Genomic DNA, 45,665 nt, shown 5'->3' on the forward strand with positions numbered 1-45,665 from the left:
ACGCGGGCACAGCCCCTGAACTGCCCAGCACTCAGAACAAGCACCGTTGCAGTACTAGCTCAGACACCAGCCGCAAAAGTGGCTACGAGTGACGCTCAGGCCATGGGGCGATGAGGGTGCTGACGCGGTTCGCGTACTCGCGGCGGGCCTTGTGCTGGGCCGGGATCGCTGCGGGGGCGTCGAGCGGCTGGCAGCGGCCGAGGAGTTGGCGGTGGACCGAGGGCGCCGCGGGGACGTGGAGGGTATAGCCCTGGCCGCGCCGTACGGTCACGCCCTGGTCGAGCGCGGCCCGCTCGGCGGGCTCCAGTTCGGCCGCGCGGAGGAAGTCGGCGACCTTGCCCGGCATGTCGAGGGTGACCGCGGTCTCCGGTGCCGGGGGGTCCTGGCGATTGTCGGTGTGCTCGGGCATGAGGTCGGCGACGGCTGTACGGATGGCGCCGCGGCTGACGTGGTGGTCGCGGGCCAGACCGGCGGTGGACCGGCCGCCCACATACGTGGCGCGCACGGCAGTCGCCTTCGCGGCCGTGACGGCCAGGCGGGGTCCGTCCCGCTGGGACCAGCTCTGTCACCGCCCCTTGCACATCCGGTCCCAGCAGGGTCTGCAGGCTGCGCACCGACCACGCCGTCATAGTGCTGTTCGGTGTTCAGGCCGTCCTTGCGCACTCCTCCTTCGGTGCTCATTTCTCCGGGTTCGCGAGCCGAGTGACGTGGCGGACGATGCGCGTTGCGCGAACGGTGTCGTTGCTGGCGGTGGTCACGTCGAGAAGGATCGGGTATCGGGCGGAGCTCCCCAGGGCGAGGAACGCTGTTTCAGCGCCGGGAGTTGCACGAAGCGCGGTAAGAAGGTCACCTGGAACGTCGATTGTGGCGGAGCCGGCGTAGGCCCGTTCCCAGCGTCCGTCCGTGCGGGCACGCTCGATCTCCGCGCGGCCGCGTTCGCGCATGCGGCCCGACTCGATGAGACCGGCCACGAGTGCGACGTTGCGTTTCGACCACAGAGATCGGGGACGACGCGGGGTGAAGTGCTGACGGTAGGTGGCAGAGTCGATGGCGTTCTTACGTCCGTCGATCCATCCGCTGCACAGGGCTTCCTCGAGGGCCTGTGCGTATATGAGCGATGTCGGGGTGTGGGTTCCCTTCTTGGCGAGGATCACCCACACGCCGTTGCTGGTTCCCTCGTTCTCGTCTAGCCATGCGCGCCAGGCAGCGGCATCGGTGACAGTGAGTTGAACGGTTGACGAGGAAGCGTTCATCGTGGCCCTTTTCAGGTGGCAGTGCGGTCGCCGATGGGGCGTCGTCGTAGTGTTGTGTGCGCGAGAGCCGGCGGGGTGTAGCTGACATCGGTCACGCCGGTGTCGGTTCCCGGCGGTGCGATCTCATCGATCCGGTCGAGGACGTCGTCGCTCAGGCTGATGTTCGTTCCTGCGAGGAGGTCGTCGAGCTGCTCAAGGGTGCGCGGTCCGATGATCGCCGATGTCACGGTTGGGTGTGCCATGACGAACGCCATTGCGAGGTGGGTGATCGAGATTCCCGCTTCGTCAGCGATCGGTGCGAGTTTTTCCACGGCGGCGAACTTGGCTTGATCGCTCATGTGGCGTGGCCCCCACATCGCGCGGCTCGCAGAGACGGGCGTGTTCTGCCCGGCACGGTACTTGCCGGTCAGAAGTCCCCACGACAGAGGGCTCCAGGTGAGCACGCCCATGCCGTAGCGTTCAGCGACGGGTAGGACGTCACGTTCGATGCCGCGGGCAAGGATCGAATAGCTTGGCTGTTCTGTGCGGAGCCGCGCGAGCCCGCGGCGCTCGCTGATCCACTGCGCTTCGACGATGTCCGAGGCAAGGAAGCTGGATGAGCCGATCACTCGTACCTTCCCGCTGCTGATCAGATCGCTCAGTGCCGAGAGGGTCTCTTCGAGGTCCGTCGCCGGGTCGAAGTGGTGAATCTGGTACAGGTCGATGTGGTCGACGTTGAGCCGGCGCAGCGACTCCTCGACAGCCGTGAGGATCCAGCGTCGTGAGGCGCCGCGTCGGTTCGGGTCGTCGCCCATCGGCCCGCTGAATTTCGTGGCGAGCACGACGTCGTCGCGTCGCCCCTTCAGCGCGGCGCCGAGGATCGACTCCGTCTCGCCGCCGCCGTACACGTCGGCGGTGTCGATGAAGTTGATGCCCGTGTCGAGGGCGCGGTGCAGTATGCGTCGACAGTCGTCGGGGTCGGGGGTGCCAGCTGGACCGAACAGCATGGTGCCGAGGCAGTAGGGACTGACTTTGAGACCGGTGCGGCCAAGGGTGCGCAGTTTCATTGTGGGACTCCTTCGTGCGGGCCGGTCACTGCCAGAGGGTGAGGATGGTGCTTGCCGTCACGGTGCAGACGGCGAAGTAAGGTGCGTTGATCAGCGTGTACAGCAGCGGGCGGGGGAAGTTCGGGTTGATCGCGATGGTCAGCGTCTGCGCGATGAGATAGCCGATCGAGATGACGAGTCCGAAGCCGATGCCGGCGCCGGCGGATTCAATTTCGAGGGCCCGCAGGAGGACCGCGCTGGTGATGACGACGAGCAGGCTTGAGACCAGCGGTCCGACGACGAAGATCGGGCCGGGCTTCGGCAGCTCGCGGTTCTCGTTGCCGAGCGCGACCTTGTAGGGCTTGGCGACGATGACGCTGAAGTAGAGACCGCCGAGGACGGCAAAGACGAGTGTGGCGACGATCACGGCGAACCAGTTGATCTCGGACAGGGCAGCGAGCATGAGTTTTCCTCAGCGGTGACGAAAGCGAGAAAGAAGGAACAGGAAGCCACGGCGCGGATCGGATCGGCTCCGCGCCGCGGCTTGGCGGGGTCAGGAAGCGGAGGTGACGCTGACGCTCCACGTGACGCCGAAGCGGTCGGTGAGCATGCCAAAGCCTGCGCTCCACGCCGAGGCGGCCAGCGGTTCGACGATGACGGCGTCGACGGCGAGGGCGTCCCAGTACTTCTGAAGCTCGTCCAGGCTGTCGGAACCGATGGAGACGAACAGTGCCTGGTCGGTGATGGTGGTGTTGTTCTCGCGGCGGGTCGTACCGCCGCCGACGATGGTTCCCTCGGTCGCGCCGGGGATGTCGTACCCCATGACCCGGAAGCCGTTTTCCGCGGCGACGTGGCCGAACACGACCTTGTCGGAACCGGGCACCCCGGCCGGCATCCCGAAGTCCGCGTAGGTGTTGATCGCGACCTGCCCGCCGAAGACAGAGTGGTAGAACTCCAGCGCTGCACGCGCGTCGCCACGGAAGTTGAGGTGGGTGGTCGTCTGGATGGTCATCGCTGCTCCTTGTTGGGAAGCCGGCCCGCTCGGGTCGGTACGGAAACTCTCACAGGTGTATAGGTCAGTTTTTGTCCTAGAACTCGGTTACGGTCGAAACCATGACAACGACATCGCGGCTGCTCAAACTGCTGTCGCTGCTGCAGACCCGGCAGGACTGGCCCGGATCGCTCCTTGCGTCGCGGCTGGAGACCAGCGACCGCACTGTGCGACGGGACATCGAAAGACTTCGAGAGATGGGGTACAGCATCCAGGCCACGATGGGTCCGGACGGCGGGTACCGGCTCGACGCCGGCAGCGAGTTGCCACCACTGCTCTTCGACGACGACCAGACCGTCGCGGTCGCCATCGCCCTGCAAGCGGCGCCCGCTGTCGGGGTCGGGATTGAGGAAGCAGCCATTCGCGCCCTCGCGACGATCCGGCAGGTCATGCCTCCACGGCTCCGACACCGCCTCGACGGGCTCGAGATCACCACCATCGGTCGCGCCGGCGACGCTGCCCCCATGGAAATCCCGACAGACGTTCTCATCACGCTCGCGAACACGATCCGTGTTCGTGAAGTGCTCCGCTTCGACTACGCCCCTCGCGGTGCCGCGGACGATGACCAACAACTGCGTCCGGCTCGCCGCGTGGAGCCACACCACCTCGTCACCTCGCACGGTCGGTGGCATCTCGTCGCCTGGGACCTCGACCGCAACGACTGGCGCCTCTTCAGCGCCGACCGCATCACACCGCGCGTGCCCACCGGGCCGCGCTTCACTTCGCGAGTGGTACCGGGCGGCGACGTGCAGGAATTCACTGCAGCACGCTTCAAAGGATCCGACGTCAACGAATGGCCATGCCGCGGAACTGTGATCCTGCATCTGCCTGCGCACGACGTCCTTCCGTTCGCCGGCGACGGCACAGTCGTGGCACTCGCCGAAAATCGATGCAGCCTCAAGGCCGGTTCATGGTCGTGGGGAGCACTCGCAGCCTCGTTCGGGCGGTTCGAAGTCCCGATGGAAGTCGTCGAGCCTCCCGAACTGACCGCAGCCTTCGCCACACTCGCCGAGCGCTACGCGACCACCAGCAACGGCGCCGTGACATAGACATTGCGGAATCGACCGAGTCAGGCAGTGCCCGCGCCTTGCTGCCCGTGGTCGCCGCCGGTCGCCTGCTGTAGCCCTTGTCTTCCAGGACATGACCGGGCCGTACGCGGGGGCGGCCAGGACCGACGCGGGGCACCCGTATCGCCTCCATCACGGCGGTGAACTGGGTGCAGTCGTTGGTGTTCCTGCCGGTGAGAACGAAGGCGAGCGGTCGGCCGACAGCATCGCAGACCAGGTGAATCTTGCTGGTCAGTCCACCTCTGGAGCGGTCGAGCGCCGGGTTTCGGAGCCTTCTTTTCGGGCCCCGGCCGTATGCTGGTGGGCTCGGACGATGGTGGAGTCGAGCGATACCAGCCAGTCGACCTCACCGGCCGCATCCGCCCGCGCCTGGGCTTCCCGGAGCATCCGCTCGAAGGTGCCGTCCCTGGCCCATCGGCGGAAGCGAGTGTGCAGCGTGGCCCAGGATCCCTACCGCTCGGGTACGTCCCGCCAGGCCGTGCCCGTCCGGAACTTCCAGGCGATTCCATTGAGGACCATCCGGTCATCCAGCCGCTTCCGCCCTCGCTCCGACCGAGGCAACAGAGGACGGACGAACTCCCACTCGGCATCGGCCAGTTCATGGCGACGTATCACCCGACCATGATCCACCACACGAGATCATTTGGAGACATCTCCGCGAGGGGTCAGCTGATCGGCAGCGTGCTGTTTTCCTGTCGGGAGGCTGTGCCGAGCAATGTACGTGCGACGTCTTCCAGGGATCCGAGCAGCGGGTTTAGGTCGCCAGCGCGCGTGACGAGCACGAGCTCACAGGGATCGATGTCGATGACGGGCACCAGGGCGATGTCCTCGCGCACAGCAGCGCGTCGATCGGCGGCAGGGAAGATCGCGACACAGTGGCCGGTGGCGATGAGTTCCAGCTTGTCCTCGTAGCTATCGTCGATCGCGGGCGGGGGTGGTGCCGGGCGGTCGTCGACCGGCTTGGGCGTGCTCCAGACAACCGGGGTGCTGACGCAGGCCACCAGTTCCTCGTCCGACAGAGCCCGCAGGCTGACGGCTTTCTCGTTCGCCAGATGATGACTCGCCGAGGTGACGAGTACCCGCGATTCCTGATGGAGCTTGGTCACCCGGAAGCCGTCCGTGGGGAAGGGCAGGGGCCTGTACACAACGAGGGCGTCGACCCGCCCCTCGGCGAGGGCGCGCGTGTCCCGCCAGTCGAGGTGCCGGGTACGGACCTGGCCGTCGGGGTGCCGGCGGCGCAGTTCCTGCACACAGGCGGTGATGACCAGTCCTTCGGCGCAGCCGACGGTGACGGTACGGGGCTGGACGGCGGCTCTGGCCGCGCGAGCGGCTTGCTCGGCCTCTTGGAGCAGTATCCGGGCCCTGGGAAGGAATGCCTGACCGGCCTCGGTGAGGCTGCTGCCCTGCGGCGAGCGGTCGAAAAGCCGGACACCGAGCTGAGCCTCAAGTCGCTGGATCTGGCGGCTCAGCGACGGCTGTGCCAGGTGCAGCTTGGTGGCGGCCCGGCCGAAGTTGCCGTACTCCGCCACAACGGTGAAATAGCGCACGAGCCGGAGATCGACGTCCATTCGCTCAGGGTACGTCGCGCGTCGTCATACGCCTGGGGCATGACGGCATACGGAACAGGTCTTGGACAGGGTGTGCGGGTAGATATTGGCTTGAGGGCATGACCACTTATGACGGCAAGAAGATCGTGATCACGGGCGGAAGCAGCGGTATCGGCCTGGCTACGGCCCAGTTGTTCGCGGACGGTGGGGCGCACGTACTGATCACCGGCCGCACCCGATCCACTCTGGACGCCGCGCTTGAGCAGCTGGGGGACAAGGCGGTCGGCGTCCGCAGCGACGCCGCGTCCCTGAAGGACATCAAGGCGCTGGCCGGCACGGTCCAGGGGCGGTTCGGTGCGGTGGACGCGCTGTTCGTCAACGCTGGCGTCACCGAGTCCGCACCGTTCGACTCGACGACGGAGGAGATGTACGACACGCTGTTCGACATCAACACCAAGGGCCCGTACTTCACGGTGCAGGCGTTGGCGCCGCTGTTGCGCGAGGGAAGCGGCGTGGTCCTCACCACGTCGGTGGTGAACGTTCTGGGCCTCGACACGCTCAGTGTCTACTCGGCGAGCAAGGCAGCCCTGCGGTCGATGACGCGTACCCTGGCCCGCGAGCTGCTGCCGCACAAGGTGCGGGTCAATGCCGTGAGCCCCGGCCCGATCGACACGGGCATCCTGGACCGCTCCGTCCCCGCCGACGTCGCCGAGACGATAAAGGACACCTACCGGAGCACCAACCCGATGCAACGGCTGGGGATGTCCGAGGAAGTGGCCGCCGCGGTGGCGTACTTGGCGTTCGGTGCGACCTTCTCGACGGGAACGGAGTTCCCTGTCGACGGAGGGGCGTCGCAGCTCTAGGCCCAATGCCGTTGCGTTACGGGTCTGCGGGTTGGGGTCGTGTGATGCGGATGACTCGGGTGCCGGTGCGGGTGGGCTGTGGCCAGGCGTGGTGCTCGGCCCGTTTGAGCCAGTAGTTGGACATCTTGCGCTTCACGACACGAGGCTGGCTGCGGAGCCGTCTGGCGGGCAGAAGCCTTTCCAGAAGGTCCTCTTGCAGGACGTGCAGTGCTCTCACCAGGAGCTCAGGGGGGAAAACCGCCCGGGGTGGCAGTCACGCTGCGCCGGACGGAGCGCAGGGTTTCGGTGAACGAGAGGCGGTCGGAGTCGAGTTCACGGGTGGCAGCGGTTCTCACCATGAGCTCGCGCAGTGCGTGGTGGACCAGGAGATGGGCCCAGATCTGCTGGAGGACCCCGTCGGGTGTCTTGCTGCTGAGAACGACCTTCGCGCCGCGCTGGTAGGTCTTGAGCTCGGCGAATACCGCTTCGACCTCCCAGCGCTCGCGGTAGGGCGCGGCCAGCTGCCGGGCCGGATAACGGCGGGGATCCAGCAGGGTGGTGACCAGCCGGTAGTCGCCCGCCGCGGTGGCAGGACCGGTATCTTTGAGCTGGTGGGCCAGGACGCGCACCCGCACCGGATCGCGTTGGGCCCGGTCGGTGCCGGCGTGGATGTCGGACAGCCAGGATCCGTCCCGAAACAGTTTGCGCACCGGCAGGACGCGGTTGGCCGACACGCGCCACAGCAGGTCGGCGCCGGTGGCGGTGAAGGCCCGCCACAGCGGGACGCCCAGGAACTCACGGTCAGCCAGGATCAGCTGGCCTGCGCTGCAGGAGCGGGGCAGGCGGCCCACGAGGGTCACTTCACCGGTGCGGCAGCCGGCGAGTTCCGGGTCAAGCACCGCGTGAGTGCCTACTTCCACCAGGGCTGCCATCCGCACCTGCACGAAGGCACTGCGACCCGTTCCACGACCGTTGCCGGGACGGCCGAAAGCCACCTGGTTGGCTTCGGTGTCGGCGACGTCCCAGCAGGTCCCGTCGACGGCCAGCAGCCGCAGGCCCCGCCAGAACGTTCCTGGCGTCGACTCGGTCGCCATCGGCTTCGCAGTCGCCGCGACCAGCACCTGCAGCGGCTCGGACCCCAGCCGCTGCCGGGCTCTGAACAGCGAGGACTTCGCCGGAACGTGCCACTCACCCAGCAGCCCCAGCCCTCGCAGACCCGCCACCAAGTGCCGCATGACCTCCAGATACGGAGCAGGCGAGAACAGCGCCAGCCCCAACACGAAGTACACCACCAACCGCGCAGGCAGCAGACGCTTGCGTTGCTCGACACGTCCGCACGCGGCCACCACCCGGTCCACCAACCCTGGCGGATACACCCAGGTCAACAAGCCCAGACCCGATAAGTCAGAAGCACTCGCAGTCATCCGCACCCCCCGGCACCGACTCCCAACCAGCCTACGCCCACGACAAAAGCAACGGCATTGCCTCTACACCCTGACCTTCATGGAGGAGGTGTCCGCGCGACTGGGGTGGGCGTGGGAGCCGCGCGAGGTGACCCCGGGCCGCCGGCCCGTCATGGACATCGCCGGGATCGACCGGCGGCTGATCGGCTGGTAATCGACCCGTCGCCAGCAGATCGTGGACGCCCTGTCCGTCCTCACGGACAGGTACGAGGAACGGCAGGGGCACGCGCCGGGGGAGCGGGCCGGCTACGTGCTGGCCTGCCAGGCCGCCGACCAGACCCGCCCGCCCAAGCGCACCGAGATGCTCTCGCTGGCCGAGCTGCGGACGCGGTGGCGCGCCGAGAAGACACAAATGTCGATCGGGAAGATCATGGCCGTGTCGGCCGCTGCCTTCGCGGCCTGTACCGCACTGGTGCTGGCTCCGACGTCAGCTACGGCCGAGACCTCCGACGCTACCGGCATCCTCAGCTGCACCCACCAGTGGTCGAATCCCGACGACACCGGCGAGAAAACCATCACCCGCAATGCGGTGAACATCCGTTCCGGCCCGCATGCGGCAGCCGGCTCGGCGTGCAGCGTCGTGGGAACGCTCAACACCAACGACAAGGTCTTCTACCACTGCTACACCACCACGCAGAACGAAGGCACCTGGACCCATCTGCGCAAGAGCGGCACCACGCTCAACGGCTGGGTGAAGGACACCCTGCTTCCCGGCAACGGCAGCAACTATCCATGCTGACCAAGCACTGATCGCCTGGACGGCCGGGCAGGCCGGCTCCACGTAGTCGCAGGCCCGCCGGATCTGCTCCGGGGCGAGCTGGGGCACCTTGGGCGACGTCGTCTCCATGACGCTTTTTTGACTGTTCGCACGCTGGGTGCCTGCTGCACCCGGTCGAACCCCTACGGTGCAGCCCTTGGCCCGTGGATGGATTTCGGAGCCGGGGTGGGGCACTGCTCGTGATGTCCGTCACGGACGAACCGTTCGGTCAAGGGGCGGTCAAGGGGTAAAGCGGACACCGCGAGCCGGAATGACCAGGCCGCGGACAAGGTGTGATCCCGCAGGCTGTTGTCCGTCCCGCAATGTGCTGGAGTGCGCGCGGGACGGGCAACAGCCGCCTGCTCCGGCCCTGATGCCGGAGAAATGCGAGGGCATCGTGCCCACGCCGGCCGTGCCCGGTCCCGCCGCCCCTTCCTGCTGCGCCCGTTCGGGATCCCAGAGCCCTGCCCGTCGCTCAGACCTCGCCGACCGGCCCGGTCGCGCGCCACCCCGGGTGCTGGGCAAGTCCCGGTGAGCTCCTGCCGCTGGCACTTGTGGTCCCACTGCCGATGCCACTTCCGTGCCCGACGCCCGACCACCCGGTATTTCCCCTTGTCAGAGCAGTTTTTCGCACCCTTCCCGGATTGTCACAACCCTCTTTTCTACTCCTGAACCTGAAAGGAAAGACAGGGGAGGAGATCATCGGGTCCGGGGGCCCGCCGCCCGTGACGGCGCGGAACACGCTCCCGGCTGCTGTGTGGTCGCGGCTGCGGGGAGGGCAAGCCTGATGGCGGGGAAGAGGAAGACGAACGAGGCGGGATCGACCAACGACCTGCGCGCAGACGTGCTCAGAGGATCGCCGTGTCTGCGGCCTCGGCTGCGATCGTCGGCCCTTCGTCTGTTCCCCTCGTTGTTCGAGGATGATTAGCCCACCGCTGGAGACACGAAAATCTATGTTGGCCAGAGTAGACATTGGATGGGGGTGTGGGTACTGTTTCTTCCGTAGCCGAGATCGAACAGGCCCGGCAGAGATGAACTGCCGGGGGCAGTGCGTAGTTCGCAGTGCGGTGCGGCTGTGGAGTTCCGGAGCCAGGGTTTTTGCTGGACGGTGACGGGACTGACGGTCGGACCGGGTGGCCCGCAGTGGTCAGGGGCCGCCATGAGCAGGACCGCAGTGCACGCAGTAGCGGTATCCGAAAGTGAAGTACGCAGGATCCAGCAGCGCAGTACGAGAGCAGCACCTCGGTAAAGGCGTCGGCTGCGGGCGCGCGTGCCGGGAGGTTCGGCAGTGGGGTTCCAAGCCAGAGCAGACGCAGGACAGGCGACGGGGCTGGCTGCCGAAGAGTGGCGCTGTGACAGGCCACGGAGCAGGTCACATCACCAGCAGTACGCAGTGGAGCAGTACCAGCATTGAGGGAAGGAACGGAGGAATTGGGCGCCGTCAGGATCGCCCGGACGGTTTGTTGAGTCCGGGTACCGCAGGACATCGATAGTGAGGTGGTCTCCGGTCGAGCAACCGCGATCCCCGCATCCCCGGCAGCAGTTCAGTCGGGTGTGCGCACACAGAAGGTCGGCGCAGTAACAGGGCCGGCAGATGGTGTAGCAGTTCCTTCGGGCCCTGGCGCCGTACGGCGCCAGGGCCCTCCGCGTATTCCACGGAGAGGTCAGATGACAGCAGACGACTCCTTCGGCCGCCTCGACGACGATGACTACCCCGCCTACACCATGGGCCGGGCCGCTGAGATGCTCGGCACCACCCAGGGCTTCCTGCGCGCCATCGGCGAACACCGCCTGATCACTCCGCTGCGCTCTGCGGGCGGACACCGCCGCTACTCCCGCTACCAGCTGCGCATCGCCGCGCAGGCCCGGGAACTCGTCAACCAGGGGACCCCCATCGAGGCCGCCTGCCGCATCATCATCCTCGAGGACCAGATCGAGGAAGCCCGGCGCATCAACGCCGAACACCGCCGCACCGCAACCCCGCACCCGGCCGGCGTCTGACCTGCTCTCTTCCGCCGATATCAAGAATATGAGCGCATGATCGCCTGGATCAGGGCTCCCCGGTGGCTGTATACGCCGTGCTACATCGCGCTGGGCTGGGTGGCCGTCTTCAACCTGCCCGAATTCGCGCACGCCGACGGCACCGCGGTCGTCGTACTCGTCGTCACCGGCGGTCTGCTCCACACCGCGGGAGCCGTCGGCTACGGTCTCAAGCGCCCGTACCCCTCACCGGCCTGGTTCGGCTTCCCCCGAGGTCTTCCGCGCCCTGACCGTCGCCGCCTCCACCGTGCACTGCACCGCCATCCTCCTCGCAGCGACCTGACGGTGTTAAGTATCAGGCAGCAGTCAGGTCCGGTGGTGAAATGTGATCTGCCCGGGTACCGGGGTCGGAACAGGTCTTCCAGTCTTTCCGGGCGAAGTCCCTGAGCGTCATCGAGCAATGGAGGAGTCGCTGTGACCGTAGGAAGGCCGGACGCCGGGCGGGCGGCGCGTCCCCTTCAGAGGGAAAGCGGCCGGGGCACAGCGGTAACTTTGGCGGAGACGTTGGAGGCGGCGGAGGCCGCGGCGCCCGTGGAGTCGCTCGATGTGGTCGCGCGCATGCTCAGGGAGCGATGCCGGCGCTGGACAAGGAGGGGCAGTTGGACTCGGTGACGGAGCTTGCGCTGCCGTCGATGCGCTGTGCTTGGGGGGCGCCGATCTTCTCGTAGTCGCCACCGTAGAAGGCCCAACGGGCAGGGGAGCCGTTGACCTCCAGGGTCGCGTCGACTCGGTTGACGTTCAGGGAGCTGTCTTCGTCTTTGCTCGCGGTGAAAAGATCTCCCGTGGCGGGGACGGTGAGGACCCGGAACTTGCTGCCGGAGAAGACGGCGAACGTGGAGGGCCTGGTCTTACCCTGGGCGGTGCACTGCTCGGTGCAACCGGTGATGTTCATGACGGCATCGATGTGGCCGAGACCGGCGAGTGCAGGAACGGCGCTGAGCTGCCGAGGACTGCCCATATCGTCAACGGCCAGGCCTTTGTCGTCCAGGCTCGCCTCCACGGTGGCGAACCGGTCACCGCTGAAGACGTAGTAGCGGTAACTGGTCCGGCCCGCGGCGGACAAGCCGAAGGGGCCTCCCCGGGTGCCCCCTTCGGAGGGCCCTGGGGAACCCCCTTTGGCGCCCGGCACCCGAGGCCGGAGGAAAACCCCTTGTCAGGGCCGCAATCGGTGCGAAATCTGCGCTGTCACAACCCTCTTCTCTCCTCCGGATGTCCGTATTGGAGGAGAGCATCGGATCCCGGGGGCTCTCACGGCCTCCCAGGCCGGGCGCGGCCAGCGGCAGCAGCCGCGTCAGTTGGCCGGCGGCCAGCCGCGAGCGATGAGGGAGCAGAGCTGATGGCGGGGAAGCGGAAGGACAACCTGGCGGGGTCGACGAACAGCTACCGCGGCGACGTGCTGCGCGTTCTCGGAGTCCTGAAGGTGGCCACGGCTGATCAGATCCAGCGGATCGGTGCTCCGCACCTGACGTTCCGGCACGCCGGCAAGCCGACCCCGTCGAAGTGGAAGCAGGCCCGCACCGCCTCGCACACCGCCGCGCTCTGCGACATGCGGGGGCACGGCCTGCCCGAGAACGGCGGCTCCACCGAGACCGGCGACGCCCTGCGCAACCTCACCCCCAAGGGCCTGCAGGCCGCCTCCTACGAGCTGCAGCGCCCGGCGGGGGAGATGGGCTCCACCGCGCGCGGCGCGGGCTCCAGCGGCGCCTGTCACCCCATGGCCGTCAACGAAACCGTCATCGCACTGCTTGCGCCCGAGGCCGGACATGGCCAGGCTCACCGACGACCCGCCCCACGTCCAGGCCGCCGTCCGGGCCGCCGTCGTCGGCGCACCCCGCGGCATCGGCACCCTCGCCTCGTACGGGACCGAGGTCCCCCTGCCCGCCACCGGCACCTGGAACGCCCCCGGCAGGGGCGGCGCCCGGGCCGACATCGTCGTGACCGCCCCGCAGGACCGGGTGCCGCTGCTGTTCATCGGAGTCGACAACTGCCACGAGAGTGCCGAGGAACTCGCCGGCAAGCTGGAGAAGTACATCCGGTTCTTCCTGCGGAAGGTGAAGGACACCGACGGCCGGAGCGCCCGATGTGGCGCACCCGCTGGCCCGCTCCGGACACCTGGTCCGGCGACGCGACGTTCCCGCCCGTCCTGCTGGTGTTCCACCGCATCGGTGAGCGCAACCCCGACCGCACCGTCCCGCACCTCATGGAGCTGACCCGTCGCCCATGGCAGGGCGAGCGGCAAAAGGGCGGGCACCACCACTACGACGGGAGGCTCCCGATCATGGTCACGAGTCCGCCGACACCAGCCGCGTACGAACGAGCGCTCGCAGCATCGCGGCGCCCGCCCCCACCGCTGCGAGGTGCAGGACTGCCGCGAGCGCAAGGTTTTCCGGCAGGGCTGCGTTGGCCGGCTGTGCGACTGCCAGGTACAGGGTGAACGGAAGCTTCCAGCCGCTCCAGGCGAACAACGAGCCCGAGCCGAGCCACCCGAGCACCATCGGGCCCCACCGGGGGACCCGTGCGGGCCGGCCCCGGACGACAGCCCATGTGGCGGTGGACGCTACGAACGCCCACGTTCCGAAGACTCCGGACAGTACATGCCAAGCGAGGTCCCGCTCACCTCGGTGGGCGACACCTGCGGTGCCGCCCACCGCCCAGTACAGCCAGACGAGACCGACTACGGCGCCGACCACAGCCATCCACGGCAGCATCCTCGTCGAGCCCTCCCCGCCGTCCCCGAGCCGGCCCGCGAACGCGTCCGGCCAGCGCCGCCGCAGGTAGGTGGGTAGCGCGATGGCCAGACCCAGCCCCATACCGACGAATCCGATCTGGACCAGAGCGGCCTCCCAGGCCGGCATCGATGGGCCGGCGTCATTCCCGCTCTCCACATCGCCGTCCGCCGATCCCAGCAGCGAACTGAGAACTGCGTACGGCAGCACCGGGACGAGGAATCCCGTCCCGACCCAGGCGCAGAAAGCCAACGGCGTTCCCGGTATGCGCATCCCCCACGGCCGCACCAGCGCGAGCGCCACCGCGATCCCGGTCCCTGCCATACCGATCGTTGCGCTGTTGAGCACCACCCACTCCGCCTTGCCGAACCCGGTCCCGACCGGCAGCAGCCCCAAGAGCGAACCGACCACCCACGACACCTTGATCAGCAAGTAGGGCGTCAATGCCAGCGCGGCCCCGTACGCCGCAGCCCGTCCGACTCGATCCCACCGATCCACGTGAACCCCCGTTCGAGCAATGGAGTTCAAGTCTCATCCACCCCTGTCCCCGTGGGCGTCACCCCCGGGACGCATCCATGTCATTACTCAGGACGAGTGAGAATCAGCCGTGAGCGTTTGACCCACGGTCGCCGGACATGGCCCCCCTCAGGAACTGGCGAGTGCGGTTGGCGACCCAGTCCGGATCGCGTACGGGCGTCGGCACCGGCTCCTGCGTCTTGGCGGCTGGGTGCGCATGATGCGCCAGCTGGTGCGCGGTACGGTGACGGCGGGCGCACCGGCTGCTGGAGCCACACGGAGCGTGCCCTGCTGACCTACGACCAGGTCCGCGCCTACGGGCTGCCCGCGACCGAGGGCAAGCACGACGACCCGCGCTGGCCGGCCTTCGCCCGCCGCTACGGCTTCGACCCGGCCCGCCCGGTGCAGCGGGAGGTGGAGGCGCTGGAGCCGGCCGAACTCCAGCGTCTGGTCCTGGCCGCCGTCGACCTTTGCGTCGACCAAGCCGTGCTCACCGCGCGCATCGTTCAGAAGGACCGCCAGCGCCGTCGGCTCGAGGCGTTCGTTGACACATGGGAGCCGGACCGCTCGCCGCCCGCCGGCTCCGCGTAGTCACACGTGCTGATCTGGGCAGCTGCGCCGTCAGCGGGCCGTCCTGAGGACCGGTGTCACATTCGCATCGATTGGAGCGGCTACCACCTCGTTTAGCACGTAGCCGGACCCAGGAACAGTCTGCGACCCCCGAGCTCAAGCAGGCCCTCACCGACAAGACCGTCCCCTTGGACGTTGCCCGCGCGGTCGGGTAGCTGCCAGCGCAGCAGCAAAGCGCTACTGAACGTGTTCTGGAAGAGCGTGCCGCGAAGAAGCAGCAGCGGACGAAGAAGAAGCAGGTCCCGCGCGGTCCTGTACACAGGAGACGATCACTCAGGTCTTCCAGCCCGCCGAAGAAGCGAAAGCTCCTCCAGGCCCGAAGCCGGAGGACCTACCGGCACTGGTGCAGGAACTGTGTAGCCGCTTGACCAGTGAGCAAGTCAAGAAATTGATCGAACTGCTCATGGACTGACTCTGCGGGGGATGCTTACGCCGTAAGAGCTCGTAACAGGATCTTGCGTGTCGGGGCTGGTCGGGTGTGGCGGGTGGGACGATCCGGCTGTTGTGGTGCGTGAGCAGGCGGCCATGGATTGCGGACGACAGCCTTTGGGTGCGGTCAAGCCGCTACTGCGGCTGAGCGCCGCGTGGTGTGCACCGGGCAGGATGTGCGGGTGAACAGGACTAGGACCGGCGACAACAAGATCATGAAGGAGCTGATCGGACGGTATCCGGTGCCGTGACCGGCTCTGAGACCTCCTCTCCCCGCGCAGCGATCAGTGGTCCCAGCAGTTGCGTGCCCGGCCCCACCCGCCCGCCGGGGCCGGGCAGTTGCGTCGTGTCGGCCACCGTGAGCGGCTCCCGGCAGGCGTCGCAGGCCACGACCGGCGTGGCCAGGTGCCCGCAGGCATTGTGGCGGATCCGGGCGGGCGGCCCCGCGGGCCCCGCGTGCCACTTGTCGCCCCAGGCCATCAGCGCCAGCAGGACGGGGTAGAACTCCCGCCCCTTCTCGGTGGCCACGTACTCCTCGCGCGGCGGGCTGTCCTGGTACCGCTCCCGCGTCAGCACGCCTTCCTCGACCAGACGGGCCAGCCGCGCGGCGAGGACCTTGCGGGACAGGCCGAGGTCCTGCGCCAGCTCGTCGAAGCGGCGGAGGCCGACGAGGACGTCGCGCATGATCAGGGCCGTCCAGGCGTCGCCGAACAGGTCACTCGCGCGGGCGATCGAGCACGCGACGCCGGAGAGGGGGGTACGGGTCACGCTCCCATTGTATGGCCGATGGGTTCCCTGAGGGAACTCACCGATGTTAGGTTCCCTCAGGGAACCTGACCTGGAGCGTCGAGGGAGCCTGCCATGCCCATCGCCCCGCACATTGAACTCGACTCGGCCGGGCCCGCGGCCGTCGACGGCCGCCACATCCGGGCCCTGACCTTTCAATCCGCACGGCTGGAGTACCTGCGGCACGTGCTGTCGGAGCTGAGCCTCGCGGCGGTCGGCAGCCGGGCGCTTGTCGTCGGCAGCGGGCGCGGCCTTCTGGCCCGCGGCCTCGCCCGGTTCGGGTTCGAGGTCGTCGCTGCCGACCCGTCCCCCGCCGCGACGGCCCTCGCCCTGGACGCGGACGACGGGCTGGGCATCACCTACCTGACGGCCCCCGCAGAGGAACTCGGCCTGCCGGACGGCTCCTTCGACCTCGTGTACTGCGCCGACACCCTCGAGATCACCGAACAGCCGGACGTGGTCCTCGCGCAGGCGGCGCGTGTGCTGCGCCCTGGCGGGGTCTTCGTCTACGACACGGTGAACCGCACCCCGGTGTCCCGCCTCGTCTACCTCGGTGCCTTCCAAGCCTTCCCGGGCACACGGATCATGCCCCGCGGCCGTTATGCCGCACACCGGCTGCGCCGCCCGGCGGAGCTCGAAACGGCCCTCGACCGGGCGGGGCTGTCCGCGAAGGACGTCTCGGCGTTCAGGCCGCGCGACGTACGCAGCCTGGTGCGCGCGACGCGCGGGCGCAGGCGTGGCACGCTCACCGACGACCAGCTGCCGGAGCTGGTCGACATGGTGCTCGAACCGGAAGGCACCCCGGTGGTGACATATCTGGGGTATGCGATCCACCAGGCATGAGCCACCCCCCGGCCCCGGGTCGGCCATCCCAGGCGCACAATCAAGATCAGGTTCGGGGCGAGGACGAGCCGCAGATACTCTCCGGCCGGGCCGCACTGCTCCAGATGGCCGGTACGCGCGGGTGAGAAGCGTGCCGTGCTGCCTGCGCGCCCTGCATCATGTCGGACCGGATCCAGGTTCGTGCAGGTCCAGGAAGAGGCGCAGTCGCACGTGGGCCTTGACCCCGGGTTTTGGACACCGGAGACACTTGGATCTTGATGGTCCAGGAGAGACGGAGTCCCTGTGGGGGTGAAGCATTACCCCGCCGAGTTCAAGGCGGACGCGGTCACGTTGTACCGCTCGAGGCCGGGAGCGACGATCAAGTCGGTCGCCACCGATTGAGGCTGATCCTTTGGAGTGGACACCCTGACAATGGATCTTGATGGTCCAGGGAGGAATGTCCAGGTAGGACGGAAGACTCCGTATTCGGAGGGGTTCCCGGAGGATGCCGTCGCGCTGTATTGCGCGTCGGGCGATAAACGGACGCATGCGGCGGTGGGGTGCTGGGTGCGTGTGGCGGGTACCCGGCCCGAGGGTCCCCGGGGGTCGGGGAGGTGCATGGAGGGGGAGGTGGACGGGGTTGTCGTCTCGGTACGGGTTGGCCGGTCGTGTTCTGGCCGCCGCCGGCGGTGATGCACGGGAGCTGCCGGGGCGTTTGTGTGAGGTGCTGTGTGAGGGGGTGCCGGTGGACGGGGCGACGTTGTCGCTGATGACACACACTCCTGCCCGGTATCTGTTGGGTGCCTCGGATCCGGTGGCCCGGAAGTTGGAGGAGGTGCAGTTCCTGACGGGGGAGGGGCCGTGTGTCACCGCGGCGGCCACCGGGAAGCCGGTCGTCGTCCCTGATTTCCGCCGGCCGCTTGAGCGGTGGCCGTTGTTCGAGGCCGGCCTGCAGGCTCCGCTGGCCCGGATGGGGGCCGTGTACGCCTTCCCCCTGGCCATCGGTGACCAGGTCCTGGGTGCTGCGGATCTCATCCGCCGTGAGCCGATGACGCCGGACGAGGAGACCGTCGCAGAGATGGCCACGGCCGTGCGGATGACGGCCGCGGTCCTGCTGCCCGCGCTGCCGGCCCTCCTGCCCGGATACGGCCTGTCGCCCGAGGAGACCGCCAGGGCCGACAGGGCCGGCGCTCACTGGGACACCACCCATCAGGCCGCAGGGAAACTCGCCGGCCAGCTGGGCATCTCCACGCAGGAGGCACTCGCCCGACTCCGCGGCCACGCCTTCTCGACCGGGCGTTCCCTGCCCCACGTCGCGCAGGACGTCCTTGGTCCACCACGCGACCAGCCCGACACCTGAGCGCAGCTCGGGCCCCGCACACCTGTCGAGTGCCGACGCCTGCCCGATACGGATCCGAGAGGGTTTGCACACAGGCACTTATGTACGAATCAGTCGCATCGAAGAGGCACTGCATGGCCGCCCTCACCGCCTGTTCCGAGGGAGGGCCCGCATCAGGGAAGCGGGCCGCTCACCGTTGGCCGCGGAGAGCGGCCCGCCATGGAGATTGGTGCCATCTACAGCCAGGCTGGCGGATCCCAGTAGCTAGCGGGCTTGTTCCTGATGATGCGTCGGATTGCAGCGATCATGTCGTTCACCTCCCTTCGTCGGCGCGGGCCTGACGGGGGTCTTGAGGGTGCGTCGCAGGACGAAGGGGCGGGGGAGGGCGGAGCCGGAGACCAGGGGCCGGGCATCGCCGCCGCTGACGGTCAGGTGGGCGCCCTGTGCCAGGACGTCGACCGCCCCGGTGATCATGCTGTGTGCGACGGCCGCGCCGGCGCAGGTGAACGGGCCGGTGCTGAAGGGCAGGTAGGGGCCTTGCTCGCCCGGTTCGTTCCAGCGTTCGGGCCTAAACAGTTCGGGCCTGTCCCAGTGGCGCGCGTCGTGGTGCAGCAGGTAGGGGCTGACCGACAGGATCGTGCCCGGCGCGAACGACAGGCCGCCGAATTCGAGGGCGTGGGGGACGGGCCGGCCGACCATCCACACGAACGGACGGTGGCGCCCGGCCTCGCGTACCAGACCCTCCGCAGTCCACGGCCAGGGCGGGCCGGGAGGGTGGTGCAGGCATGCCAGCAGGAGCGACCACGCGAGCGCATAGCCGATGTTGCCCACGATCGACTGGAACAGCAGCACGTACAGGTCCGTCACGGTCCGGTCGGTGCTCCCTTCGGCGCAGGCTCCGATCACCGCGTCCAGCACGTCCCGCGGCTCGTCCGCTGCAGAGCCCTCCGCCCGGCGGTCCCTCACGTGCTCGGTGATCGCAGCCAGCAGCCCGGGACGCAGCATTTCTGCCCGCACCCGCTGGCGCATGTACGGCTGGCGGGCGGTGAAGCCGCCCGCTACGGCCTTCGCCAGCAGCCGCTGCAATGCCGGCGGGGCGTCGGGGTGCAGCAAGGCACCCGCCGCGCACCGATACACCAGCGCCGGACCTGCTTCGGGCCACTGGCTGGCCGGCCCCAGCCCGGCCGCCCCCTCGGGCAGGCGTTCACGGTAGGCGGGCAGGTGCGCCCGCATCACGTTCCGAACGGCGCGACCGAGGAGAATCTGAGCGGACCGCGAGGGCAGCATGGTCCCGAAGAAGGTGGACATGCCGGTGTGGAAGAGCGGGTCACGCAGCACCGCGAGCGCCAGCTCGGAATCCCTCACGCACCAGGCGCCCCACGGAAGGCGGAATACCTCCGCCGGACTACAGCGGGCGCGGTCCTCGATGTACCCCAGCGGATCACGCCGGAACCGACGCATCTCCCTCACGCTCACCTCGCCCCCCAAGAGTCAAAGGGTCGTTTTCCGAGTCCTCCGCAATCACCGCTGATATCCCCGCTCTGCCCATCAGCGACCTTGCTCAATGCCGCGGCAGCAGGTCTCCACTCGTAAGGGCGAATACCCCTTGGCCTGCTGTCTCGCTGTCAGCGGCGCGCTTATGTACAACCTCTGAGGTGCCAGTGCAAGGTCAACAGCGTCTGCGACACCGCAGGCGGTGCGGTCCTGCTCGACGAACGCAGCGGACGCTACCGGCAGATGAACACCACCGGCGCCCGCGTCCTGCACCCACTGCTGGCAGGTCACACACCCCACACCGTCGCCGACCAGCTCACGGCCGCCCACCAGGCCGCGCCCGCACAGGTGGCCGCCGACATCGAGGTACTGCTGGCCCAACTGGCCGCCGCAGGCCTGACCGAACAGGACACCGTCCGGTGAGCCAGATCCTGGACACCGGACGGCGCCCGCCCCTACAGCGCCGCATCCTGGCCCGCACCGCCGTCACCGCGGCCTGCCTGCCGGCCCGCCGCGGCGCCGAACCTGCCTCCTACGACCAGGCCCTGGCCGCCCGCCACGACGTCACCGCCACCAGCACCCTGTGCTCAGGCCGCTACTGCCTCCAGCGCGCCCTGGCCACCGCACCGCTGTGCTGGCTGCGCGGAGTGTGGCCGACCTGGTGCACCGGGGTACGCACCCCGCCGTTCGCCGCTCACGCCTGGGTCGAAGCCGAAGGCCGTCCCGTCGGTGAACCACAGGACACCACCACCTACCACCCCATGATCACCGTCACACCCAGGAACAAGTCCTCTGCCACGGACTGAGTGCCTGTTTTCGCACACAGACTGCAGTGGCATCACGTTCAGGTGAACGCAACCGTTCAGGGATTCCGGGGAATTGAGGAGGGTAATTTCCGGGCGCAACATCCGTTCTTTCGAAGGAGCTCGAAAATGCTGCTTAGCGCTCTTGTTCCCCTTGGCCTCGGTATCGCAGCCGCATCTGGCATGGTCGTCTCCGCGCTCGGCCTCCTCTAGCGGGTGGTCCGTAGTGGCCGTGAGCGTTCCCGCTTCCTTCTTGGAGAAGGGCGTGTTTTTCGCGGTCGTGCGGAGCGCTTTGCTGATTCCGCGCCTCGGTACGGGCCGGGGAATCACTGTTATGTGGTGGGCCGTCAGCGGTGGAGCACGCTGCTGACGGCCGGACATCTGGTGCGGGGAGCTGGTCGGAGGGATCCGGGTCCAGTTGCCGCATGTGTCTTTTCCAGGTACCCGGGTTCTGCGCTGAGCGTCTCAAGGGCAAGGAGTGGGTGTGGCGGAAGTGTTGCGCTGGTCGGTCGCGGTGGGGTGCTGGGGTCTGCTGGTGATGGCCTGGACGGTGGGTGCGGTGCATGCCGCCCGGCGGGCGCCGCGCAAGCAGGCCCGGTCGCGGCCGGGTGGGATGCTGCCCCTTGCCGTGGTGCCGCTCACCTGGGCCGTGGGCATGCTGTTCCCGTTCGAGCGCTGGCCCGTGCTGCCAGGCGCGCTCGCCACGGCAGCGGCCGGCATGCTGCCACTGTGCATGGCGTTCACCCTGTGGTCCCGGGCCACTCTGGGCGCGATGTGGACTCCCCGGCCCGCGATCCGCACCGGCCACCTTCTGCGCACCAGCGGGCCGTACGCCGTGACACGGCATCCGATCTACACCGGAGTGCTGGCCATGATCCTTTGCACCGCGCTGCTCTCCCGGCAGAGCTGGGCACTGGCTCTGTTCGCCGTGGCGGTGCTCACGCTGACGGTCAAGATCCGTGCCGAGGAACAGCTGCTGCGTGAGGTGTTCGGCCCGGAGTACGACACCTACCGGGCGCGTGTTCCTAGGCTCCTGCCCCTGGGTATGTGGCGGGCGGTCCGGGACACAGATACAGGTGCGGGGGAGACCGGTCCGGCCGTGACCGCCCGAGGACGCTGACCTGCTGAGTCCTGCCCGGCCAACAGTGGGTCCGCCGTGAGCGATACACCCGCCACGCACAAAGGCCGGCACCCCTCAGTCCGCCCCCCGGGGGGCACGGGGTACCGGCCAGCCGAAAACTTCCGAAGAGGAATCCGGGGCCAGGATAGCTGCAGCCCTCACCGCGCTGGGTGCCTGTTTCGAGCCCCGATTTTGAGTAGCTTTCAGTGGCGGGGCTGCGCCGGGGGTTGCCGACGGACTCCGTTAAGGCCGGGGCTGGCTCCCTAGGCGCCGCCGAGGAGCCCGAAGGGCTCAGTTGTCTGCTCTCCTTGAGGAAAAGGCGGGTTCGCCCGTTGGTCGAGACGGCGCGCGATGCAGTCGACGATGGCGGGAACGACCGCCGCCATTTCCGGGCGCCACCCGGGAACCGCGTTGACCTCGCAGATCGTGAACGTGTCCGGCGACACCGAGGTGAACAGGAGGTCCACGCCGGCGATGACCAGGCCCATGGTCCGGGTGGCCTCGACGGCCAGGGCCTCCGCGTCCCGGAAGCGCCCTGTACACACCTCACCGCTGCCGCCGCGCATGATGTTGGAGGCGAAGGCACCGTCGGGGGAAGTGCGTATCCCTGCGGCCACGGGTTCGCCGTCGATGACGACCACCCGCAGGTGCCGGCCCCGCGAAGCCTGCACGTACTCCTGGAACAGGACCGGCACCTCCTGCGCGAGGGCGCCGACCACGTCACACAGCAGTTGCCGGTCCGGCACCAGGAAGACCTGTCTCCCCTGCATGCCCGTCACGGACTTGACCACGCACGGCGTCTCAAGACCGGGCACACGCACCACGCCCTCCGGCGGGGCGGTGGCGTAGGAGACGGTGTCGGGAACCGGCAGCCCGGCCACGGCCAACTCCTGCAACTGCCACAGCTTGTTGCGGCATCCCACGTGCGCGTCGAGCGGATTGACGAGCACCGTACCCATATGCTCCAGATGGCGCAGCAGGGAAATCTCACGGTCGTGGCGCATCGACCCCGGTACCTGACGCACACACACCACCTTCGGGACGGCGACGTCGATGCCTCCCAGGGTGCAGAGCGTCAATCTGCCGCCCCGAACCCCGAGGACGAGTTCGTCCGAGCGCCACACGGCGAACCGCTCACCGTAGGCGGCTCCGAGCGCATCCGCGAGTTCCGTGGTCGAGCGCATGAGAGGGGCCGGATGTTCACGTGCCAGCAACCACACGTCGGCGACCAACGACATCGGACCGGGTGTCACAGCCCCTCGTCTCCTTTCCCCGTCCTGGGGATGACTTGACCACCGAACTGTGGGCCGCGCGGGCACCGGCCGGGCAGTGCCGCGTCCTCCATGTCCGGGAGCTCTTCCCTGTGGACCCGTGGTGCCACCCGGGGTGACCGTGCGGTGCGGCCAGGACGATACCCGTCAGCGCCCTTAGGTTCTAACAAAAATCATTTCGTGGCGGGTTTCTGCGGACGCCTCCGCCCGGGACGGCCTGTACTGCCTACCAGGAGCCGATCAAGTGGGCGGTGCGGTAGTCCGCCCCGGCGGAGCGGTGCCCCCGGTACGGCCCCTTGATGGGGTCGCTCCGGGGGCACCGGGTGCCCGTCCTAGCTGAAGACCGCCGAGCGCATCTTCAGGCGCTCGGACGCCTGGCCGCCGGGACGGAGGGTGTAGTGGTCGCCCTCGCAGTCGGCCTCTGTGAAGACGGTGACAGATGCGTCGGTGCGGTTGCGGGGAGAGTGCGCCGGGGACGATGCGTCTTCGTCGGCGACTTCCGGCAGGGTGTGGCAGACGCGGCTCTCCGGGTCGGCCAGCGCGGCGAGCTGGGGCCCGCCGTCGAGCCCGCTGTAGGTGTATTGGAACGTCCCCTCGGCGGCGCTCGCGGAGGTGGGCAGGGTCAGGACGAGAGCGAGCGCGCCGAGGGCGGCGCCGACGGAGGAACGAAAGCGCACGAAGGCACTCCTTTTCGGGGATGCGGTGGTCTCGGCGCCGCGGCGGCACCGGTCGGTCCGGTAGGCGGACACTGTCACAACCTGCCTCAGAGAGAACCGCGTCATCCCCTGTGCAGGGCGGCTTCGCCCGAACGAGGGCCGTCGAAACGATCCTGCCTACGGCGTCCGAGGGGTGCCCGGTCACCCGGCGTTTGCGACGCGGTCGCGCGGTGCGCGGGCGGGGGGAGCGAGGTTCGGGCGGATTCAAATGGCGAAGTGTGTAAGCGTGCAGGCGCGCGCTGACGCTGCTTCCGCGCACCTGAGATCACCACCACGCGCGGACAGGATTGCTCATGTGGGCCCACAGCCGGTGGGCATGCTTTGTGCTGGATGGCTTGACCACCGGTCTATGTCTGCCAAGCGAAAGGAATCCCTCACATGCGTCTTCGCCACATCATCGGCGCTGCCCTCGGCGCCGTCGCCCTCGTCGTGACCGTGCCGACCCCGTCCCATGCTGCCGACGGCGCCTTCCACTAGTCTTCTGAGTCAGGAATCCTGTGTAAATAAGTGGCGAGGTGTTCGAGGATCTCGTCCGCGGTCTTGGTCCAGACGTAGGGCTTGGGATCGGTGTTCCATGCGGCGATCCAGGTGCGGATGTCCTTCTCGAGGGACTGGACACTCTTGTGCACGCCACGTCGTATCTGTTTGTTCGTCAGCTCCGCGAACCACCTCTCCACAAGGTTGAGCCAGGATGAACCGGTAGGTGTGAAGTGCAGTTGGAAACGGGGGTGGGCGATCAGCCAGGTCTTGATGGCCGGAGTCTTGTGGGTGGCGTAGTTATCGAGGATCAGGTGCACCTGCAGATCTGCCGGGATCTCCTGGTTGAGCTTGACCAGGAACTTTTTGAACTCCTCGGCCCGGTGCCGACGGTGCAGGGATCCGATGACTTTCCCGGTGGCGACCTCGAGTGCCGCGAACAGGGTGGTGGTGCCGGCGCGGATGCAGTCGTGGGTGACCCGCTGGGGAACCCCGGGCATCATCGGCAACACTGGCTGGGAGCGGTCCAGAGCCTGGATCTGCGTCTTCTCGTCCACGCAGAACACCAACGCCCGCTCGGGCGGGTCCAGATACAGACCCACGACATCGTGCACCTTGTCGACGAAGTACGGGTCCGTCGACAGCTTGAACGTCTGCGAGCGGTGGGGCTGCAGACCGAAGGCACGCCAGATTCGCGACACGGTCGACTGGGAGAGACCGAGTTCTTTGGCCATCGCTCTCGTCGACCAATGCGTGGCATTTCCCGGTGTCGACTCCAACGTCCGCTTCACCAATGCGGCGACCTGCTCGTCGCTTACCGAACGGGGGCCGCCGGATCTGGGCAGGTCGCCCAGGCCGGCGATCCGATGCTCGACGAAGCGCGAACGCCAGCGGCCCACCGACTGCCCCGTCATGCCCACCAGGGCACCGACATCCTCGTTCGACATGCCGTCCGCACAGGCCAGGATGATCCGGCACCGCATCGCCTACGACTGAGGGGTCGAACGACGCCGCACCCACCCCTCAAGCGCCGCCCGTTCCTCCACCGACAACACCAACTCGGCCTTCGGCCGCCCCGTACGAGCCATGCCCCAAGCCTACAATTTTAGAAAGAACTCCTGACTCAGAAGACTAGCAGCTCAGTTGTGCCGGATCGGCTCAGGATGCGCGGTGGCGCCCGCGGCGCCGTCGGCCGTCCGCCCACCCGCGCGGGCACGCTCGTTGTAGTGCGCTTGGCTGCGTCCGACACCTTGCGTGCAAGGGACGGACGTCCGGCCTACGGTGTCCAAACCCCGGTCGTCCGGCGCGGAGCTTCTCCGACGCCCCACGGCGTGTCCTGCCCGGTTTGGACGCTCCGATGGGGAAGCGTGTCCAGGGTCCCCGCCCGCCGGGGCCGGAGCGGCACGCCTAGCTCCCCCACGCAGCACATCTCCCTCCACGTTCAGGCCAGGTTTTGACGACGGCATGTATAGGTCCCAAGGCAGGCGCATAGGTCCCGCCCCGGACCCGATCCTGTGCCGACTTCAAAGTCGGCCAGAACTTTGTATGCGTGCCCGCCCGCCGACCGAAGGCGCGGCGGCCGAGTACCGCCGTTCGAAGGGACACTACGGCCCATGCCCGACCCGTCCTCCCCGTCCGACGTGCCAGCGCCGCTCGCCGCGTCCGCCGTGCCCAAGCCAGGGGCTGCTGCAGCTGCTCCCCCTGGGAAGGGCCGCTGTCCGGGGGAGCACCAGCCCACCGATTCCTGCGGGCGCCCTCGCTCTCCGGGGCCCGCGGAGAGCGACAAGGACTGCGGGATGCCTCTGCTCGGCCAGCTGGCGCGCTGGTCGTTCCGGCACCGTGGAACGGTGCTCGGTGCTGTGGTCGGCCTGGTCGTGCTGCTGGCAGCTCTAGGGCTCGGCGCCGGGGGCGAGTGGTCCAACGGCGGCTACACCGCGGAGGGCACGGCCGCGCAACGGGCCGAGAGCGCGGCGCGTCAGTTCGGTGCTGGGACACCTGATCTGGTCCTGTACATCCGTACTGTCCGGCCGGTCGACTCACCCGAGGTGGCCGCGCAGGGACGACGGCTGACCCAACTGGCCGCCGCGACGCCTGCGGTCGGCGCAGCAGTGTCCTACTGGAACACCGGGAGAGACCTGCTCCGGTCCGACGACCGCCGGGGCGCGCTGCTGCTCGTCGATCTGGAGGGTGACGAGTCGCGGGCCGCCCACACCGCGCGGGCCCTGGTTCCGGACCTGCGGGCCGCCGCCCCCGAGCTCGACCTGGCGGTGAGCGGGCCCGCCTGGGTCAACGTGACCGCGACCGAGCAGGCAGAGCGCGACCTGGTCCGCTCGGAGCTGTTCGTTCTCCCAGTGACGTTCCTGGTCCTGGCACTGTCCTTCCGCTCGTTCAGCGCCACCCTCGTGCCTGCCGCGATCGGCGCGACCGCGGCCTTGGGAGCCCTGGCCGTGCTCGCGGTCGCGACCCGGCTGTTGCCGATCTCGGTTTTCGCCGTGAACCTGAGCTGCGCCCTCGGCTTCGGCCTCGCCGTCGACTACGCCTTGTTCGCCCTCGCCCGCTACCAGGAGGAGCGAGCCCGCGGCCTGGACGCCGAACAGGCAGTGGGGCGGGCGATGTCCACCACCGGCCGAACCGTCGTCTTCTGTGCCCTGACCATGGCCTGGTGCATGGCGGGCCTGCTCGTCTTCCCGCTGGGGCTGATCCGCTCCTTCGCGATCGCCTCACTGATCGTCGTCGGGTTCTGCGCCGTCGGTACCTTGCTCCTCCTTCCCGCCTTGGTCGCGGCTTTGGGCGGCCGGCTCGACGGCACGCACCCGCAGCGACGCGGACTTTGGCGCCGCGGTTCCGGCGACCTCTCGGTCAGTCCGGCCTGGCGACGGGTCGCCGTCGCGGTCACCGCACGGCCCTGGGTGTGGGGAACGGCCGGGGCCATGCTGCTGATCGGCCTGACTCTGTCCGTCGCGGGTCTGCGGCCCGCGCTGACCGACGAGTCCATCCTCCCCTCCACCGCCGAGGCGAGGACGGCGGCCGCAGCCGTCCGCGCGGACTTCTCCTTCGCACCGGAACGGGAGCTGACCGTCGTGCTGGCCCAGGCGGACGCGGCGTCCCAGACAGCGGAACTCGACGCGTACGCCCGCACGCTGGCCACGCTGCCCGGCGCGGCCCGCGTGAGTACGGCGGCGGGCGAGTACGCCAGGGGGCGGCGGGTCGCGGAAGGACGCACCGGAGCCGACCCTCGCACCGGAACCCTGGTCACGGTCTTCAGCGCGGACCCGGTCCAGTCCTCGGGCACCGCCTCCCTGGTCACCGCCGTACGAGCCACCCCGACCCCGGGCCTGGGCCCGGCCCTGGTGACCGGGAAAGCCGCCCACCTCGCCGACACCCGGCAAGCCGTCACGGACGCCCTCCCCTGGTGGACGGGACTCACCTTGTGCGGTGTGTTCATCATGCTCCTGCTGTTCACCAGGAGCCCGCTGGTAGCGCTCAAGGCCGCCGTCCTGGGCGCACTCAGCATCGGCGCCGCCCTCGGCCTGATGGTCCTGCTCTTCCAACGCCTCCAGGTCCTGGGACCGCCCTCCACAGGAGGGGCGAGCGTGTTGGAGATCACCATGCCGCTGCTCGCCGCCGCGCTCGCCTTCGGGCTGTGCGTGGACTACGAGGTCTTCCTTGTCTCCCGCATGGCGGAACAGTGGCGGCGCACCGGGCAGAACACGACCGCCATCGTCTTCGGAATCGAGCACACGGGCCGCCTGTTCACCGCCGCGGCACTGGTGGTCGCCGTAAGCATGGGCGCGCTGATGCTCTCCCAGATCAGCCTCCTGCTCGTGCTGGGCGCGACCATGGCCGCCATCGTCCTCATCGACGCCACCGTCGTACGAGGCGTCTTGGTCCCCGCGTTCATGCAACTGGCCGGTCGGGCGAACTGGTGGTCACCGACGATGCCCGGCCGGGCAGCGGCCACCGCGCCCGCCGCACCTGCCGAAGCACCCAACCGGTGACCGGGCCACGCCACGACCGATCCGTGTGGACGCTCGGCGGGCGGACGGATTCGGGGAGCTCCGAAGGCGGAACGACACTCGCCGGCCGCAATCGTCAGGTCACCTGGACGTTATGCAGGGACCCGTGAGCGACCGGGGAACGGTCCCCGAGCCCGAAGAGAACATGCCCCTGCGACGCCCCATGGCCGCTACCGCACGGGGGAGGAACGGAGACGCTTGGATGGCGCGGCCAGCGGTCGGTGAGCGCCCGGCACACCGCGGACACGACCGGCTCCGCGCTCGGCAGCCGCGTGGCGGACTGCCGCAACGCCGACTCCGCCACCCGGTACAGGTCGCCGAACAGCCTCTGCCCGCCGTCGGCGAGCCTCGCCAGGCCGTCGACGGCCCGGCTCTGGAACGCGCTCGCGTACGCGCCCGCTTCGACGACGGCCACCCGTACCCCGCCGGGCCCGGCCTCCATCCGCAGCGCGTCGTTGAGGGCGCCGAGCGCCGGCTTCCCGGCGCAGTACCCCCCCCATGCCCGGAGCCGCGACCCGGCCCGCCAGCGACGAGACGTTGACGATGCGGCCCTGTCCCCGCTCGCGCATGGCCGGCAGGACGAGTCGGGCCATGCGCGCCGCTCCGACCACGTTGACCTCCAGCAGATGTCGCACTGCGGCGTCGTCGAGGCCCTCCACCGCCCCCACCAACGGAATCCCGGCGTTGTTCACCAAGGCCCACGGTCCGCCCTCGGTGATCTCCCGCACCTCGGCACACGCCCGTCGGCAGGAATCGACGTCGGCGACGTCCAGCAGCACGGTGCGCAGCCGCACGTCCCGCTCGGCCGCCGCCGTGCGCAGCTTCTCGGCTTTCTCGGCGTCACGTGCCGTGGCGGACACCTCGCAACCCGACGCGGCCAGGCGCAGGGCCACTCCGAGCCCACGCCACTCGTCACACCCGTGACCAGAAAACTTCCACGCACCTCGTAAGGAGGCCCGGTGTGTCGCGGACCCGGCGACCAGGTTCAACCGTTCACCCCAGCCGTGTCACTCCCAGCCGTGTCCCCCCAGTCGAGCTCCCGCGCGGGCGACCAGCCGTTCGGCGGCCGGGCCGCGGTGGTCACGCCATGAGTCCGCAATGGCGCCACAGAGGGTGCTGGGGGCCCTTGATCAGGTCCACTTCGGTGAGGAAGGCGATCAGTTTCTCCCCGGCCCACAGCAAGGTGTCGCGGTGGTGGGGGTTGTGGCGTGCCTGGTGACGGGCCTGCCGCGGGTCGAGTCCGAGGTCACCGAAGCGATCGGGGTGGACCAGGGCCGGAACGGTGTAGGAGGCGAGCAGCGCGGTGAAGGAGCGGTTGAAGGCCAAGTGCCCGCGGGAGGCGCGCCGTACGGCGTCGCAAAGTTCGGCACGGGCGAAACTGACGTGACGTGCCTCTTCGCTGACGTGCAGTCGGCACACGGACCGCACCAGGGGCTGGAGGCGCTCGTCCCGCATGGCTTCGCGCTGGTACCGGTCGAGGACTTCCTCGAAGATGAGCGCGCTGGCGAACAGGGTGATGTCCTGGAAGCACGCGGCGGCCAGCGGGAAGGGCAGCCGGATGTGGGCGGGCATCGGGTGGATACGGCAGTCGAGTCTGTCCAGCAGCCGCCCGAACATGGTGATGTGCCGGGTCTCGTCGCCCATCTCGGTCAGGGCGTAGAAGGCGCGCGCGTCCAGGCCGTCCCGGGCCATCAGGTACCGGGCGAACAAGCGGATGGTGGCCAGTTCGAACCACTGGGCCATCCGCACCATGTGGGCCGCTTCGTGGCGGGAGAGGGTGACGCGCTGCCGGTGGTCCATGCGGTCCCACAGCGGGGTGCCGTACAGCGTGAGGCGCTCGGGCGGCCAGAACCAGAGGTCGGGCGCGAGAGGGGCGTCCCAGTCGATCTCCGTGCGGGGGTCGTAGGAGCGGACCGCTGAGGCGGTCAGCAGTCTGCGGGCGACGGCGTCGCAGTGCGGGGACGGGTGCGGAGCCTGGTGGGTCATGGGAGGTCACTTCCGGGGTAGTTCGGTGTCGGCCGGCCCCGCCGTGGCGGGGGGCCGCACGTCCGACGGGAGCCGTGGGGGACGGAGGGGCGGAGCAGCGCGGCGGTGACGGCGCGGGCCACGAGATCCGGGCGCCGCATGGCGGTCAGGGCCGTGCGCCCCCACCACCCCGGCCCGGCCGACGAGGCGCGGCGGGGGGCGCTGGCCGGGAACGCCGAACCGTTCGATGCGGTCGCCGAGGACGGCCACCAGGGCCGGGAGGACGACCAGGATGCCGAGCGCGGCGAAGACGGTGACGGCGATCCCGCCGTAGGCGATGGAGCGCAGGATGGTGTGCGGGATGACCAGCAGCGCGGACGGGGACAGGGTGACCGTGCCCGCGGATAACGCCACGGCCCGGCCCGCGGTCCGCATCGCCGTGCGCAGCGCGGCATCGGTGGTGGCGCCCTTGGCCGTCTCCTCTCGGTGGCGGGCCAGCAGGCAGAGGTGGTAGTCGACGGCGAGGGCGAACCCGAGGGCGGAGGAGATGTTGCCGGCGCTCACCGACACCTTTCATGCGGCCGGACATTACTAGGCCGGAGGGCTCTGTTCCGTAGCCACGCCCCGGCTACACCCTTCCGAGACCTCAACCCCCTTGGATGGCCGCTGGCGACCTGACGCCCATGGGCCTGAAGGCTGCGGCTCGCGAGCTGGGACGGCCGGTGGGGGATGGGCGACCCGGCCCGCGGCGCGGGCCCGCACCGGAGACTCCCGGCCGGAGCCCGTCTCAGAAGTCCTCGGCCTCGCCGCCCCCAGGAGCCTATGAACATCGAAACGAAAGCCGGCGTCACAGACCTTCCTACCGTACTGGGCGGCTGACCGCGGGGCCTCACCTCCATTGCCGAGGCGGCTCCGCCGGCAGGGCTGAAGCGCCGACTGAGGCCTCGCGGCTTTCCGCCCCATGGTGTAGTCAATACCGCCGTCGAACAAACATGCATCTTGGTAGTCGAGCAACTACAAGCGTTTTGACTGGGGTCTCTCTCTTTCATCGATCATGCTGGCTGTCGTGACGGTTCTGCTGACCGGCGCCACTGGCTTCCTCGGCTCCCGTGTCGCCCACACCTTGCTGACCACCCGTAACGAACGCGTGATTGCCCTCGGTCGCGGGACCCCTGCGCTGTTGCGTATCCGCGTGGTGAACGCCCTGCGGGTCCATGGTGAGGAAGTGACCCACCCGGGGAACCTCTCGCGGCTGCGCTGCGTGAGCGGTGACGTAGCCCAACCGTGGCTGGGTCTTTCACCCGCGCTGCACGCGCGGATCGCCCGCGAGGTGGACGCGGTCTGGCACTGCGCCGGAGACATCGCGCTGACCGGTGAACGGGATCGTCTGTTCCGGGTCAACGCGCAGGGCACCGCCCACGTGCTGGCCTTCATGGAGATGACGGCAGCGCACTGCCGCCTGGTCCACCTGAGCACTATGGCCGTTGCCGGCGCACGCACCGAGGGCTGCATCATGGAAGACGATCTGACGGATGCCCACGGCTTCGAGACGCACTATGACGCCTCGAAGTTCGAAGCCGAACGGCTCGTGCGTCACTGGGCTGAGCGCCAGGGTCGGCCGGCCGTGGTGCTCAGGCCCAGTATCGTGGCGAGCGACCGCACCCACCCGGACGAGGCAGCCGGCCACCCACTGTCGGTTCTCGGATCGATGATCGAAGCCGTGGCCCTTGGCGGCGCACCCGGTATCCCGGCGCAGCGAGGCGAAGGAACCGGGCTGCGTCTGCGGCTTGCGGCCTCACCGACGGCCACGCTCAACATCGTCCCCGACTCCTACGCCACCCAGGCCATGGTCCGGATCGGATACGACACGGCCCCCGACGTCGGCGACGTGCGCACCTTCCACGTCGTGCACGCGCACAACACCCCCGTCCAAGCGCTGTTCGATGCGATGGAAGCGCACTACCCCGGCCTGCGGATCGACTGCTTCGACGGCGAGGTCCACGACGCCTCGCTGGCCGAGCAGTACATCGCCTCACACCTCGCCGGCTTCCTCAGCTACTGCCGCCACCGACGCACCTACGACCGCTCCCGCGCGCTCGCCGCGACTCCAGAACTTGCCGGACCGGCGCCCGTCGACGCCGGCTTTCTGCGCCGGGCACTCGGTTTCACAGGCCAGGCGGTCGGCTCCCGCTGACCCGAACAGCCCGGCCCCCGCCGGGCTGGCCTGCTCCTCTCATCGTTTCGCTGCACGCCTTCGGAGTTGTTCTGTGTCTATGCACATGCCGTTGTGGTCGGATGACGCCGTGGCCATCGTCGGAACGGCCTGCCGGCTGCCCGGCGGCATCCACACCCTCGATGACTTGTGGGCCGTGCTGTCCGCGGGCCGGGACGTGATCGGTGAGGTCCCCGCCGATCGTTTCCCCGTCGGAGACTTCGTGGACACCACACGCCGGCCGGGCTGGTCCTACACCGCCGCCGGCGGCTTTCTCGAGGACATCACAGGCTTCGACTCGTCGTACTTTCACGGCACCTCCCCCCGGGAAGCGGCCCGGATGGATCCTCAGCAGCGGCTGCTGCTGGAGCTGGCGGCGGAGGTCCTCGACGACGCCGCCCTGGACGCGGCCATCATGGAGGGCAGCGACACCGCCGTGTTCATCGGCTGCTCCAGCCGCGACTACGGCGAGCTGCAATCCTGCGTCCCGGAGGCGGCCAACCCCTACACCGTCACCGGCATGGCCGGCGCCATCGTCGCCAACCGGATCTCGCACTTCTTCAACTGGCGCGGGCAGTCCGTCACGGTCGACACCGCATGCTCCTCTGCCCTGACCGCAGTCCACCAAGCCTGCGAGCACCTGCTCGCCGGGCGGGCCAGCGCCGCAGTCGCCGGCGGCGTCAACATCCTCCTCAACCCGCAGGGCTTCGCCGGCTTCTCCGCTGCGTCCATGCTCTCGCCCACCGGACGCTGCCGGGCCTTCTCGGCACATGCCGACGGGTTCGTGCGAGCCGAAGGCGGGGGACTGGTGCTGCTCAAACGACTCTCCGACGCCCGGGCCGACGGCGACCGCATCCACGGGGTGATCGTGGCCAGCGCAACCAACAACGACGGCCGCACCCCTGGCCTCGCACTGCCCAGCAGCGATGCACAGGAAGCGCTGCTGCGCGCGGTGTACGACCGGGCCGGGCTGGTCCCCGACGACGTGTCCTACCTCGAGGCACACGGCACCGGCACCCCGGTCGGTGACCCGCTGGAAGCCCTCGCCATCGGCCGCGCCCTTGGCACCGGACGCAACAGGGGAGCGCTGCCCATCGGCTCGGTCAAAACCAATATCGGACACCTGGAGGCCGCATCCGGCATCGCAGGTCTGCTGAAGGCCCTCCTCGTGCTGCGCCACCGGCACGTCCCCGCCCTGCTGCACGCCGACCCGCTCAACCCGGCCATCGACTTCGACAAGCTCAACCTGCAGCCCGTCACCCGCCTGCAGCCGCTGGACGGCGACGAACTGCCCGTCGCCGGGGTGAACTCCTTCGGGTTCGGCGGGGCCAACGCCCACATCGTCCTCGCCGCCCCCTGCCCCACCGTTCCCGGCCGGGCCCAGCCAGGCCACCCCCGCACCCGGCAACGCCCGCTGCCCGTGGTCGTCTCGGCCCGCACGCCCGCGGCACTGCGGGCATCCTGCGAACGCCTGGCACAGCACCTGCAGTTCACCGACGACCACCTCTACGACATCGCCTACACCACCACACGACGCCGCACCCGCCACGAGCACGCCGCCTGCGTCTGGGCCGAGGACACCGTGCAACTGTCCGAAGCCCTTCTGCGCCTGGCCGGCGACGAGCAGACCGAGTCGGCCGCCACCGCGCTGCGGGCGGCCCCAGGGAGCGTCGCCTTCGTCTTCGACGGCAACGGCTCGCAATGGGCCGGCATGGGCGCCGACCTCCTGGCCGAGCCGGTCTTCGCGGCCGCCGTCGACGAAGTCGACGCCGCGCTGCGCCCGCACCTGAACTGGTCGGTGCGTGAACGCCTGGCCACCGTCTGCGAGGGCCTGGACCGAACCGAGATCGCACAGCCACTGCTCTTCGCCGTCCAGGTCGGCCTGGTGCGGCTGCTCAAGGCATACGGCATCACCCCAGACGCAGTCGTCGGCCACAGCGTGGGGGAGATCGCCGCCGCATACGCCGCCGGATGCCTCGACCTGGAACAGGCCTGCCAGGTCGTCGCTGTGCGAAGCCGCGCGCAGGAGGCCACGGCCGGCCGCGGCCGCATGGCCGCCGCCGGGCTGAGCCAAGAGGAGGCCGTCAAAGAGCTGGCCCCCTTCGACGGACGTCTGGAGATCGCAGGGGTCAACAGCCCCCGAGACATCACCATCGCCGGCGAGCCGGCCGCACTGACAGAGCTGGAGCGGAACCTGAGCACGCGAGGTGTGTTCTTCCGCGTCCTGGATCTCGACTACGCCTTCCACTTCCGGCACATGGACACCGTACGTGAGGACATCGAGGGCCGGCTGCGCGCTCTGCACCCGCACCGCGGCGCCGCGGCGTTCGCCTCCACCGTCACCGGCACGTTGGTGGACGGGCGGCAGCTCGACGCTGCCTACTGGTGGCGCAACGTGCGCGAGCCCGTTGCCTTCTGTGCCGCCGTGCAGAGCCTGATCGACGCGGGCTGCACCCAGTTTGTCGAGGTCGGCCCCCACCCGGTCCTGGCGACCTATCTCAAGCGGTTGCTGCCCGAGCACAGCGCCGCCCACGCCACGCTGCGCCGCGACGTGCACGGTCCTCACGCGGTGCGCCGCACCGCCGCCGCGGTCATCGCCGCCGGCGCCCGCGTCCAGGAGCCGCAGCAGTTCCCCCGCCCCGGCACTGTGGTATCCCTGCCCGCCTATCCGTGGCAGCGCGAACGGCACTGGAGCGGAACGCCCGACTGGTGGGTCACCATCCCCCAGGACAAGACGCATGTGCATCCCCTGCTGGGCCAGCGAGCCGCCGTTGCCGAGCCGACCTGGCACCAGCAGTTCACCGGCAGCCGGCTGCCCTGGCTCGCCGACCACCAGGTCGACACCAGCGTGGTCCTGCCCGCCACCGCCTACCTGGAGGCCACTCTGGCCGCGGGCCGCGCAGGGCTCGGCGCGCCATGCGAAGTGACCGATCTTCACGTCCTCAGGCCCCTGACCATGCCGCGCGCCGACGACCCCGCATCTGTGTCGGTGCAGACATCCCTGTCTGCCGAGGACGGCATCGTCCTGATCGCCTCGCGTACCGACGCGTCTGCGCAGTGGACTTTGCACGCGCGCGGCCGGGTCCGCCGGCTCACCGCCTCCGCACCCAAGCCGCCGGCACCGCTGGACGCCAACGGCGCCGCCACGGCGGTGGAAGCATCCGTTCACTACAAGCAGACCGCCCGTGCCGGCCTGCGCTACGGACCGGCCTTCCAGGTCCTCACCGCCCTTACCGTCTCCGACACGGCCGTCGTCGCCACCTACCGGCTGCCCTCGTCGGACACCCACACCGACGACGCGTTCGTCGCCCACCCGGTAATCTGCGACGGCGCGCTGCAGGCGGCCGCGCCGCTGCTGGCCCGCGCCGCCGCCGGGCGGATGTTCCTGCCCACCGCCATCGAAACCGCCCGTGTGTGGCGCCAGCCACCCGAGCAGGGGCAGATCCGGGTGGAGCTGCGTCACCTCACCGGCCCGGACGCCGTCATCGACGTCACCCTCAGCGCCCCAGACGGCACCGTGACCGCCCAGCTGACCGGCTGCCGCCTGCACGCCGTCTCCACCGCTAGCGAACCGCAGGAACTGACGACCGTCCTGCGCTACGCGCCGGGCCCCGGACAGCCGCCCGCCACGGAGCCCACCCCTCTGCCGGATCCGGCCGTTCTCCTGGACGCGACCGCCACCGCACGGGCCAGGCTCGAAGCGGAACAGGCCGATGACTACCCGCACGTCGCCCCCATGATGAAAACGGTCGTCGGGCACTTCGCGGCGGCCGCCTTCGCCGAACTGCTGCCCGCCACCGACCGCTTCGCTCTGGACGACCTGGTACGGGCCGGGCTACGCGACCAGTACCTCGCCTATGCGCGGCTGATGGCCCAGATCGCCACCCGCGCTGGGCTGCTGCGCCGGCTGCCGCCCACACCCACAGCCGACGAGCAGTGGCAGTTCACCGGGGCAGAGATCGAGCCGCAAACACAGCTGCGCCAGTGCGCCGACCGCTTCCCGCAGTGGATCACCGCCATCGCCCTGTACACCCACTGCGGCATCCGCCTGCCCGACATCCTCACCGGCCGCACCGACGCCCGCTCCGTGCTGCTCGGCGACGCCGACCGCCACATGGTGGAAGCCTTCTACGCCGACACACCGCAGATGCGGGCCCATAACCACTACACCCGCCTCGTGCTGCAGGAGGCGTTGCGCACCTGGCCGGACGGCCGGCCGCTGCGCGTGCTGGAAGTGGGCGGCGGCACAGGCGGCATCACATCGGCCCTGCTGCCCGTCCTCCCGCCCCACCTCACCCGCTACACCTTCACCGACATCACCTCGGTCCTCTTCCCCCGAGCACAGGCCCGGTTCGCCGATCACGACTTCGTCGACTACCGCACTCTCGACCTCGACCGGGACACAGCGGAGCAGGGCTTCGAACCCCGGTCCTTCGACGTGATCGTGGCCGCGAACGTGCTGCACGCCACCACCGACCTGCGCGCCACCTGCACCCGCCTGGCCCGCCTCCTCGACACCGGCGGGCACCTTCTGGCGGTGGAGACCCACGACGAGGAGATCCTCGGCCCGTGCTTCGGGCTGCTGCCGGAGCACTGGTCCCACACCGATGACCGACCGCACACAGGCCCGTTGCTGCCCCGCTCCGCCTGGCCCGTCCTGCTGTCCGACTGCGGCTTCGACACCGTCCTGACCACCGGAAGCATCCACCACGAGACCGCCGAGGACTACAGCCTGCTCGTTGCCCGCCGCGGCACACAGCCCCAGGCGCCCGGCACACCGCCAACCGCCCCCATCGCACCGCAGACCGACGATGCCTGGCTGATCCTCGCCGACCCTCCCAGCCAAAACCTGGGCACTGCACTTGCCGCCGCCCTCCGGGCGGCTGGAGGCTCGACCACTCTCATGCCGCTGCCGCCCACGGGCAGCGACCACTGGGAACCGCTCCCCGCCCAGGCGCCAGCGCGCACCGTGCTCCTCCTGGGCCAGGACGACGACCTGTCCGACACCGAAGCCATCACCCGGACCGCAGGCGTCCTCAAGGGCGCGGTGGCCTCAGCCGTCGCCGCCGGATCGGCCGCCCCCCAGCTGTGGCTGATCACCCCGCCGACCGGCCTGCACCCGGCCCCGGCAGACACCGGCGCAGCCCCACGGGCCGCCGCCGTATGGGGCATCGGCCGCGTCGTGGCCAACGAGCATCCCGCCCTGGCAGTACGCCGCATCAGCCTCGCCCCATGCGGCGATCACCCCGCTGACGCCGTACGGCTGCTCACCGAACTGCTGGGAGCCGACGAGGAGGACGAGATCGTGCTGGAGCCGGCCGGGCGTTACGTGCCCCGCCTACGCCCGCTCCCCGCCGCAACCCGGCCCGCCGAGCCACACGACGCCTACCGGCTGCAGTTGAGCCGCCCCGGCCGCAACCACCAGCTGACCTGGGTCCCGTACCAGCCGCCCGCACCCGGCCCCGGCGAAGTGGTCATCCAGGTCAAGGCCGCCGCCCTCAACTACCGCGACGTCATGCTCGCCGAAGGCATGCTGCCCCCCGACGCCGAACCGGCCACCCCGACCGGACCGCTGCCCGGCCTGGAGTGCTCCGGCGTCATCACGGCCACCGCAGCCGACGTCACCAACTGGTCGGTGGGCGACCGGGTCTTCGCCTTCGCCCACGGCACCTTCGCCTCCCACCTGCGCGTCCGGACGCAACAGATCGGCCGGATCCCCGCCCACATGACGTTCGAGCAGGCCGCAACCCTGCCTGCCGTCCACCTGACCGTCCAGCACAGCCTGGAAGAACTCGCCCGCCTGTCAGCAGGGGAGACACTGCTGGTGCACGGCGGCGCCGGCGGCATCGGCCTGGCGGCCCTCGCCCACGCACGCCACATCGGTGCAAAGGTCATCGCCACCGCCGGCACCCCGGCCAAGCGCAACCTACTGCGTGCCCTGGGCGCCGACACAGTCCTCACCTCCCGCGACCTGTCCTTCGCCGACGGAGTACGCGAGGCGACCGCAGGCCGCGGAGTCGACGTCGTCCTCAACTCCCTGGCCGGAGAAGCCATCGCCCGCAGCCTGGAATGCCTGAAGCCAGGCGGCCGGTTCATCGAACTAGGCAAGCGGGACATCTATGCCAACGCCCCGATGCTGCTGCGTCCCTTCCGCAACAACCTCGCCTACTTCGGCGTCGACATCACCCGACTGCTCACCGACACACCCTCACAGGCCACGGCCGCCTTCCGCACCCTCACCGACCGCGTCGCCGACGGCACCTACCGGCCTCTGCCCCACCAAAGCCACCCGGCGCCCCACATCCACGACGCCTTCCACGCCCTGCGCCACTCACGGCACCTGGGCAAGGTCGTCATCTCCTTCACCGACCACCTGCCCGTCACCATCGAGGAACCACACCCGGAACCGCGCCTGGACCATGACGCCACCTACCTCATCACGGGCGGATTGAGCGGCCTCGGCGCCGCAACCGCCCGCCACCTCGCCACCCGCGGCGCCCGCCACCTGACCCTGGTTTCCCGCCGCGGGGCCGGCGCTCCCGAGGCAGCAGACCTGCTCACCGACCTGCGCCGCCACGGCGTACACGCCGACGTACACGCCGCCGACATCACCAACCCCGACGCCGTACGGGCCATCCTCACCCAGGCCGACGAGCAGGGCCGCCCCGTACGGGGCATCGTGCACGCCGCGATGCACCTGGACGACGCACCACTGAGCGAGCTCACCGCCGAACGGTTCGCCGCCGTCCTGGCGCCCAAAGTGCGCGGCGCGGAGAACCTGCACATGCTCACCCTTGGCCTAGGCCTGGACTTCTTCGTCGTCTACTCCTCCGTCGCCGCGCTGATCGGCAACCAGCACCAGGCCCCCTACGCGGCGGCCAACCTCTACCTCGAAGCACTCATGCGCAGCCGCCGCGACGCTGCCGAGCAGGGCCTGGCACTGTCGTGGGGCGGCATCTCCGACACGGGCTACGTCGCCCGCACCCACCTCACCGAAACCATGGCCCGTGCCGGCATCGGACTGATCACCCCGGACACCGCCCTGGCAGCCCTGGACCGCCACCTGCACCAGCTCGAAGGCCAGGCAGCAGTCGGCGTCATGGACTGGAACAGGCTCACCCAGCTACTCCCGGCCGTCTGCGTACCCCGCTTCGGCGCCCAGCTGACCCATGCGGGCAGCCGCAGCAGCCGCGCGCAGGCACAAGACCTGCGACAGCGGCTCAAGGCAGCCGACGGAGACCCAGCCCGCCTGGAACTGATCACCGAGACCCTCGTCGAAGCGACAGCACGCATCCTGCAGACCCCCGCCGACCGCGTGAACCCCACGAGCCACCTCGCTGATCTCGGACTGGACTCGCTGATGGGCGCCGAACTGGCCGCGGTGCTCCAGCAAACCTTCAGCTGCGACCTGTCGATGATGGACCTCATGGCCGCCGCGACCGTCGACGGCATCGCTCACCGCGTCCACCGCGCTCTCAAGCTGTAGGCCGCGGCCACTTGCCGGGCAGCCACGTTACGGCTGCCCCGCAGAGATGACCCCGCTGAACTGCTAGGTCCGGCGACGGCCTGCATGCCGCAGTACGTCGGCGACAAGCTCAGGAGCTCAGGCGGTCTCGGACGTCACGGGCACCCCTTGGCGCCTACGCCCGGGCGACGGAATCGACCAGTTGGCCGGCCCGGGGGCCGCCAACACGGCCGGCAGCAGGTTCTGATGATGAGCCCTGTGGTGGCCGATCTTGATGATCTGCGAGTTGCGCACGGGTATACGGGCAATGTGGTCCGTGGTGACCGTGCGCTCGTTGTCGGTGAGCGCGTAGATGGGGGCACCTCCGATCCGCCGCAATACGGCATCCAGGCAGCGCGATCGTCGGCAGCCTCTTGTCGAGCACCGGGATGAAGACGCGGAACCTCGACCAGGCCAGCCAGGCGCACCACAGCCAGGTGCTACGCCCTGCGATTTTCGGCCCGTGGCCCCAAGTCCCATGGGACCCGCAGCCCGGGCTCGGGAATCCACGGACGGAACACCCGGAATCTCCATGATCTCCTCTTTGGCCGTCACCCGGCCAAGAGAACAGGCCGGGTAATCAAGACACCGGAAGAACGGCGTCCATCAGTGGGGAGATCCCGTGTCCGCGAGCGGGGAGCCGATCAGACCGCCTGCGGGGAGCTTCGCATTTCCGCCGTCAGCGCTCGGTGAGCATCTGGGCGAAGGACCGGACGTGACCGGTGAGGGCATCGGGTTCGGGGCAGCTAGACAGGACGGCCTTGAGTCGGAGCTGTGCCCGGCGACTTTCTGGTGGGAGCGCCACCGGCTGTGGGGCGAGTCTCCGCGCCGCCACGGGCCAGCGCGGCCCGGTCGAGCTTGCCGCTGACGGTGAGCGGCAGGGCGGGGACGGCGTGCCAAGCCTGGGGTACCATGTACATGGGCAACCGGTCGCGGGCGAAAGCGATAAGCTCGCGAGGCGCCGGGCCGGGTTCTGCACCCGTCACCACGTAGGCGACGAGACGGGTACGGCCGAGTGGGCCCGGCTCAGCCGCGACGCACACGTTCGCGACATCGGGATGCGCCCTGATCGCGGCCTCAACCTCACCAAGTTCGATGCGATAGCCGCGTACCTTCACTTGGTCGTCGGCCCGTCCACAGTACTCAAGCAGGCCCTCGGCATCCAGCCTGCCGAGGTCGCCGGAGCGGTACCGGCGTACGGTAGGCGCGGCGGCAACCTCCCGGAAGCGCTCGCGGGTCAGTTCGGGGCGGCCGAGGTAGCCCTGGGCCACGCCGGGGCCCTCGATCCAGATCTCGCCGACGGCACCGTCTGGGACGGGGGAGCCCGACGCGTCGAGAAGATGAACCCGGAGATCGGGGATCGGGCGACCGATCGTCCGTGTTCCGGCCCGCAGATCCTGCGGCCGGACCTCATGGACTGTCACAGATACCGTCGTCTCCGTGGGGCCGTACATGTTGACGAGTCGGGGCTGGCCGAGCGGGTGGCGTTCTACCCAACGCGCGAGAACCTCGTAGTCGACAGACTCCCCGCCGAGGACGACAAGCCGCAGATGAAGAGGCGCTCCATCGTCTTCGGTCAGCTCGGCCGCGGCCAGCGCGGCAAACGCCGAGGGCGTCTGGGACAGCACGGTGACCCGTTCGGCAGCGAGCAGATCAAGCATGCGGGACGGGCTCCGGCCCACCTCGCACGGTACGACCACGAGCCTGCCGCCGTACATAAGAGCCCCCCAGATCTCCCATACCGAGAAATCGAATGCATACGAGTGGAAGAGAGTCCACGTGTCGTCGGGCCCGAAATTGAGCAGAGACGCGGTCTCTGTGAAGAGGCGGGCCATGTTGCCCTGGGAGACGAGCACGCCCTTCGGAGCGCCGGTCGACCCAGACGTGTACAGCACATAGGCGAGGTCGTCAGGTGTCGGCCCCGACTCAGGCAACGGGTCGCCCTGACCATCGTCGTGATGTACTGCGAGCGGCGCGCCCCAGTTTGCCTGCGGGCCCTCATCGCTCCTCCTGAGATGGACGACCCGAAGGGTTTCGTCAGCGGGCGACCAGCCACCGCCGCAGTCGAGGACGATGCGCAGCCCGCAGTCCTCCACAATCCCCTGCAGCCTGCACTCCGGATTCGCCTGGTCGAGGGGAACGTACGCTGCGGCGATCTGGTGAATGGCCATGATGGCGACGACGAGATCCACGGAGGGGGCCCCCGTGAGACCGACGAGGGTGCCGCGGCCGACCCCGAGGGCCCGCAACCTGGCGCTGAGGCGCGTCGCTTCCGCGGTGAGGCCGCCGTAAGTGAGCCGCCGCTCGCCGTCCGAGACGGCCACGCGGTCCGGATGGGCCCGGGCGTGCTCCTGGAGCCGCCGTACCGGGGGAACGGGTGGGCCGCCGATCGGGAGGGCTGCTGGCCGTGCATACGCCGGGCTCGAAGCCGGGTCTTGGAGCAGGAAGTCTCGCACAGCCGTCTCAGGAGCCTGTGCAACACCCAGCCACAGCTGGGCCAGCGATTCCGCGAGAATGCCTGCCTGGTCCTCGGAGAAGCCGAGCATCGAAACCGCCACGGGCTTGTCGCCCTCGACATCGATGCACAACCGGGCGTCTGCGGGTGGCGTGTCGGTTGACATCCGCACAACGACGTCGTGGGCGGCCTCGCCCTTCGTGCGGATCCCGTCGAACACGCCGGAGACCGTCTGGCCGCCCTCAACGACGACTTCCAGCCCTGTAGCGTCCGGGCCGAGTGTCCGGATACCGACCAGTCCACGCAACTCGTAGCGCTGCAACAGAACGGCCCCGAGGATCCCTACGACCTCCCGTGTGTCCCGGCCGCGGCCGACGCCGTCCACAACTGCAGCGCATACTTCTTTCGTCACTCGGACGGGATGTGACGAGGACCGGCCACGGCGTGGGTCACCCATGCTCGGCGTCCATCATCAACCGGGAAGCCTCAAGTAGGCCTGATTCGACTTCCATGCGAGGGAACGGCGCGACGTCGTCGGCCCACCAGAAGTCCACTGTCGCCCTTCCTTGATGAATGAGTCCAATGTCCGCTGGTCACAATCATGGCGAAGGGCGTCCATCGATCGATATACAGGGAAAAATCGACGCCGTTCTGGCGGCAGTGTACGTGTTCATTGACGACCACGTGGCGCCTTGTCACCGGATCGGCGGATCCTTGAAACTGACTGCGATCTGTCGGCTTCGTGTCTGCGATCCCTCGGTTTCGTGTCGGTGGTGCTGAGGGACGGTGGTGGTCGGTGGTTGATGCGCGCTTAGCAACTCCAGGCTGGTGAGGGCGTCGGGTCGCAGCCGGTTGCTCACGTCCACCGTGAGTGTGATCCGCCCGTCAGCGGCACGCGGCAGCGGCGTGGAGGCCAGCAGCCTGCGCAGGCGCCGGTGCTCGGCCGCGAGCATCAGCTCGACCAGTGACGTCACCGGGCCGTCCGAGCACAGCACCGCGTCGGTCAGCTGGAAGAGCGCATCCGCCCGGGTATAGAGGCAGTCGTAGAACTGGACACGAAAGTGGGACAGGCACCCAACGCGGCGTCAGCGGACTGTTCAGCGGCGAGACTCATCACCAGCAACCGTTCCTTCACGACGTTGCTCGACACCTCGAAGCGTGAAGGAACGGCCCTCCTGCTGTCCCGGGAACGAACCAGGATCAGCGGGTCATGTGAACGGCGAGGTCAGCACCAGGTTTAGGACCTCCAAGAGCTCGTGCGGACCGGCCGGCCACCAGCGCGTGTTTTTCGGAAGTTTCCCGTGTCCCTGCGCGGGGGCGATTCGTTGCTGTGAACAGGCGGCTCAGCGCCAGCGGCAACAACAATGAGGGTGAGCCCGTGTTCGAAGACCTGCGACAGATCCTTGTGGAGGAGCTGCGGATTCCCGAAGCACTGATCAGCCCCTCGGCAACTACCTTCGAGGTGGGGCTCGACTCTTTGAGCGTGGTCATGCTGTCCACGGCGATTCGGCAGCGTACGGGCGTGCGGCTGGAGCCTCTCGACCTGTTTGGCATGGAGCGGCTTGAGGACATCGCTCAGACGATGGAAGAGAATGTGCGATGACCCGCCGCGCTGACGTGGCGGTCACAGGGATGGGGCTGGCGACCCCCGCCGACATGGGCGTTGCGCCGGTCTGGGCGGCGGTGTGCACGGGCCAAGGATGCGTACCCCCAGACCCAGCACTGGACGGCAGCCCACTCCGGTTGGCCGCCCGTGTTCCCGGCCTGCTTGGTGACGTGGGCACGGTAGAAGCGGTCCTTACCGTCCTCGCGGTGGAAGAGCCCAAGGTCCCGCCCACCACACATCTGGAGCGTCTCGACCCAGAGGGCCGGATCGACATCCCCACGCAGCGCACCCCCGTGCGGATGACGCTCGCTCTGCCCCAGCCGATGGGCATCGGCGGCCGCAACGCGGCGCTGGTGGTAGCCGGCGCATGAAGTCGGACCGCGCATTCCCTGAGCCGCGCCTCGGCCCCGTGGACAGGGCGTTCCTCGCTATGGGTCGTCATCCCGCCTCCGACCACGACCTGCACAATGTGTACGTGCTGCGGCTGCCCGGGGCACCGCCCGCGCTGGGCGTCTTGCGTCGTCATGTGTCCGAGCGTGTTGCTTCCCTGCCCGAGCTCACTTGCCGCCTTGGAGTCGGCGGCCGCCGCTGGACGATCGACTCGTCACAGGAGATCGCCGGGCAGATCGACTCGCTCACTGTGCCGCCGGGGGGAGTTGCCGCGCTTGAAGGAGCGTTGCTGGGCCGGGACTTGCCTGGCTGCGGCCTCTGGAGCCTCACGTCGGTTCACGGCTACTCCGACGAGGAGTACGCCCTGTGCTTCAGCTCACACCACGCCCTGCAGGACGCCGGGGCAGCCATGCACACTCTGAGAGTGCTCTTCGGCACCGCACCCGACCATGCCTGCCGTCGTTTTCGGCCGCTTAGCGCGTTGCAGCCTGTGGCGACGGCGACGGTTGCCACCGACCTGGCGGTGTCGCTCCTGCCGGCACGCTGGGCTGGCGAGGGCGGCTTCGCCTGCAGTACGGCCAGTGGGCGTCGTATCAGTGGTGTACAGGTGGAGGGCGCCCGTCTGCACGCAGTCGCTCGTCGGACGCGGGTGAGTGTCAACGACGTCTTCGTGGCGCTAGTGGCCTCAGCTCTGACCAAGCAGGTCGGCCTACGAGCACTCCACGCCTGTGTCCCGCTCGACCTGCGGCTGCGCGGTGAGCAGCGAGACGGCCTGGGCAACTGCGTGGGTATGATCAGGGTCGCGCTGCCGACAGGAGGCGACGGGCCCGCACTTGCAGCAGTCCACCGGGCGACCGAGCACGCGCGCTCCTCGCCCTACCGGGCTGCTCTGCGCGCCCTGCACGATCTGTCCCCGTCGCGGATCGGGATGTGGATCACCCGCCGCCTGCTCGATGCACGACGAAGCCAGCTCATCGCGAGCTACGTCACCTTCCCTTGGGGGCTTGCTTTTGCCGGAAGGCCGGTGCGAGACGCGTTCGCACTGTCCTCGCCGCTGCTGGGCCAGCTGTGTGCGAGTACGTTGAGTGTGTTCGGCGGACGGGTCCGGGTCGGGTTCGTGACAGGCAAGGGCACCCCGGATCTGCATCCGCAGTGTCTGGCCGACACATGGTGCGAGGAACTGGCATCTCTGGAGAGCCGGCTGGGTGAGGGACTGGTCAGCGACCGCATGTGAGTTATCACCGAGTCGATGCGCGGTCCGCCCGGCTTGAGTTGCCCTGATGTAGTAGTGCTTCGTTAGGTCTGTATGTTTGTGCTGATCAAGAGCATTTTGAAAGTGTGGA

The 45,665-nt window shown here is 69.0% G+C and carries 35 protein-coding genes and 7 pseudogenes; 19 read left to right on the top strand and 23 right to left on the bottom strand.

Going from position 1 to position 45,665, the window contains the following annotated elements; genetic code table 11:
- Window positions 1-82: 82 nt before the first annotated feature.
- The 5 genes from KM933_RS32205 to KM933_RS32225 form a co-directional block, all read right to left on the bottom strand.
- Complete coding sequence (locus KM933_RS32205) at window positions 83-505, bottom strand: resolvase (protein WP_221358913.1); 423 nt, start codon at window positions 503-505, stop codon at window positions 83-85.
- A gap of 172 nt (window positions 506-677) precedes the next feature.
- Window positions 678-1,253, bottom strand: a complete 576-nt coding sequence (locus tag KM933_RS32210; RefSeq protein ID WP_221358915.1) for a YdeI/OmpD-associated family protein — start codon at window positions 1,251-1,253, stop codon at window positions 678-680.
- An 11-nt stretch (window positions 1,254-1,264) separates the two neighbouring features.
- On the bottom strand, window positions 1,265-2,299 hold the full coding sequence (locus tag KM933_RS32215) for an aldo/keto reductase (protein ID WP_221358917.1): 1,035 nt from the start codon (window positions 2,297-2,299) through the stop codon (window positions 1,265-1,267).
- 25 nt (window positions 2,300-2,324) lie between these two features.
- Window positions 2,325-2,741, bottom strand: coding sequence for a DUF1761 domain-containing protein (locus KM933_RS32220; protein ID WP_221358919.1), 417 nt, complete (start codon window positions 2,739-2,741; stop codon window positions 2,325-2,327).
- Between the two features lie 90 nt (window positions 2,742-2,831).
- Window positions 2,832-3,290: a VOC family protein gene (locus KM933_RS32225; protein WP_221358921.1), complete on the bottom strand. Its 459-nt coding sequence runs from the start codon at window positions 3,288-3,290 to the stop codon at window positions 2,832-2,834.
- 101 nt (window positions 3,291-3,391) lie between these two features.
- On the opposite strand from KM933_RS32225, the gene KM933_RS32230 reads away from it, so the two are divergent.
- Window positions 3,392-4,378, top strand: coding sequence for a helix-turn-helix transcriptional regulator (locus KM933_RS32230; protein ID WP_221358923.1), 987 nt, complete (start codon window positions 3,392-3,394; stop codon window positions 4,376-4,378).
- Window positions 4,379-4,448: 70 nt separating this feature from the next.
- Here the strand turns inward: KM933_RS32230 and KM933_RS40745 are convergent.
- The 3 genes and pseudogenes from KM933_RS40745 to KM933_RS32245 form a co-directional block, all read right to left on the bottom strand.
- A pseudogene (locus tag KM933_RS40745) lies at window positions 4,449-4,736 on the bottom strand (transposase); the annotation flags it as partial.
- 110 nt (window positions 4,737-4,846) lie between these two features.
- On the bottom strand, window positions 4,847-5,029 hold the full coding sequence (locus tag KM933_RS40750) for a transposase (protein ID WP_430727397.1): 183 nt from the start codon (window positions 5,027-5,029) through the stop codon (window positions 4,847-4,849).
- 32 nt (window positions 5,030-5,061) lie between these two features.
- Window positions 5,062-5,964 carry a LysR family transcriptional regulator gene (locus KM933_RS32245; RefSeq protein ID WP_221358927.1) on the bottom strand — a complete coding sequence of 301 codons (903 nt, stop codon included), beginning with the start codon at window positions 5,962-5,964 and terminating at the stop codon, window positions 5,062-5,064.
- 98 nt (window positions 5,965-6,062) lie between these two features.
- On the opposite strand from KM933_RS32245, the gene KM933_RS32250 reads away from it, so the two are divergent.
- Window positions 6,063-6,806: an SDR family oxidoreductase gene (locus KM933_RS32250; protein WP_221358929.1), complete on the top strand. Its 744-nt coding sequence runs from the start codon at window positions 6,063-6,065 to the stop codon at window positions 6,804-6,806.
- Window positions 6,807-7,030: 224 nt separating this feature from the next.
- On the opposite strand, the gene KM933_RS32255 is transcribed toward KM933_RS32250, so the two are convergent.
- A complete protein-coding gene (locus KM933_RS32255) occupies window positions 7,031-8,173 on the bottom strand; it encodes an IS4 family transposase (RefSeq protein WP_260334472.1) in 1,143 nt (380 codons plus the stop codon).
- Window positions 8,174-8,270: 97 nt separating this feature from the next.
- Here KM933_RS32255 and KM933_RS32260 point away from each other — a divergent pair.
- From KM933_RS32260 to KM933_RS40755, 4 genes and pseudogenes are all read left to right on the top strand, one after another.
- Window positions 8,271-8,588: pseudogene (locus tag KM933_RS32260) on the top strand (relaxase domain-containing protein); the annotation flags it as partial.
- A 2,085-nt stretch (window positions 8,589-10,673) separates the two neighbouring features.
- Window positions 10,674-11,006: a helix-turn-helix domain-containing protein gene (locus tag KM933_RS32265; RefSeq protein WP_221358933.1), complete on the top strand. Its 333-nt coding sequence runs from the start codon at window positions 10,674-10,676 to the stop codon at window positions 11,004-11,006.
- 39 nt (window positions 11,007-11,045) lie between these two features.
- A pseudogene (locus tag KM933_RS32270) lies at window positions 11,046-11,328 on the top strand (hemolysin III family protein); the annotation flags it as partial.
- A gap of 131 nt (window positions 11,329-11,459) precedes the next feature.
- Window positions 11,460-11,618: pseudogene (locus KM933_RS40755) on the top strand (serine/threonine-protein phosphatase); the annotation flags it as partial.
- Here the strand turns inward: KM933_RS40755 and KM933_RS32275 are convergent.
- Window positions 11,608-12,108, bottom strand: coding sequence for a hypothetical protein (locus KM933_RS32275; protein WP_221358935.1), 501 nt, complete (start codon window positions 12,106-12,108; stop codon window positions 11,608-11,610). The pseudogene KM933_RS40755 and the gene KM933_RS32275 overlap by 11 nt on opposite strands.
- Before the next feature lie 700 nt (window positions 12,109-12,808).
- On the opposite strand from KM933_RS32275, the gene KM933_RS32280 reads away from it, so the two are divergent.
- Window positions 12,809-13,255 carry a hypothetical protein gene (locus KM933_RS32280; protein ID WP_260334473.1) on the top strand — a complete coding sequence of 149 codons (447 nt, stop codon included), beginning with the start codon at window positions 12,809-12,811 and terminating at the stop codon, window positions 13,253-13,255.
- A gap of 72 nt (window positions 13,256-13,327) precedes the next feature.
- On the opposite strand, the gene KM933_RS32285 is transcribed toward KM933_RS32280, so the two are convergent.
- Window positions 13,328-14,269, bottom strand: coding sequence for a hypothetical protein (locus tag KM933_RS32285; protein WP_221358998.1), 942 nt, complete (start codon window positions 14,267-14,269; stop codon window positions 13,328-13,330).
- A gap of 96 nt (window positions 14,270-14,365) precedes the next feature.
- On the opposite strand from KM933_RS32285, the gene KM933_RS39885 reads away from it, so the two are divergent.
- A complete protein-coding gene (locus tag KM933_RS39885) occupies window positions 14,366-14,878 on the top strand; it encodes a hypothetical protein (protein ID WP_260334476.1) in 513 nt (170 codons plus the stop codon).
- 681 nt (window positions 14,879-15,559) lie between these two features.
- Here KM933_RS39885 and KM933_RS32295 read toward each other — a convergent pair.
- A complete protein-coding gene (locus KM933_RS32295) occupies window positions 15,560-16,114 on the bottom strand; it encodes a winged helix-turn-helix transcriptional regulator (RefSeq protein WP_221358937.1) in 555 nt (184 codons plus the stop codon).
- 93 nt (window positions 16,115-16,207) lie between these two features.
- Here KM933_RS32295 and KM933_RS32300 point away from each other — a divergent pair, with 93 nt between their 5' ends.
- Both KM933_RS32300 and KM933_RS32305 read left to right on the top strand, forming a co-directional pair.
- Entirely contained in the window at window positions 16,208-16,975 is a 768-nt protein-coding gene (locus KM933_RS32300) for a class I SAM-dependent methyltransferase (protein WP_221358946.1), read from the top strand.
- A 526-nt stretch (window positions 16,976-17,501) separates the two neighbouring features.
- Window positions 17,502-18,314, top strand: coding sequence for a GAF and ANTAR domain-containing protein (locus tag KM933_RS32305; protein ID WP_308013613.1), 813 nt, complete (start codon window positions 17,502-17,504; stop codon window positions 18,312-18,314).
- A gap of 243 nt (window positions 18,315-18,557) precedes the next feature.
- Here the strand turns inward: KM933_RS32305 and KM933_RS32310 are convergent, their stop codons facing one another.
- Window positions 18,558-19,781 (bottom strand): cytochrome P450, encoded by a 1,224-nt coding sequence (locus KM933_RS32310; RefSeq protein ID WP_260334478.1) that lies wholly within the window; start codon window positions 19,779-19,781, stop codon window positions 18,558-18,560.
- A gap of 162 nt (window positions 19,782-19,943) precedes the next feature.
- On the opposite strand from KM933_RS32310, the gene KM933_RS32315 reads away from it, so the two are divergent.
- From KM933_RS32315 to KM933_RS40405, 3 genes are all read left to right on the top strand, one after another.
- Window positions 19,944-20,210 carry a lasso peptide biosynthesis PqqD family chaperone gene (locus KM933_RS32315; RefSeq protein WP_221359005.1) on the top strand — a complete coding sequence of 89 codons (267 nt, stop codon included), beginning with the start codon at window positions 19,944-19,946 and terminating at the stop codon, window positions 20,208-20,210.
- On the top strand, window positions 20,207-20,593 hold the full coding sequence (locus KM933_RS32320) for a lasso peptide biosynthesis B2 protein (RefSeq protein ID WP_221358957.1): 387 nt from the start codon (window positions 20,207-20,209) through the stop codon (window positions 20,591-20,593). The genes KM933_RS32315 and KM933_RS32320 overlap by 4 nt, the downstream gene beginning before the upstream one ends.
- Before the next feature lie 481 nt (window positions 20,594-21,074).
- Window positions 21,075-21,710 (top strand): methyltransferase family protein, encoded by a 636-nt coding sequence (locus KM933_RS40405; protein WP_221358959.1) that lies wholly within the window; start codon window positions 21,075-21,077, stop codon window positions 21,708-21,710.
- Window positions 21,711-21,973: 263 nt separating this feature from the next.
- Here the strand turns inward: KM933_RS40405 and KM933_RS32330 are convergent, their stop codons facing one another.
- From KM933_RS32330 to KM933_RS32340, 3 genes and pseudogenes are all read right to left on the bottom strand, one after another.
- A complete protein-coding gene (locus tag KM933_RS32330; protein WP_260334479.1) occupies window positions 21,974-22,894 on the bottom strand; it encodes an ATP-grasp domain-containing protein in 921 nt (306 codons plus the stop codon).
- 419 nt (window positions 22,895-23,313) lie between these two features.
- Window positions 23,314-23,658, bottom strand: coding sequence for a hypothetical protein (locus tag KM933_RS32335; protein WP_221358961.1), 345 nt, complete (start codon window positions 23,656-23,658; stop codon window positions 23,314-23,316).
- Window positions 23,659-24,170: 512 nt separating this feature from the next.
- Window positions 24,171-25,262: pseudogene (locus tag KM933_RS32340) on the bottom strand (IS630 family transposase).
- 708 nt (window positions 25,263-25,970) lie between these two features.
- Between KM933_RS32340 and KM933_RS32345 the strand changes: the two are divergent.
- Window positions 25,971-28,172, top strand: coding sequence for an MMPL family transporter (locus KM933_RS32345; RefSeq protein ID WP_221358963.1), 2,202 nt, complete (start codon window positions 25,971-25,973; stop codon window positions 28,170-28,172).
- Window positions 28,173-28,266: 94 nt separating this feature from the next.
- Here the strand turns inward: KM933_RS32345 and KM933_RS39895 are convergent, their stop codons facing one another.
- The 4 genes and pseudogenes from KM933_RS39895 to KM933_RS32360 form a co-directional block, all read right to left on the bottom strand.
- Window positions 28,267-28,632, bottom strand: a complete 366-nt coding sequence (locus KM933_RS39895; RefSeq protein ID WP_260334480.1) for a hypothetical protein — start codon at window positions 28,630-28,632, stop codon at window positions 28,267-28,269.
- Window positions 28,633-28,699: 67 nt separating this feature from the next.
- Window positions 28,700-29,083 (bottom strand): annotated as a pseudogene (locus KM933_RS40760) (SDR family NAD(P)-dependent oxidoreductase); the annotation flags it as partial.
- A 187-nt stretch (window positions 29,084-29,270) separates the two neighbouring features.
- Entirely contained in the window at window positions 29,271-30,176 is a 906-nt protein-coding gene (locus KM933_RS32355) for an AurF N-oxygenase family protein (protein ID WP_221358975.1), read from the bottom strand.
- A 6-nt stretch (window positions 30,177-30,182) separates the two neighbouring features.
- The gene (locus KM933_RS32360; protein WP_221358977.1) at window positions 30,183-30,719 is read right to left on the bottom strand and encodes an MMPL family transporter; all 537 of its coding nucleotides are present in this window, start codon (window positions 30,717-30,719) and stop codon (window positions 30,183-30,185) included.
- A gap of 502 nt (window positions 30,720-31,221) precedes the next feature.
- On the opposite strand from KM933_RS32360, the gene KM933_RS32365 reads away from it, so the two are divergent.
- The gene (locus KM933_RS32365) at window positions 31,222-32,349 is read left to right on the top strand and encodes an SDR family oxidoreductase (protein WP_221358979.1); all 1,128 of its coding nucleotides are present in this window, start codon (window positions 31,222-31,224) and stop codon (window positions 32,347-32,349) included.
- A 109-nt stretch (window positions 32,350-32,458) separates the two neighbouring features.
- Entirely contained in the window at window positions 32,459-39,853 is a 7,395-nt protein-coding gene (locus tag KM933_RS32370) for an SDR family NAD(P)-dependent oxidoreductase (protein WP_308013612.1), read from the top strand.
- A 117-nt stretch (window positions 39,854-39,970) separates the two neighbouring features.
- On the opposite strand, the gene KM933_RS40765 is transcribed toward KM933_RS32370, so the two are convergent.
- From KM933_RS40765 to KM933_RS32385, 3 genes and pseudogenes are all read right to left on the bottom strand, one after another.
- Window positions 39,971-40,210, bottom strand: coding sequence for a hypothetical protein (locus KM933_RS40765; protein ID WP_221358981.1), 240 nt, complete (start codon window positions 40,208-40,210; stop codon window positions 39,971-39,973).
- Window positions 40,211-40,617: 407 nt separating this feature from the next.
- A complete protein-coding gene (locus tag KM933_RS32380; protein ID WP_221358983.1) occupies window positions 40,618-42,711 on the bottom strand; it encodes an amino acid adenylation domain-containing protein in 2,094 nt (697 codons plus the stop codon).
- A 418-nt stretch (window positions 42,712-43,129) separates the two neighbouring features.
- A pseudogene (locus KM933_RS32385) lies at window positions 43,130-43,396 on the bottom strand (NF041680 family putative transposase); the annotation flags it as partial.
- 308 nt (window positions 43,397-43,704) lie between these two features.
- On the opposite strand from KM933_RS32385, the gene KM933_RS32390 reads away from it, so the two are divergent.
- From KM933_RS32390 to KM933_RS32400, 3 genes are all read left to right on the top strand, one after another.
- On the top strand, window positions 43,705-43,929 hold the full coding sequence (locus tag KM933_RS32390) for an acyl carrier protein (RefSeq protein WP_221358985.1): 225 nt from the start codon (window positions 43,705-43,707) through the stop codon (window positions 43,927-43,929).
- A gap of 209 nt (window positions 43,930-44,138) precedes the next feature.
- Window positions 44,139-44,303 carry a hypothetical protein gene (locus tag KM933_RS32395; protein WP_221358987.1) on the top strand — a complete coding sequence of 55 codons (165 nt, stop codon included), beginning with the start codon at window positions 44,139-44,141 and terminating at the stop codon, window positions 44,301-44,303.
- A complete protein-coding gene (locus KM933_RS32400) occupies window positions 44,300-45,556 on the top strand; it encodes a WS/DGAT domain-containing protein (RefSeq protein ID WP_221358996.1) in 1,257 nt (418 codons plus the stop codon). Before KM933_RS32395 ends, KM933_RS32400 begins: the two co-directional genes overlap by 4 nt.
- Window positions 45,557-45,665 lie beyond the last annotated feature (109 nt).

Origin of the sequence: Streptomyces beigongshangae (assembly GCF_019710745.1) — a bacterium.
In the GTDB taxonomy this organism is placed as follows: domain Bacteria; phylum Actinomycetota; class Actinomycetes; order Streptomycetales; family Streptomycetaceae; genus Streptomyces; species Streptomyces beigongshangae.

Bases quoted from the DNA above. Each gene is read 5' to 3' on its own strand.
- KM933_RS32210 (WP_221358915.1), bottom strand. From the start codon at position 1,253: ATGAACGCTTCCTCGTCAACCGTTCAACTCACTGTCACCGATGCCGCT.
- KM933_RS32215 (WP_221358917.1), bottom strand. From the start codon at position 2,299: ATGAAACTGCGCACCCTTGGCCGCACCGGTCTCAAAGTCAGTCCCTAC.
- KM933_RS32355 (WP_221358975.1), bottom strand. From the start codon at position 30,176: ATGACCCACCAGGCTCCGCACCCGTCCCCGCACTGCGACGCCGTCGCC.
- KM933_RS32220 (WP_221358919.1), bottom strand. From the start codon at position 2,741: ATGCTCGCTGCCCTGTCCGAGATCAACTGGTTCGCCGTGATCGTCGCC.
- KM933_RS32330 (WP_260334479.1), bottom strand. From the start codon at position 22,894: ATGCGCTCGACCACGGAACTCGCGGATGCGCTCGGAGCCGCCTACGGT.
- KM933_RS32300 (WP_221358946.1), top strand. From the start codon at position 16,208: ATGCCCATCGCCCCGCACATTGAACTCGACTCGGCCGGGCCCGCGGCC.
- KM933_RS32250 (WP_221358929.1), top strand. From the start codon at position 6,063: ATGACCACTTATGACGGCAAGAAGATCGTGATCACGGGCGGAAGCAGC.
- KM933_RS32400 (WP_221358996.1), top strand. From the start codon at position 44,300: ATGAAGTCGGACCGCGCATTCCCTGAGCCGCGCCTCGGCCCCGTGGAC.
- KM933_RS39895 (WP_260334480.1), bottom strand. From the start codon at position 28,632: ATGGAGGCCGGGCCCGGCGGGGTACGGGTGGCCGTCGTCGAAGCGGGC.
- KM933_RS32225 (WP_221358921.1), bottom strand. From the start codon at position 3,290: ATGACCATCCAGACGACCACCCACCTCAACTTCCGTGGCGACGCGCGT.
- KM933_RS32245 (WP_221358927.1), bottom strand. From the start codon at position 5,964: ATGGACGTCGATCTCCGGCTCGTGCGCTATTTCACCGTTGTGGCGGAG.
- KM933_RS32305 (WP_308013613.1), top strand. From the start codon at position 17,502: ATGCGGCGGTGGGGTGCTGGGTGCGTGTGGCGGGTACCCGGCCCGAGG.
- KM933_RS32230 (WP_221358923.1), top strand. From the start codon at position 3,392: ATGACAACGACATCGCGGCTGCTCAAACTGCTGTCGCTGCTGCAGACC.
- KM933_RS32265 (WP_221358933.1), top strand. From the start codon at position 10,674: ATGACAGCAGACGACTCCTTCGGCCGCCTCGACGACGATGACTACCCC.
- KM933_RS32345 (WP_221358963.1), top strand. From the start codon at position 25,971: ATGCCTCTGCTCGGCCAGCTGGCGCGCTGGTCGTTCCGGCACCGTGGA.
- KM933_RS32280 (WP_260334473.1), top strand. From the start codon at position 12,809: ATGGCCAGGCTCACCGACGACCCGCCCCACGTCCAGGCCGCCGTCCGG.